Origin of the sequence: Brevibacillus centrosporus, assembly GCF_003710815.1 — a bacterium.
GTDB lineage: Bacteria > Bacillota > Bacilli > Brevibacillales > Brevibacillaceae > Brevibacillus > Brevibacillus centrosporus.
This window is the reverse complement of sequence record NZ_RHHP01000020.1, coordinates 1-57,671: the sequence shown is the minus strand read 5'-3', so window position 1 is coordinate 57,671 and position 57,671 is coordinate 1. Positions and strand designations below refer to the sequence as shown.

General features: G+C 49.6%; 57 protein-coding genes and 1 pseudogene (1 of these 58 running past the window's edge). 52 read left to right on the top strand and 6 right to left on the bottom strand.

Annotated features, from left to right (window positions below; translation table 11 throughout):
- The 5 genes from recN to EDM55_RS17345 all read left to right on the top strand — a co-directional run.
- On the top strand, positions 1-978 hold the 3' portion of the coding sequence (gene recN, locus EDM55_RS17365) for a DNA repair protein RecN (protein ID WP_122960901.1). It extends 747 nt beyond the left edge of the window; 978 of the gene's 1,725 nt are visible here — the last part of the coding sequence; the start codon falls outside the window, past its left edge; it ends in the stop codon at positions 976-978.
- A gap of 118 nt (positions 979-1,096) precedes the next feature.
- Positions 1,097-2,437 carry a SpoIVB peptidase gene (gene spoIVB, locus EDM55_RS17360; RefSeq protein WP_092268144.1) on the top strand — a complete coding sequence of 447 codons (1,341 nt, stop codon included), beginning with the start codon at positions 1,097-1,099 and terminating at the stop codon, positions 2,435-2,437.
- A 264-nt stretch (positions 2,438-2,701) separates the two neighbouring features.
- The gene (gene spo0A, locus EDM55_RS17355) at positions 2,702-3,487 is read left to right on the top strand and encodes a sporulation transcription factor Spo0A (protein ID WP_092268145.1); all 786 of its coding nucleotides are present in this window, start codon (positions 2,702-2,704) and stop codon (positions 3,485-3,487) included.
- A 379-nt stretch (positions 3,488-3,866) separates the two neighbouring features.
- Positions 3,867-4,433 (top strand): beta-class carbonic anhydrase, encoded by a 567-nt coding sequence (locus tag EDM55_RS17350; RefSeq protein WP_122960900.1) that lies wholly within the window; start codon positions 3,867-3,869, stop codon positions 4,431-4,433.
- 3 nt (positions 4,434-4,436) lie between these two features.
- A complete protein-coding gene (locus tag EDM55_RS17345) occupies positions 4,437-5,300 on the top strand; it encodes a metallophosphoesterase (RefSeq protein WP_122960899.1) in 864 nt (287 codons plus the stop codon).
- On the opposite strand, the gene EDM55_RS17340 is transcribed toward EDM55_RS17345, so the two are convergent.
- Positions 5,297-6,163, bottom strand: coding sequence for a LysR family transcriptional regulator (locus EDM55_RS17340; RefSeq protein ID WP_092268148.1), 867 nt, complete (start codon positions 6,161-6,163; stop codon positions 5,297-5,299). The genes EDM55_RS17345 and EDM55_RS17340 overlap by 4 nt on opposite strands.
- A gap of 105 nt (positions 6,164-6,268) precedes the next feature.
- Here EDM55_RS17340 and EDM55_RS17335 point away from each other — a divergent pair, with 105 nt between their 5' ends.
- The 8 genes from EDM55_RS17335 to EDM55_RS17300 all read left to right on the top strand — a co-directional run bounded on the left by EDM55_RS17335 (position 6,269) and on the right by EDM55_RS17300 (position 11,946).
- Positions 6,269-7,060, top strand: coding sequence for a class I SAM-dependent methyltransferase (locus EDM55_RS17335; RefSeq protein ID WP_170184317.1), 792 nt, complete (start codon positions 6,269-6,271; stop codon positions 7,058-7,060).
- A gap of 2 nt (positions 7,061-7,062) precedes the next feature.
- A complete protein-coding gene (locus EDM55_RS17330) occupies positions 7,063-7,437 on the top strand; it encodes a VOC family protein (protein WP_122960897.1) in 375 nt (124 codons plus the stop codon).
- Between the two features lies 1 nt (position 7,438).
- On the top strand, positions 7,439-8,215 hold the full coding sequence (locus EDM55_RS17325; protein ID WP_122960896.1) for a class I SAM-dependent methyltransferase: 777 nt from the start codon (positions 7,439-7,441) through the stop codon (positions 8,213-8,215).
- 146 nt (positions 8,216-8,361) lie between these two features.
- Positions 8,362-8,538 carry a DUF2759 family protein gene (locus tag EDM55_RS17320; RefSeq protein ID WP_092268152.1) on the top strand — a complete coding sequence of 59 codons (177 nt, stop codon included), beginning with the start codon at positions 8,362-8,364 and terminating at the stop codon, positions 8,536-8,538.
- A gap of 127 nt (positions 8,539-8,665) precedes the next feature.
- Complete coding sequence (gene steA, locus EDM55_RS17315) at positions 8,666-9,832, top strand: putative cytokinetic ring protein SteA (protein WP_092268153.1); 1,167 nt, start codon at positions 8,666-8,668, stop codon at positions 9,830-9,832.
- 11 nt (positions 9,833-9,843) lie between these two features.
- Positions 9,844-10,401 (top strand): copper transporter, encoded by a 558-nt coding sequence (locus tag EDM55_RS17310; protein ID WP_092268154.1) that lies wholly within the window; start codon positions 9,844-9,846, stop codon positions 10,399-10,401.
- The gene (locus EDM55_RS17305; protein WP_092268155.1) at positions 10,388-11,080 is read left to right on the top strand and encodes a glycosyltransferase family 2 protein; all 693 of its coding nucleotides are present in this window, start codon (positions 10,388-10,390) and stop codon (positions 11,078-11,080) included. The genes EDM55_RS17310 and EDM55_RS17305 overlap by 14 nt, the downstream gene beginning before the upstream one ends.
- On the top strand, positions 11,062-11,946 hold the full coding sequence (locus EDM55_RS17300; protein ID WP_122960895.1) for a UDP-N-acetylmuramyl pentapeptide phosphotransferase: 885 nt from the start codon (positions 11,062-11,064) through the stop codon (positions 11,944-11,946). Before EDM55_RS17305 ends, EDM55_RS17300 begins: the two co-directional genes overlap by 19 nt.
- 33 nt (positions 11,947-11,979) lie before the next feature.
- Here EDM55_RS17300 and EDM55_RS17295 read toward each other — a convergent pair whose 3' ends face one another.
- Positions 11,980-12,240: a DUF2627 domain-containing protein gene (locus tag EDM55_RS17295; protein WP_092268157.1), complete on the bottom strand. Its 261-nt coding sequence runs from the start codon at positions 12,238-12,240 to the stop codon at positions 11,980-11,982.
- A gap of 171 nt (positions 12,241-12,411) precedes the next feature.
- Here EDM55_RS17295 and EDM55_RS17290 point away from each other — a divergent pair, with 171 nt between their 5' ends.
- From EDM55_RS17290 to EDM55_RS31055, 10 genes are all read left to right on the top strand, one after another.
- Positions 12,412-14,487, top strand: coding sequence for a sigma 54-interacting transcriptional regulator (locus EDM55_RS17290; protein ID WP_122960894.1), 2,076 nt, complete (start codon positions 12,412-12,414; stop codon positions 14,485-14,487).
- A gap of 233 nt (positions 14,488-14,720) precedes the next feature.
- Positions 14,721-15,812 carry a Glu/Leu/Phe/Val dehydrogenase dimerization domain-containing protein gene (locus tag EDM55_RS17285; protein ID WP_122960893.1) on the top strand — a complete coding sequence of 364 codons (1,092 nt, stop codon included), beginning with the start codon at positions 14,721-14,723 and terminating at the stop codon, positions 15,810-15,812.
- A gap of 178 nt (positions 15,813-15,990) precedes the next feature.
- Entirely contained in the window at positions 15,991-17,412 is a 1,422-nt protein-coding gene (gene lpdA / locus EDM55_RS17280; protein WP_092268160.1) for a dihydrolipoyl dehydrogenase, read from the top strand.
- A gap of 18 nt (positions 17,413-17,430) precedes the next feature.
- Positions 17,431-18,423, top strand: coding sequence for a thiamine pyrophosphate-dependent dehydrogenase E1 component subunit alpha (locus tag EDM55_RS17275; protein WP_092268161.1), 993 nt, complete (start codon positions 17,431-17,433; stop codon positions 18,421-18,423).
- 12 nt (positions 18,424-18,435) lie between these two features.
- Positions 18,436-19,419: an alpha-ketoacid dehydrogenase subunit beta gene (locus EDM55_RS17270; protein WP_092268162.1), complete on the top strand. Its 984-nt coding sequence runs from the start codon at positions 18,436-18,438 to the stop codon at positions 19,417-19,419.
- A 20-nt stretch (positions 19,420-19,439) separates the two neighbouring features.
- On the top strand, positions 19,440-20,759 hold the full coding sequence (locus tag EDM55_RS17265; protein WP_122960892.1) for a dihydrolipoamide acetyltransferase family protein: 1,320 nt from the start codon (positions 19,440-19,442) through the stop codon (positions 20,757-20,759).
- 246 nt (positions 20,760-21,005) lie between these two features.
- Positions 21,006-23,177, top strand: coding sequence for a copper amine oxidase N-terminal domain-containing protein (locus tag EDM55_RS17260; protein ID WP_122960891.1), 2,172 nt, complete (start codon positions 21,006-21,008; stop codon positions 23,175-23,177).
- Positions 23,178-23,559: 382 nt separating this feature from the next.
- Positions 23,560-23,982 (top strand): methylmalonyl-CoA epimerase, encoded by a 423-nt coding sequence (mce, locus tag EDM55_RS17255; RefSeq protein ID WP_092268165.1) that lies wholly within the window; start codon positions 23,560-23,562, stop codon positions 23,980-23,982.
- 119 nt (positions 23,983-24,101) lie between these two features.
- Complete coding sequence (locus EDM55_RS17250) at positions 24,102-25,217, top strand: M20/M25/M40 family metallo-hydrolase (RefSeq protein ID WP_092268166.1); 1,116 nt, start codon at positions 24,102-24,104, stop codon at positions 25,215-25,217.
- Positions 25,218-25,335: 118 nt separating this feature from the next.
- Positions 25,336-26,529 (top strand): DUF3866 family protein, encoded by a 1,194-nt coding sequence (locus EDM55_RS31055; RefSeq protein ID WP_122960890.1) that lies wholly within the window; start codon positions 25,336-25,338, stop codon positions 26,527-26,529.
- Between the two features lie 7 nt (positions 26,530-26,536).
- Here EDM55_RS31055 and EDM55_RS31050 read toward each other — a convergent pair.
- Positions 26,537-26,584, bottom strand: a pseudogene (locus EDM55_RS31050) (hypothetical protein); the annotation flags it as partial.
- Between the two features lie 105 nt (positions 26,585-26,689).
- Here EDM55_RS31050 and EDM55_RS17235 point away from each other — a divergent pair.
- The 21 genes from EDM55_RS17235 to sigF all read left to right on the top strand — a co-directional run bounded on the left by EDM55_RS17235 (position 26,690) and on the right by sigF (position 47,781).
- Entirely contained in the window at positions 26,690-27,247 is a 558-nt protein-coding gene (locus tag EDM55_RS17235) for an NUDIX domain-containing protein (protein ID WP_092268169.1), read from the top strand.
- A 28-nt stretch (positions 27,248-27,275) separates the two neighbouring features.
- Positions 27,276-28,424: an endonuclease Q family protein gene (locus EDM55_RS17230; RefSeq protein WP_170184316.1), complete on the top strand. Its 1,149-nt coding sequence runs from the start codon at positions 27,276-27,278 to the stop codon at positions 28,422-28,424.
- Positions 28,425-28,491: 67 nt separating this feature from the next.
- Complete coding sequence (gene spoIIM / locus EDM55_RS17225; protein WP_092268170.1) at positions 28,492-29,118, top strand: stage II sporulation protein M; 627 nt, start codon at positions 28,492-28,494, stop codon at positions 29,116-29,118.
- 94 nt (positions 29,119-29,212) lie between these two features.
- Positions 29,213-29,677, top strand: a complete 465-nt coding sequence (fur, locus tag EDM55_RS17220; RefSeq protein ID WP_055743511.1) for a ferric iron uptake transcriptional regulator — start codon at positions 29,213-29,215, stop codon at positions 29,675-29,677.
- Between the two features lie 152 nt (positions 29,678-29,829).
- Positions 29,830-30,960, top strand: coding sequence for an alanine dehydrogenase (gene ald / locus EDM55_RS17215; protein ID WP_122960889.1), 1,131 nt, complete (start codon positions 29,830-29,832; stop codon positions 30,958-30,960).
- Between the two features lie 60 nt (positions 30,961-31,020).
- Positions 31,021-31,260, top strand: coding sequence for a DUF4227 family protein (locus tag EDM55_RS17210; protein ID WP_092268172.1), 240 nt, complete (start codon positions 31,021-31,023; stop codon positions 31,258-31,260).
- Between the two features lie 107 nt (positions 31,261-31,367).
- A complete protein-coding gene (gene xerD / locus EDM55_RS17205) occupies positions 31,368-32,255 on the top strand; it encodes a site-specific tyrosine recombinase XerD (protein ID WP_092268218.1) in 888 nt (295 codons plus the stop codon).
- Positions 32,256-32,402: 147 nt separating this feature from the next.
- Complete coding sequence (gene deoB / locus EDM55_RS17200) at positions 32,403-33,575, top strand: phosphopentomutase (protein WP_122960888.1); 1,173 nt, start codon at positions 32,403-32,405, stop codon at positions 33,573-33,575.
- A gap of 57 nt (positions 33,576-33,632) precedes the next feature.
- Positions 33,633-34,442: a purine-nucleoside phosphorylase gene (locus EDM55_RS17195; RefSeq protein ID WP_092268174.1), complete on the top strand. Its 810-nt coding sequence runs from the start codon at positions 33,633-33,635 to the stop codon at positions 34,440-34,442.
- A gap of 25 nt (positions 34,443-34,467) precedes the next feature.
- Complete coding sequence (locus EDM55_RS17190; RefSeq protein ID WP_122960887.1) at positions 34,468-35,772, top strand: pyrimidine-nucleoside phosphorylase; 1,305 nt, start codon at positions 34,468-34,470, stop codon at positions 35,770-35,772.
- 325 nt (positions 35,773-36,097) lie between these two features.
- A complete protein-coding gene (locus EDM55_RS17185; protein WP_092268176.1) occupies positions 36,098-36,568 on the top strand; it encodes an Lrp/AsnC family transcriptional regulator in 471 nt (156 codons plus the stop codon).
- Positions 36,569-36,680: 112 nt separating this feature from the next.
- Positions 36,681-38,339 (top strand): peptide ABC transporter substrate-binding protein, encoded by a 1,659-nt coding sequence (locus tag EDM55_RS17180; RefSeq protein ID WP_122960886.1) that lies wholly within the window; start codon positions 36,681-36,683, stop codon positions 38,337-38,339.
- 277 nt (positions 38,340-38,616) lie between these two features.
- Positions 38,617-39,549 carry an ABC transporter permease gene (locus tag EDM55_RS17175; RefSeq protein WP_092268177.1) on the top strand — a complete coding sequence of 311 codons (933 nt, stop codon included), beginning with the start codon at positions 38,617-38,619 and terminating at the stop codon, positions 39,547-39,549.
- A 7-nt stretch (positions 39,550-39,556) separates the two neighbouring features.
- On the top strand, positions 39,557-40,474 hold the full coding sequence (locus EDM55_RS17170) for an ABC transporter permease (RefSeq protein WP_092268178.1): 918 nt from the start codon (positions 39,557-39,559) through the stop codon (positions 40,472-40,474).
- A 14-nt stretch (positions 40,475-40,488) separates the two neighbouring features.
- Positions 40,489-41,484, top strand: a complete 996-nt coding sequence (locus EDM55_RS17165; RefSeq protein ID WP_122960885.1) for an ABC transporter ATP-binding protein — start codon at positions 40,489-40,491, stop codon at positions 41,482-41,484.
- 14 nt (positions 41,485-41,498) lie between these two features.
- Positions 41,499-42,458 carry an ABC transporter ATP-binding protein gene (locus EDM55_RS17160; protein ID WP_122923120.1) on the top strand — a complete coding sequence of 320 codons (960 nt, stop codon included), beginning with the start codon at positions 41,499-41,501 and terminating at the stop codon, positions 42,456-42,458.
- Between the two features lie 173 nt (positions 42,459-42,631).
- Positions 42,632-44,722 (top strand): methyl-accepting chemotaxis protein, encoded by a 2,091-nt coding sequence (locus EDM55_RS17155; protein WP_092268181.1) that lies wholly within the window; start codon positions 42,632-42,634, stop codon positions 44,720-44,722.
- Between the two features lie 154 nt (positions 44,723-44,876).
- Positions 44,877-46,064 (top strand): D-alanyl-D-alanine carboxypeptidase family protein, encoded by a 1,188-nt coding sequence (locus EDM55_RS17150; protein ID WP_092268182.1) that lies wholly within the window; start codon positions 44,877-44,879, stop codon positions 46,062-46,064.
- Between the two features lie 148 nt (positions 46,065-46,212).
- Positions 46,213-46,563: an anti-sigma F factor antagonist gene (gene spoIIAA / locus EDM55_RS17145; RefSeq protein ID WP_122960884.1), complete on the top strand. Its 351-nt coding sequence runs from the start codon at positions 46,213-46,215 to the stop codon at positions 46,561-46,563.
- The gene (gene spoIIAB, locus EDM55_RS17140; protein ID WP_092268184.1) at positions 46,564-47,013 is read left to right on the top strand and encodes an anti-sigma F factor; all 450 of its coding nucleotides are present in this window, start codon (positions 46,564-46,566) and stop codon (positions 47,011-47,013) included.
- 12 nt (positions 47,014-47,025) lie between these two features.
- Positions 47,026-47,781, top strand: a complete 756-nt coding sequence (sigF, locus tag EDM55_RS17135; protein WP_122960883.1) for an RNA polymerase sporulation sigma factor SigF — start codon at positions 47,026-47,028, stop codon at positions 47,779-47,781.
- Positions 47,782-47,872: 91 nt separating this feature from the next.
- Here sigF and EDM55_RS17130 read toward each other — a convergent pair whose 3' ends face one another.
- From EDM55_RS17130 to EDM55_RS17120, 3 genes are all read right to left on the bottom strand, one after another.
- A complete protein-coding gene (locus EDM55_RS17130) occupies positions 47,873-48,493 on the bottom strand; it encodes a polysaccharide deacetylase family protein (protein WP_092268186.1) in 621 nt (206 codons plus the stop codon).
- Complete coding sequence (locus tag EDM55_RS17125) at positions 48,493-49,878, bottom strand: CgeB family protein (protein ID WP_170184309.1); 1,386 nt, start codon at positions 49,876-49,878, stop codon at positions 48,493-48,495. The genes EDM55_RS17130 and EDM55_RS17125 overlap by 1 nt, the downstream gene beginning before the upstream one ends.
- A 93-nt stretch (positions 49,879-49,971) precedes the next feature.
- A complete protein-coding gene (locus EDM55_RS17120; protein WP_122960882.1) occupies positions 49,972-50,883 on the bottom strand; it encodes a phosphotransferase family protein in 912 nt (303 codons plus the stop codon).
- Between the two features lie 170 nt (positions 50,884-51,053).
- On the opposite strand from EDM55_RS17120, the gene EDM55_RS17115 reads away from it, so the two are divergent.
- The 8 genes from EDM55_RS17115 to lysA all read left to right on the top strand — a co-directional run bounded on the left by EDM55_RS17115 (position 51,054) and on the right by lysA (position 57,619).
- The gene (locus tag EDM55_RS17115) at positions 51,054-51,668 is read left to right on the top strand and encodes a stage V sporulation protein AA (protein WP_092268189.1); all 615 of its coding nucleotides are present in this window, start codon (positions 51,054-51,056) and stop codon (positions 51,666-51,668) included.
- The gene (locus EDM55_RS17110) at positions 51,665-52,084 is read left to right on the top strand and encodes a stage V sporulation protein AB (protein WP_092268190.1); all 420 of its coding nucleotides are present in this window, start codon (positions 51,665-51,667) and stop codon (positions 52,082-52,084) included. Before EDM55_RS17115 ends, EDM55_RS17110 begins: the two co-directional genes overlap by 4 nt.
- Before the next feature lie 103 nt (positions 52,085-52,187).
- Positions 52,188-52,673, top strand: coding sequence for a stage V sporulation protein AC (spoVAC, locus tag EDM55_RS17105; RefSeq protein ID WP_092268191.1), 486 nt, complete (start codon positions 52,188-52,190; stop codon positions 52,671-52,673).
- 13 nt (positions 52,674-52,686) lie between these two features.
- A complete protein-coding gene (gene spoVAD, locus EDM55_RS17100; protein ID WP_092268192.1) occupies positions 52,687-53,712 on the top strand; it encodes a stage V sporulation protein AD in 1,026 nt (341 codons plus the stop codon).
- Complete coding sequence (gene spoVAE, locus EDM55_RS17095; RefSeq protein ID WP_092268193.1) at positions 53,712-54,062, top strand: stage V sporulation protein AE; 351 nt, start codon at positions 53,712-53,714, stop codon at positions 54,060-54,062. Before spoVAD ends, spoVAE begins: the two co-directional genes overlap by 1 nt.
- A gap of 32 nt (positions 54,063-54,094) precedes the next feature.
- Positions 54,095-54,712 carry a stage V sporulation protein SpoVABEA gene (spoVAEA, locus tag EDM55_RS17090; protein ID WP_092268194.1) on the top strand — a complete coding sequence of 206 codons (618 nt, stop codon included), beginning with the start codon at positions 54,095-54,097 and terminating at the stop codon, positions 54,710-54,712.
- Positions 54,663-56,132, top strand: coding sequence for a spore germination protein (locus tag EDM55_RS17085; protein WP_092268195.1), 1,470 nt, complete (start codon positions 54,663-54,665; stop codon positions 56,130-56,132). Before spoVAEA ends, EDM55_RS17085 begins: the two co-directional genes overlap by 50 nt.
- 164 nt (positions 56,133-56,296) lie before the next feature.
- Positions 56,297-57,619 (top strand): diaminopimelate decarboxylase, encoded by a 1,323-nt coding sequence (gene lysA / locus EDM55_RS17080; protein WP_092268196.1) that lies wholly within the window; start codon positions 56,297-56,299, stop codon positions 57,617-57,619.
- The last annotated feature ends 52 nt before the right edge of the window (positions 57,620-57,671 follow it).

Below are 57,671 nucleotides of genomic sequence, written 5' to 3'. Positions count from 1 at the left end.
CACGCCATGGGCGAGCTAGAGCGCGTGGTTGGCTACGATGAACAGCTTGGACCCATTTTGGAATCAGTTCAGAGCGCGTACTACCAGATTGAAGACGTGGTGCATCAGCTGCGACATTTGTCGTATCAGATGGACTTCGAACCAGCTCAACTGGCAGAGGTCGAAAGTCGGCTGGATCAAATCCAATCGCTAAAACGAAAGTATGGAAAAAGTGTAGATGATATTTTGGAGTATGCCGCGACGATTCAGGACGAGCTGGATGACATGCACCACTATGAAGATCGTCTTCAGCAGGTTCAGGAGCGGCTGACAGAGCTTGCAGCGGACTTGGCTGTAGAAGCTATGGAGCTGTCAGTCATCCGCCAGGAGTGTGCGCAAAAGCTGGCTGTCGAAATCGAGCAGCAGCTAAAAGAGCTGCACATGGAACGAGCTCGTTTCGCGATTGATGTCCGACAAACGCCGGATGAAGATGGTGTCGAGATTGAGGGCATCAAGCGGCAGGTAGACGCTAACGGGATGGATCAGATCGAGTTTCTCATCTCTCCCAACCCCGGCGAGCCCCTGCGTCCGCTGGCCAAAATCGCATCCGGTGGCGAGCTTTCCCGTGTGATGCTGGCGATCAAGGCCATTCTCGCAGGGACAGATCAGGTCGAGACCTTAATCTTTGATGAAGTGGATACGGGAGTCAGCGGGAGAGCGGCCCAAGCGATTGCAGAGAAGCTGGCCCGTGTTGCCGGTCAGCGACAGGTCCTCTGCATTACGCATCTGCCTCAGGTTGCTTCCATGGCAGACGCTCATTTTCTCATCCGAAAGGAAATGAGTGACCACGAAACGATGACGTTGGTAACGAGACTGTCAGATGACGAGCGTGTGATTGAGCTTGCTCGCATGCTGAGCGGTGCGGAAGTTACGACGAAAACAGAAGAGCATGCTCGTGAAATGATCGAGCTTGGACGCGAAAGAAAGACTGCTACCTGACAGAAGGGTAGCAGTCTTTTTTTCCTGACATAATCCGCTTCCTCGGAGGCAACATTAAAGGTACACAAGGTGGAGGTGTCACATAGGTGTAGGTAGGGAACGGTAGGAGTGATTGCTGGTGATCCGACAGAACAAAAGAAAATGGATGGGAAGTTTCCTTCTCCTCATCACGGCCCTCGTCGTGAGTTCCACCCCGTTCCGCGATCTGTCGTCCTTTCCTCACGAATTGCGAGTGATGGAAGGATCCCTCGAACAGTTGCGCGTCTCCGTGCCAGTAATGGGCACTCTTGTCAACAGCAACCCCGACATTTTGCACGTCAATGGGACGCAGGCGCGTGAAGTGTCCGTTGATTTGAGCAAGCCGATGTCCGTCGAGCCTCGTCGGGCAGGTGAAGCCCAATTGCAGGTGAAGTGGCGAAATATCCCCCTGACAGCCGTCAAAGTGAACGTCCTGCCTGATTTCCGTTTGTATCCGGGTGGACAGTCGATTGGCGTCAAGCTTCAAACAGCGGGTGTTCTCGTCGTGGGCCATCATTTGGTGGATGATGGCAAATCCAAATTCTCACCTGGAGAGCAGTCTGGCATACACGTAGGAGACATGATTGTCAAAATGAATGATCTGTACATCAACGACATGAGCGATGTCAAAAAGATGATCAACGAGGCCGGAAAGAAGAATCATCCGGTGCAGCTCTTAGTCGTGCGTGGAAAAGAAAAGCTCAACCTCACTCTGCAGCCAGCCAAAGACAAAAAGGATAACGAGTACCGAATGGGTCTGTACATTCGCGATTCGGCAGCAGGAGTAGGAACGCTTACTTTTTATGATCCCCAATCAAAGGCATATGGTGCGTTGGGACATGTTATTTCCGACGTGGATACTGGGCAGGCCATTGTCGTTGGGGACGGGCAGATCGTTCAAGCCAGTGTGACATCCATAGAAAAAGGACAGAGCGGCAATCCCGGTGAAAAGTTTGCTCGTTTTTACAACGAGAGTGAAGTGCTAGGTAACATCACCAAAAATACTCCTTTCGGCATTTTTGGAAAAATGAAGGACGAACCGAAAAGAAGCTTTTACGATGAGCCACTCCCTGTTGCTCTGGCAGAGCAGGTAGAAGAAGGCCCTGCCAAAATTTTGACCGTCGTAAACGGGCAAAAGGTAGAAGAGTTCGATATTGAGATCGCAAATGTGATCAAGCAGCATTTTCCTGCTACAAAAGGCATGATAATTAAAGTGACGGACAAACGTCTCCTGGAAAAAACGGGTGGCATTGTTCAGGGAATGAGCGGCAGCCCCATTATTCAAAAAGGAAAGATTGTGGGAGCAGTGACACATGTTTTTGTCAACGATCCAACCTCGGGCTATGGTTGTTACATCGAATGGATGCTGCGCGACGCCGGGGTCAATGTGCGCAACGCACCTGAGTCGGAGCAGCAATCCCCGATCGGCAAAGCAGCATGAGGACAGGGAGACGGGCCGTCACGCGAAAAAGCGAGACGGCTTTTTTCTCCTTCCGTCGAGAAGGTTCGGTCTATGGCAAATGAGCGTATTCTTTGTCGAAATATCAGTTAAATCGTTCAATCTTTCGTCATTGGCAGGAATGAATATCGGTTTGTCGAATTCCTTTAGTAGTGAAAAGATGGCTTGGACTTATTCTTATAAATCACCAACTTCTAAGATGCCACCTTCTTTCCAAAAGACCGTCCATTGTTAGGAGGAACGACTTTGAGCAAGATCGAAGTGTTGTTGGCAGATGATAACCGCGAATTCGTCAATCTGTTGGAAGAGTACATTAGTAGTCAGTATGATATGGATGTCGTTGGCGTAGCGTACAACGGTAATGAGGTAGTCAGACTGCTCCAAGAACGTGTGCCCGATGTTTTAATTTTGGATATTATCATGCCTCATTTAGATGGTCTGGCTGTATTGGAACAAATTCAGGCCATGCGGTTGTCTCCACAGCCGAAAATCATCATGTTGACTGCATTCGGACAGGAAGAAATCACGAAAAAAGCGGTTGAGCTCGGAGCTGCCTACTACATCCTCAAGCCATTTGACATGGAGGTTTTGGCCCAGCGAATTCGCCAAATGATTTCGTCAAAGCCATCATCCTTTGTCACCTCGGTAAAGCCGCAGTCTACCTTGCAGGTGAGAGGACGGAATCTGGACGCCAGCATCACCAGCATTATTCATGAGATCGGGGTTCCGGCTCATATCAAGGGCTATTTGTATTTGCGTGAAGCCATCACCATGGTGTACAACGATGTCGAGCTGCTAGGGTCCATCACGAAAGTCCTGTACCCGGATATCGCGAAAAAGTTCAACACTACAGCAAGCCGCGTAGAGCGTGCAATCCGCCACGCGATCGAGGTCGCCTGGTCCCGCGGTAATCTGGATTCCATCTCCAGCTTGTTTGGCTATACCATTTCCAACACCAAGGCGAAGCCAACCAATAGCGAGTTCATCGCGATGGTGGCAGACAAGCTGCGGATTGAGGCCAAGATTAGTTAAGGCTCTGTTAAAAGAGATCTCGTATTGACCCAAAGACATCCCTGTTCACAGGTTCAACCTACCATGAACGGGGTGTTTTTGTTGAACTTTCATGGATGGGGCAACAGACTAGCGGCGCAGGCATATAGGACGGGACCATGTTACATGGGCAAACGCCGGAAAAGAAGGGACATAAAAGTGTCAGAGATTGCAGAAACTAGTGCTTTAACCAGTAAGGTCCTAGCCCTTCATTTTACCCTTTTGGAGGTATTCCCGAATCCTTTTTCCTGGCATGCATGAGTTTAGACCAGTCCCCAAATGTGCAGCAAACAGTTGAACCATCTGGATAACCATGTAAAATAGAATAGAAACTATACTGAATGAGGCGGGTGTACAAGTAATGCGTAACCTAGATGAGATCCTCGAATTCAACCGTCAATTTGTAGAAAACAAAGAATATGAAAAATATCAAACCACCAAATTTCCGGACAAGCGATTGGTTGTCTTGTCTTGCATGGACACACGTCTGGAAGAGCTGCTTCCGAAAGCCATGAACATGCGAAATGGAGACATCAAGCACGTAAAAAGTGCGGGGGCGATTGTCTCTCACCCTTTTGGAAGTATCATGCGCAGTATTTTGGTTGCGATTTATGAGCTGAATGCTGCGGAAGTCATGGTTGTCGGCCACTACGACTGCGGGATGAGCGTGATTGACAGTAGCCGTACCATGGAAAAAATGATGGATAAAGGCGTATCTGCCCAGACCTTCTCGACATTGCAGCACGCGGGAATCAATCTCAATCAATGGCTGCGTGGATTTGAAAATGTGAACGAGAGCGTGAAGAACAGCGTGGAAACGATCAAGAACCATCCACTGTTGCCAGAGAGCGTTGCGGTACACGGTCTCCTGATCGATCCGGTGACAGGAAGACTTGATGTCGTCGTGAACGGGTACGACAAGATTTAGGTGATGAGTGATCCCAAGATTTCTACGATCACGCGCAAAACCTTTCTGCAAAAGCTGATGCATTGGGCAGGCCGACTGGTCGGTCTAGGTGTGGCGGCAGGGGTGTACAGCTACGGCTGGGAGCGGCATTGGATTGAAACAACAGAGGTAACGATCACGCTGCCGAAGCTGCCAGATGCGTTTCGCGGGACGAAGCTCGTGCATTTCAGTGACCTGCACTTGGGGCACTTCAGTGAGCCAAAAGACGTCCAGCATGTCGTGGACCTCATCATGAGCAAAAAACCTGACATGATCTGCTTTACAGGTGATCTGGTGGACGAGAGCACACGGTATCTTTCCGCTGTGCTGCCGATTCTCGGACAGCTGGAGGCCCCGCTGGGTAAGTATGCGGTGCTAGGCAATCATGACTACCGTGCCAGACAGCAGCAGGTCATTCGCGATACGCTAAGCAGTGCAGGCTTTGAGGTCTTGGACAACCGGCACGTACGCGTGGATAGGCAAGGCAGCTCTCTGCATATGGCAGGCGTGGACGATGTCCTGTTTGGGGTACCTGATTTGGCGAGAGCGCTTGGGGATATTCCTACAGACGAGGCCGTGATCCTGCTGGCGCATGAGCCGGATTTTGCGGATGAGACGGCAGCTTATCCGGTCGGATTGCAGCTATCGGGGCACAGCCACGGGGGACAAGTTAGGCTCCCGTTGATTGGAGCCATATTGACCCCCAAGCTGTCCCAAAAATACGTACAAGGGCTGTACAAGGTAAAAGACACTTCGCTGCAGGTCTATACCTCAAGAGGGCTCGGAACGACGATATTGCCCATTCGCTTATTTTGCAGACCGGAAGTGACCGTCATCACACTACGTTAATAATTGTCTTTCATCCACTGGACGAATTGCTGAAAAGCTTCGTCCTCTTTTTTTGGGTGTAAATAGGCGATGAGGGTAGGGCGTACGAGCTCACCCTCCGCGATATCATGCGCGACCAGCGATCCTGAGCAGAGCTCTTCTTGGATCGTTCTTTCTGGCAGCATCGTGATGCCAAGAGACTGCTCCACCATTTTTTTGACGGCACTGAAGCTGTCCAGCTCCATAATCGCATTCGGGAAAACACCGTGCTGAGCAAGAAACCGGTCGATTCTTTGACGGTAAGGGGCTGTATGATTGCCAAAGAGGATCATTTCTTCGGTTCCCCATTCAGGAAAGCCGGGAAACCCGTTTGCCCAAGGGTGGGTAGGCGAAGTGACGAGCAAAATTCGGTCACTTGGCAAGAACTCCTGGTAAATATGTGGGTGATACATCTCGCTCCCAAGAAACGCGATATCGGCTGTTCCGGTCAGCAAGGCACTGAGCGATTCCTCGTATAAAGTGGAGCGCACGTAACAGGTAAATTGGGGATTTGCCGCTCGATACTGCCCGATGAGACGGGGGAGCTCGAAGGCCACAAAAGCTTTGCCTGCGACGATCGTCATAGATTGGCGCTGTTCTTTTTGCTCGGTAAAGGCTCTCATTTGCTCCACAATACTGGCGGCGATGGGCAGCAAACGACGCCCTTCTGCTGTCAGGGATACGCCGGAAGCAGTCCGCACGAATAGCGCAGTAGAAATTTGGCGTTCCAACTGCTTGAGCCGATGGGTGACCGTCGATTGGGCGAGGAACAGGGCTTGTGCTGCACGATTGATCGACCCATGCCGGGCGATGGTCAAAAATATCTCTAAACTCTCCTTGTCCATCTCGTCTTTCACTCCTTAGCGAATTTGTCGATATCTAGTTATCAATATTCTATAACAAAGTAGGAGTTTTTTGGAATAAGATAGTGGCAGGAGGTGTTCTTCATGATCAATAAGGATGATGTGAAAAAGGCCGTTCAAGCTCAATTTGGAAGAAACGCCGAAAAATATGTTGAAAGCGAAAGCCATGCAAAAGGTGACGATCTAGACCTCTTGGTAGACTGGCTGCAGCCGAAAACGGACTGGATCGTTCTCGATATTGCAACGGGTGGCGGTCATGTGGCGAGAAAGCTGTCTGTCCATACGGAGCTTGTTGTGGCAACTGATTTGACGAGAATGATGCTGGAGGCTGCGAGACGGGCCAATATCGAAGCAGGTGCTGGCCCCATTCAATACGTGCAGGCCGATGCGGAAGCTCTTCCGTTTTTGGATGAGTCCTTTGATGCAGTCACTTGCCGGATCGCTGCGCATCACTTCCCGGACCCGGAAGCGTTTGTCCGCGAGGTAAGCCGAGTATTGCGTCCAGGGGGAAGCTTCCTTTTGATCGACAACGTCGTTTCGGATGATCCTGACCTCGCAGCGTTTTTCAATCATATCGAAAAATTGCGTGACCCGAGTCATGTACGGTGCTTGGCTGTGAAAGAGTGGATCGATTTGTTCACCCAGTATGGATTGGTCGGAAAAATGCAAAGGCATCGGGTCAAGAGAAAAGATTTCAAGCAGTGGGTAACCAGGACTGCGGAATCCAAAGAACAGGAAGAAGCTATAGAGAATGCGCTGCTTCAGGCGAGCGATAAACAAAAAGCCTATTTGGAAATGCTGGTGGAGGACGGCCGCGTACGAACGCATCAGATCGAAGAGTGGATGGTGCTCTGCCGCAAAGAGAGAGGAGATTTGTAGAGATGGGAAACGAGTTTGCATGGATGGGTTTTGATCACGTTCAATTAGCGGCACCGGTTGGCTGTGAAGAGGAAGCTCGCCGTTTCTTTGGGGACCTGCTGGGAATGACAGAGGTGCCCAAACCCGAGAAGCTGAAAGTTCGCGGCGGGGTATGGTTTCAGTGTGGTCCTCAGATGATTCACATTGGAGTAGAAGCAGCCTTTCAGCCGGCAAAAAAAGCCCATCCTGCATTATTGGTCGGGAATATCGAGCGTTTGATGGCGCATTTGCAAGAAGGCGGCAATCCGATACGAGTCGATGACGAAATTCCAGGGGTGATCCGATTCTTTACGGAAGATCCGTTCGGAAACCGATTGGAGTTTATGGAGGGGAAATGAGATGGGGATGGATTTTCATGCGGAAGAAAATCAAAGCTCATACATAGGTCGGACCGCCGATGAATCCTGGAGACAGGCGATGAAAGCGATTGTTCCACCGGAAGGCAAACGTGTAATCGATATCGGCTGCGGAGGGGGGATCTATAGCAAAGCGTGGGTGGAGATGGGATCTGCTTTAGTGATTGGTGCCGACTTCTCCGAGGTGATGTTGAAAGCAGCGTGGGAGAATTGCCATCAGGACCCCCACATAAAATTGATTCGCAGGGCAGCTCACGCGACAGGGCTGGATAGCGGAAGTATGGATATCGTCTTTGCCCGGGCGTTGATTCACCATCTACCTGAGCTCGATCCCTTTATGGAGGAAGCGTATCGCTTGCTCGCGCCGGGAGGCCTGTGTATCATCCAGGACAGGACCATGACGGATGTTCTCATGCCAGCATCTCCTACCCATTTTCGTGGCTATTTCCTAGAAAAGTTTCCGCAGCTGCTGGCAAAAGAGGCCAAACGGCGACCGGAAGATCAGGCAGTGCGTGAAGCGCTGCAAAAAAACGGTTTTGAGCAGGTTGCGGCCACTTCTCTTTGGGAAGTCAGAAGAAGGTATGAGCGATGGGAGGAGCTGGAACAGGATCTGCTTGCGCGGACGGGGCGCTCGATCCTGCATGAGCTCTCAGATGAAGAGCTGCAAATACTGGTCACCTATATCGGAGAAAAAGTAGCGCATGAGACCAGCATAGAGGAGCAAGATCACTGGACGATATGGATAGGCATAAAGAAATAAGGCATAATAGACAAGAAATCATTCTCTAATTGTGAAATCGTTTGTCACAAATTTGGATATGCTTGTCTCATTATTGATGAAGCTTTATAATGAAATTGCCATTGTATTCCGGTTCGCGTCATCTTGGTAAAGGAGTTGTCGTACTTATGAAAGTGGTTTTGTTTGATTTCCTCATGTTTATCTTCACGATTTTCATCGCTTGGGGCTGTGTTAGCTCTCTCAAAGCGAAAAACAAGTTTGCGATCGGCTTCGGGGTTGTTTCTTTGCTCGTCTTCCTTTTTGCCGACGGTCTGATTATTTATTACGCAACTAAAGGCGCGTAATAACTTCAAACATGATTGAGGAGAGGCTGTGCACCTTTGCGCAGCCTCTTTTTCGCGTCTATAAATATCAAACGTTTACGCATGAGCAGAGGGAATTTTTAGCATACTAGGTTCGGAGGTGGAGCAGGTGATCAAGCGAAAAAAGCCTGGTTCCTTTTCGAGCGAGGCAGTCGTCCTGGCAGATCGCAAGACAAAGCAGCTGTGCAAACGACTGGGCTCCGAACATATTGCACTCATTGATCATGCAGACGTAGATGAGATGGCGGCCGGTTCTTTATTGGACACCGGAGTGCAGACAGTTATCAATTTGTCTCCTTATATGACAGGGCAATACCCGGCAGAGGGTGCTCGCCGGCTACTGGCAGCAGGTGTACGGCTCTATGAAATCCCCGCCAATTACGATAACCCCTCAATGATTGATCAACTGAATGGCTGCCAGGCTTCCCTGACGAACAGCCAGCTGCGCTTCTCTACGACACAAGGCGTGGAGACGATCATTCCGCTCCAAATGGTCACCACCGAGCATATCCAAGCGAAGTGGACGGAGGCAAACGTCACACTGGATGAAACGCTTTCCTTATTTATTGACAATACACTCCAATATGCCAGTCGGGAAAAGGACCTGTTCCTCAAACCTTTGTGCCAGCTGGATTTACGTACCCGAATGGAGAATCGGCATGTAGTGGTGGTAGTTCGCGGCAAGCACTACCGTGAAGATCTGCAAACACTTCACGCGTACATCCGAGAATACCGACCGATTCTAATCGGAGTGGACGGCGGCGCAGACGCATTAATCCAGGCCGGATACATCCCTGATCTGATTGTAGGAGATATGGACAGCATCTCTGACAAAGCGCTGATGTGCGGCGCCGAGATCGTGGTTCATGCCTTCTCAGACGGAAGGGCACCGGGTAGGTGGAGGGTCAGCGACCTTGGACTGGACTATCACTTGCTGCCTGCACCTGGCACGAGTGAAGACGTCGCCATGCTATTGGCTTATGAAAATAACGCAGAGCTGATCGTAACGATCGGTACGCATACCAACATGATCGATTTTCTCGAGAAAGGGCGCAAGGGGATGGCAAGCACCTTGCTCGTACGCACGAAAATTGGAACGAAGCTGATCGATGCCAAGGGTGTCAATCAGCTCTATCAGCCACGCTGGTCGTGGAAGCTGTGGGGATGGTGTATCGCTGCGATGCTGACGCCCATTACCGCCGCGCTCATGATCAATCCAGTTGCCAGGCACGTTGCGCAAATGCTGTGGACGCAATGGCGGACTTGGGCTTTTTAGGAGGCAATTCATTGATACACTTTCGATATCATTTGCTATCTCTCACGGCCGTCTTTTTTGCGCTGGGGGTAGGAATCCTTTTAGGAGGAACGGCTGGTCATGCCTGGTTCGCGGTGGGGGAACAAGAAGTGCTGGCGAAAATGGAGGCCAAATACGATCGGGCGCTCAAAAGCAACAATGAACTGAAACAGCAAATGAACCAACTGCTCAGTGAGGTAGAGCGAAGCAATGAGGAAGTCATTCATTTGATGGCGATGCGCTATTCGTCTGATCTTTCCGGGAGCAAGGTATTCGTTTGGCACGAGCCTGAGCTGAAGCTGGAGCCGATCAAACGGCTGCTGCGAACTGTTGGTGTGGATGTTCTGCCATATGCGGAAGGTCGCGCTCTCTCTGATGGCCTGCTCCTGGTGTTTGCCCATGAGGAACCCTCGTGGCTGGAAAGCTTGCCAGGACCCCGACATTGGCTGCAGCTCGAGCAAGTACCTGATTCTCCTGCCAAGCAGTGGGCATTGCTGGAGAAAGTCCAAAAATTGCTGACGGAGATGAGGGTGGAACGTGAAAAAAGTTAGTGTCGTCATTCCCGCATACAACGAAGCGGACGCGATCGGAGCCACGCTTCGAGCCATTCGCGAGCGCTTTTTTTGCGATGAGCTGATCGTCGTTGATGATGGCAGCAAGGACGGGACCGGAGAGCTGGCAAAAAAATGGGCTGATCTGGTCATCCAGCTTCCCGGAAATCGTGGAAAGGGCGCCGCCTTGCAGACGGGCTGGCAGCATGCAAAAGGAGAGGTTGTCCTATTTCTGGATGGGGACCTGCGCGAAAGTGCCGCTGAAGCCGCGCACTTGCTTTTACCGGTCCAAGAAGATGCTTGTGACATGGCTGTAGCTGTTCTCCCGCCACCAAAAACAAAGGGGGGAATGGGCCTGGCGAAAGGATTGGCTCATCACGGCATTCGCATGCTTACTGGTTTCGAGACGCTAGCCCCTTTATCAGGACAAAGAGCCGTGCGCAAAGAAGTTTTGGATCAGCTAGGAAAACTGGACAAAGGATTTGGCGTAGAGGTTGGTTTGACAGTGGATGCTCTGCGGGCGGGCTATCGGGTGATGGAAGTACCCGTACGGTTTTCCCATCGGGAGACCGGCAATGACATGGCTGGCTTTTGTCATCGTGGAAAAGAGTTTATCGCGATCAGCCGGACCCTTTGTCGAAAATGGTGGGAGGGACATGCATGGGCACGGAATGGCTGATAGCAGCGGCAATCGGGTTGCTGCTCCCTGTTGGAATCCACCGACGGCTTCTCGTGACCGTACGTAAAAGATTTCGTAAGCGGGGCATGCACCGGGTGAACTACCAGGGAGTGGAAGTGGTGACTGCTGGGGGTGTCATGCTCGTCATCTCCACGGCTGCTGTCCTGCTCGGAATGCTGGTGGTAATCGGGATCGGCTCGAAGGAGTCGGGGGTCTGGAAAGAAGGGGCGTTAATGGGAGCGGGAATGCTGGCCATTGCTTTCTGGGGCTGGCAGGATGACTGCTCCGTGGACAAGCAGGCAAAAGGATTTCGGGGCCACTTCGGTACGCTCTGGCGCGAGAGACGTATGACGAGCGGTTTGTGGAAAGTATGGGGCGCAGGGAGTACCGCCATTGTTTTGGCCTTGGCCCTTGGACCCGCAAACTTGTGGTCGGGCCTGCTAACCGCCTGCTTGCTAGCCAGCGCTGCAAATGTCCTCAATCTGTTTGACTTGCGGCCGGCCAGGGCGATCAAAGTCTTTTGGCTGCTGGAGGCGGTGGCGATCTCGCTTTGTTACTGGACGAGTGACCTGCTAAGCTTTTTCAAGCATGGCATCTGGCAGCTGCCCATGCTGGCTGCGACTTGCATGCTTTTCCGTCACGATGCAGGGGCACGCGTCATGCTCGGCGACACCGGTTCCAATACGCTTGGCTTTGTTGTCGGATTTGCGTTTGCCGCCGGGACTCCACTGATCGTTCAGCTTATGATTTTCCTGCTGTTTGTCGGCGTACATATAGTGGCGGAGTTCTTTTCGATATCGAAGCTCATCGAGAGCAGCAGCTGGCTCACACGGATTGATCGATGGGGGAGATCAGCAGAGCCTTAAAAAACAGAAGAACCAGGCTGTCCATAGCCTGGTCTACTCGTCTTCGTCTGGCTCCGGTATCATGAAGCGCGGCTGCACACGATTTTTCTTGCGCTCGTGGTGCAGGATAAAGCCTGCGATAAACAAAACGGGGATGACAAAGCATAAAATACCTGCAATCAGCTTTCCCCACAAGAAGCTTACCTCGGGGGAGATGGAGTAAAAGAACGCATCCCGAATCAGCTTGATTCCGTACATCGCTATGGCAGCAGGAATCACCATGATCAGAAGTGCGATCATCTTCTGTACGACCAAGGGTGTTTCACACCTTTCCTTCTCTTCCCACTCATCATATCGAATGAGGTCTTGCTTGTCCATAAGCGGCGTGCAGTGAACGAGCGCACGCTAGACAACTACGCCTGTCCTTCACCGAACCATTGGAGTACAATGGTAACGAGTACGATTGCGAAAAGTGAGGGGGCACACATGCACAAGCTGCTCATCGTTGGTGCCGGACGGGGCGGAAGCGCACTTTTGCGCATGCTGAATCAAATGGATCGCATTGAAATCGTAGCTGTTGTCGACCATCGACCAGACGCCCCGGGTCTCGCGCTGGCGCGTTCTTTTGGCATTCCGACCGATATTGACTACCGTCCGTATTTGGATGCTGATTTGGACGTGATCTTGGAAGCGACAGGCGATCTAGGCGAATACAAGCACTTGCGTCATCTCAAGCAGGAAAAGACCGTACTGATCCCCGGCACGTTTACCCGAATCGTGATGAAGCTCATCCGGGAGAGAGACAAGCTGATTAACGCCATGATGCAGAATGAGCGTGAGCGGGAAACGATGCTCGACTCCACACACGATGCGATTATTGGTGTAAATCGACAGGGTGTCATTACCTTGTTCAACAAGGCAGCCGAAAGACTGATGGGGATTGAAGCCAGCAAAGTGCTGGGCACCGGGGTGACAGAGCGTATACCGAACACCCGGTTACATATCGTATTAGAGACGGGCTCACCCGAATTGAATCAGGAACAGATTTTGCCCAATCAGACGCGAATCATTACCAATCGCGTGCCAGTCCGGAATGAACGGGGAGAAGTAGTCGGAGCCGTAGCGATCTTTCGCGACATTACGGAGATCATGGCTCTTGCGGAGGAAGTAACAGATTTGAAAGAGCTGCAAAGCATGCTTCAGGCAATCATCGACTCATCGGATGAGGCCATCTCCGTCGTGGATAAAAACGGGAACGGTCTACTGATCAACCCAGCTTACACCAGACTTACGGGTTTGACACAGGATGACATCATCGGAAAGCCGGCCACTGTCGATATTTCCGAAGGGGAAAGCATGCATATGCAGGTCCTGAAAACGAAAAAGGCAGTACGCGGTGTACCGATGAAAATTGGTCCAAAGCGCAAGGATGTCGTGGTGAATGTGGCTCCCGTGATGGTAGATGGAGAGCTGAAAGGCAGTGTCGGTGTCGTTCACGACGTGTCTGAGTTCAAGCGTCTGACGGAAGAACTGGAAAAAGCACGCCGCATTATTCGTACGTTGGAAGCAAAATATAGCTTTGCAGACATTATCGGCTACAGCGAGACCATGCGATTGGCCATCGAGCAAGCACAGAAAGCTGCTCTTACACCTGCCACGGTCTTGCTTCGAGGAGAATCGGGTACGGGGAAAGAGCTTTTTGCCCATGCCATTCATAACGGAAGTGAACGCAAGTATAAACAGTTCATTCGTGTCAATTGCGCTGCTATTTCCGAGAGTCTCCTGGAAAGCGAGCTGTTTGGCTATGAAGAAGGTGCCTTTACAGGTGCGCGCAGAGGCGGAAAGCGTGGACTTTTTGAAGAAGCGAGCGGCGGGACTATTTTTCTGGATGAAATCGGCGAGCTGTCCATGAACATGCAAGTCATGCTTTTGCGCGTCTTACAGGAACGGGAGGTCGTACGTGTCGGGGGGACGAAGCCGGTCCCGATCGATGTCCGGGTCATTACCGCTACCCACGTCAATCTCGAGTCCGCGATTTCGGTCGGAAAGTTTCGCGAGGACCTGTACTACCGACTCCACGTCGTTCCGATTCAGATACCGCCACTGCGGCAGCGACTGGAGGACATCAAGCCGTTAGCCATGCACCTTTTACGCAAGTACAACCTGGAGTACGGTCGCAATGTAGAAGAAATCGACGAGCGAGCCTTGCAGCTGCTGCTTACCTATCATTGGCCAGGAAACGTGCGCGAGCTAGAAAATGTGCTGGGACGAGCGATGATCCATATGCGAATCAACGAGCGCATGATCCTGCCAGAGCATTTGCCCCCTTTGGAGCGAAGGGCTGTCTCTCGCAGCGAGGAACCAAGACCAAGCTTGCAGGCGACTGGAAAAACGCTGAAGGAAGCGATGGAAGAAGCAGAGCGCGAGCATATTTTGCGAGAGCTGAAAGCGGCCGGCGGAAACAGGACGCTGACAGCAAAACGTTTGGACATTTCCATTCGCAGTCTTTACTACAAGTTGGAGAAGCTAGAGAATATGGGAATGATCGATCAAAGTAAGTGAGACGTCCGTGCAAGAAAATGCATGCAAAAAACTGCATGATCGTGCAAGAAACTGCACACTAGGCAAGCCGGAAGCCTACGCCTACACAGGCAAATAAAGCGCTTTCAAAACGCAGAATGAGTTGGCACGACTTTTGCATTAACATCTCGACGGGAAGTAATCCAAACGGATCCCATGTATTTCAGCCAAGAGCTACTATGATGACAACGATCGATACTAGGGAGGTTTCTTCATTGAACATCTTTGACTACATGCAAAAGTACGACTACGAGCAATTGGTATTCTGTCAGGACGAAAATTCCGGTTTGAAAGCCATTATTTGCATTCATGATACGACACTGGGTCCGGCACTCGGCGGAACACGGATGTGGCCGTACAAAACGGAAGAAGAGGCAATCATTGACGTGTTGCGCCTGGGACGCGGTATGACATACAAAAACGCTGCAGCCGGTCTGAACATCGGTGGAGGTAAGGCTGTTATCATCGGCGATCCGCGCCAGCACAAAAGTGAAGAACTTTTCCGTTCGTTTGGCCGCTACATTCAAGGCTTGAACGGACGTTACATTACAGCCGAGGATGTAGGAACCACGGTTGCCGACATGGACATGATCCATTTGGAAACCGATTACGTCACAGGGGTATCTCCGGCGTTTGGTTCCAGCGGTAATCCATCTCCGGTGACAGCTTACGGTGTGTATCGAGGTATGAAGGCAGCGGCTAAGCTGGCTTATGGAACAGACGATTTGTCCGGACGCGTAGTAGCGGTTCAAGGGGTAGGAAACGTAGCGTACAACCTTTGCCGTCACCTGCACGAAGAAGGCGCGCACCTGATCGTAACGGATATCAACGAAGAAAACGTAAATCGTGCCGTAAACGATTTTGGAGCCAAAGCTGTGGGCGTGAACGAAATCTTTGGTGTTGAATGCGACATCTTCTCTCCTTGCGCACTGGGAGCGATCATCAATGACGATACGATTCCTCTCTTGAAAGCGAAAGTAATAGCAGGCGCGGCTAACAACCAGCTGAAGGAAGAACGCCACGGTGACCAGATCCACGAAATGGGCCTCTTCTATGCACCAGACTACGTGATTAACGCAGGTGGCGTAATCAACGTGGCGGATGAGCTGCAAGGCTACAACCGCGAGCGCGCCCTGAAAAAAGTAGAGACCATCTACGACAACATCTTGAAAGTATTCGAAATCGCTGAGCGCGATGGCATGGCTTCTTACCAGGCTGCTGACCGTATGGCCGAAGAACGAATCGCCAGCGTAGCAAAATCGCGTAATACTTTTCTGCAAAACGGCAAGACTGTTTATCATCGCTAAGTAACACGATGATCCCCTTTCCCCTGACCGTTGCCCATCATGCGGTCAGGGGGTACATATGCTTTGTTCTTTGAATATTCATAAACGCCGAAAACGTGGGTGACCCCACTGGTAATGTAAGGAGCCAGAGGCGGTTTTTTCGATAGCGGTTTTTCCCTACGAAAGGAGAGTTCAGATTATGTCTCAGGAGTTTGATCTGGTTGTTTTGGGCGGTGGAACGGGAGGGTACGTGGCAGCGATTCGCGCCTCCCAGCTCGGGATGAAAGTAGCGATCGTCGAAAAGGAAAAGCTCGGCGGAACCTGCCTGCACCGTGGGTGTATCCCCTCCAAAGCGCTTTTGCGCAGTGCAGAAGTATACGCCACCCTCAAAGAAAGCGATAAATTCGGGGTAATTGCCGGTGAAGTCGGCTACGATTTTTCCAAGATTCAGGATCGTAAGCAAGGAATCATCGAGCAGCTGCACAAAGGCATTCAATATTTGATGAAAAAAGGCAGCATCACTATTTTTGAAGGCTTTGGACGGGTAATGGGACCGTCGATCTTTTCCCCTCAAGCGGGTGCTGTTCGGATCGAAAAGGAGAATGGGGATCAGGAGATGATCGTTCCTCGCTTCTTGCTGCTTGCGACAGGCTCACGTCCTCGTACGTTGCCAGGACTGGTTATCGACGGGTCCTATGTAGTAACAAGTGATGAAGCCCTGCAGTGGGAGCAGCTGCCAGAATCCGTTGTTATCGTAGGCGGCGGAGTGATCGGGATCGAGTGGGCATCTATGCTGAACGATTTCGGAGTAGCGGTCACCGTGGTTGAGTATGCCGATCGCATTCTGCCTCTGGAAGATGAGGAAGTCAGCAAGGAAATGGCACGTCTGCTGAAAAAGCGCAAAGTAAACATCGTGACCTCTGCCAAGGTTTTGCCTGAATCTCTGGAAAAGGGAGAAGGGCGCGTCATGATCCAAGCGGAAACAGCTGGAGGCGTGCAATCCTTTGAAGCACAAAAAATCCTCGTTTCCGTGGGTCGCCAGGCAAATGTAGAAAATTTGGGACTGGAAGCGACAGAGATCAAGGTCGAGCGTGGCGCTGTCGTTGTCAACGAGCATTTTCAAACGGCGGAATCGCATATTTATGCCATTGGCGACGTGATCGGCGGGCTCCAACTGGCTCACGTAGCATCCCATGAAGGCATTTTGGCAGTTGAGCATATGGCTGGTCAAAATCCTCATCCCATGGACTATACAAAAGTACCGAAATGTACGTACAGCCGCCCGGAAGTAGCAAACGTCGGCTTGACGGAAAAAGAAGCGAAGGAAAAAGGCTTTGAGGTAAAAGTGGGCAAATTCAGCTTCAAGCCGCTGGGGAAAGCAATCATTTATGGAGAAAACGATGGCTTTGTCAAGGTTGTCGTGGATGCCAAAACAAATGATCTGCTTGGTGTGCACATGATCGGTCCGCATGTGACGGACATGATTTCGGAAGCGGGTCTCGCTCGCGTACTGGATGCGACCCCGTGGGAAATCGGCACGACCATCCATCCGCATCCGACGCTGTCTGAAGCCTTTATGGAAGCTGCTTTGGCAGTAGAAGGAAAAGCAATTCACAATTAGCGAGGAGGGCAAAAGGCGATGACTACGAAGCGACATGAACAAGTAGGTTTGACGGACGCACAAGTCCTTGACATGTACTATTACATGCTGTTGGCTCGTAAAATTGACGAGCGCCAATGGCTGTTGAATCGAGCGGGAAAAGTACCGTTTGTCATTTCCTGCCAAGGTCAGGAGGCTGCACAGGTCGGTGCGGCTTTTGCCATGGAAACCGGCAAGGATTACTTGTGTCCGTATTATCGTGACCTGGGATTGGTCCTGGTATTCGGGCAAACAGCTCGCGATTGCATGCTGTCTGCATTCGCGAAAGTAGAGGATCCGAACAGCGGCGGTCGCCAAATGCCTGGACATTTTGGCGGGAAAAAATACAACATCCTGTCTGGCTCCAGCCCTGTTACGACACAGGTACCTCATGCAGTAGGCATGGCGCTGGCAGGTAGAATGCAGCAAAAAGACTTCGTCGTGTACGCATCGTTCGGGGAAGGCTCCAGCAACCAGGGGGATTTCCACGAAGGGGCGAACTTCGCAGGCGTTCACAAGCTGCCGGTGATCTTTTTCTGTGAAAATAACAAATACGCGATCTCTGTTCCGCTGAAAAAGCAGCTGGCATGTGAAAGTGTAGCAGACCGCGCAATCGGTTACGGCTTCCCTGGAATCAGTGTAGATGGAAATGACCCGATCGAAGTCTACCGCGTAACGAAAGAAGCGGTAGAACGTGCGCGTCGCGGCGAAGGGCCAACGCTGATCGAAGCGGTCATGTATCGTCTGGTTCCGCACTCCAGCGATGACGACGACCGTGTATACCGTACGCGTGAAGAAGTAGAGGAAGCGAAGAAAAAGGATCCGTTGATTGTCTTTGCTGCGTATCTGAGAGAGATTGGCTTGCTGGATGAAAATACGGAAGCAGATATGCTCGCTCGCGTACAGCTGGAAGTGGATGAGGCGACGGAATATGCGGAAAACGCGCCGTATCCTACACCAGAATCGACTCTGACACACGTATACGGGGAATAAGGGGGAATCCAGATGGCGGTCATCTCATTTATTGATGCGATTACGATGGCGATGCGTGAAGAAATGCGTCGCGATCCCAATGTATTTGTCCTCGGGGAAGACGTCGGCGTCCGCGGCGGTGTTTTTCGTGCTACCGTTGGATTGATTGAAGAGTTTGGCGAAGAGCGCGTGATTGACACACCTCTGGCGGAGTCTGCCATCGTCGGTGTGGGGATTGGTGCGGCAGCTTATGGCATGCGCCCAATTGCTGAAATTCAGTTTGCTGATTTTATCATGCCGGCTGTCAACCAGATCGTCAGTGAAGCGGCGAAAATGCGTTACCGCTCCAATAACGACTGGAATTGCCCGATCACGATTCGAGCTCCATTTGGTGGAGGCGTACACGGTGCCCTCTACCATTCGCAATCGGTAGAAGCGATGTTTACGAATATTCCAGGTCTGAAGGTAGTAGCGCCTTCTACTCCTTATGATGCAAAAGGCTTGCTCAAGGCAGCGATCCGCGATGAAGATCCGGTATTGTTCTTTGAGCACAAGCGCTGCTATCGCTTGATCAAGGGCGAAGTGCCTGATCACGATTACGTTCTGCCGATCGGCAAGGCAGATGTCAAGCGAGAGGGAAGCGACATTACCGTTATTTCCTACGGTCTGGCCTTGCATTTCTGCCTGCAGGCAGCTGAAAAGCTCGCGCAGGAAGGCATCAGTGCTCATGTGCTCGATTTGCGGACGCTCTACCCGCTGGATAAAGAGGCGATTGCAGAGGCGGCGTCGAAAACGGGGAAAGTTTTGATCGTACATGAGGACAACAAAGAAGGCGGCGTTGGCGGCGAAGTAGCAGCTATCATTGCCGAGCAGTGCCTGTTTGATCTCGATGCTCCGATTAAACGTCTGTGTGGTCCTGATGTACCGGCTATGCCGTACAGCCCGCCGATGGAAAAATTCTTTATGCTCAACCCGGATAAAGTATTGGAAGCGATGCGGGAGCTGGCCAACTATTAAGACGAGGAGGACCTAGGATCATGGCAACGAAAGTACTTATGCCCCAGCTCGGAGAGAGCGTGACCGAGGGCACCATCAGCAAATGGCTCGTCAAAGTGGGCGACACGGTGAAGAAGTACGATTCTCTGGCAGAAGTCACTACAGATAAAGTAAATGCGGAAGTCCCATCCACGGTGTCTGGTCGCGTAACAGAAATTGTGGTACCAGAAGGGGAAACCGTCGCGATCGGCACACTTATTCTTTATATAGAAGAAAGCGGGGAAGCGGGAGAGACTCAAGCAGCTCCTGCAGCCTCCGCAGCTCCAGCCGCTCCAGTTGCAGCAGTGGCAGTCACGCAGCAAGCTGCTCCAAGACTGACAACGGCTCCAGAAGGCGGCAAGCAGCGCTACTCTCCTGCAGTCATGGTATTGTCGCAAGAGCATGGAATCGATCTCTCCCGCGTAGTGGGCACGGGTGCAGGTGGACGGGTGACGAGAAAAGACGTGCAGGCTATTATCGATGCAGGCGGTCAAAAGCCGGCAGAAGTCGCACAAGAGCCGGTGGTTGCACAAACGCCATCAACACCTGCGCCAACAGCAGCCCCTGCAGCAGCTAGTGCACCTGTCGCACATACTTCGGCACCGGCTGAAATTCCGGTAGCGAGTGGGGATCAGGTCATTCCAGTTTCCTCGATCCGTCGTACGATTGCGAACCGCATGGTGCAAAGCAAGCACGAGGCACCACATGCCTGGACGATGGTTGAAGTGGACGTTACCAACCTCGTAAACTTCCGCAATCAAGCAAAAGGGGAGTTCACTCGCAAAGAAGGTATCAACCTCACGTTCCTGCCGTTCTTTATCAAGGCAGTCGTTGAAGCGCTGAAAGAATATCCGATGATCAACTCTACCTGGGCAGGGGATAAGATCATCGTGAAGAAAAACATCAACATTTCCATCGCCGTATCAACAGATGACGCGCTGTACGTTCCGGTCATCAAGGATGCGGACCAGAAGTCCATTTTGGGAATCGCGAAAGCAGTCGATGACCTGGCAGCAAGGACTCGCGCAGGCAAGCTGACTATGGACGATATGACAGGTGGCACCTTCACGGTAAACAACACCGGCTCATTCGGCTCCATCCAGTCTCAGCCGATCATCAACTCGCCGCAAGCCGCTATTCTCAGTGTGGAGTCTATCGTGAAACGTCCGGTTGTCATCAACGACATGATTGCCATCCGCTCGATGGTCAATCTGTGCATGTCACTGGATCACCGGGTGCTGGACGGCCTGATTTGCGGCCGCTTCCTGCAAAGCGTCAAGCAAAAGCTCGAAAGCATCGGACCGGATACAAAACTGTACTAAGGAACAGGCCAGACGCTTTCACAGGTCTGGTTTTTCTCTGCCCGGCTTTTCAGGCAGAAAAATAAAGTTTGCCTGCAGCCGCAAACGGATGTAACTTTTTGCCGAACCATTGCGTCTTAGCAAATGTAAGCAAGGAGTCTATCATTTTCCGGAGAATAGATTTCCTCGGATAAGCATTTATGGTAAACTGATAGCGATCTGCTAGAGAAACATTTCCTGATTTTGGGCAAATATGGGAGGAAAAACATGGAGAAGAGTAAAAAAGCACTGCCGATCGTACTCGCATCTGCACTGGCAGCTACCCCTTTGGTTGCAGTGCCGCAGCAGGCACATGCATTATCAGGTGTGTCGATTACAGCTGATGATGAAGAAGCTGGTGAAACGACTGACTACGATATCGAATTTACCACTGGAGATTTTATTGATTCTGGTGATAAAATTTACGTCAAATTTGACAAAGATTTTGACTTGGATGACGTTGATGAAGATTCCATCGACGCCGATTTTGATATTGAAGATGTAGAAGTTACCAGCGGCAATGTCGTTGAGATCACTGTCGATGAAGATATCGAGGATGATGAAGATCTCTCCTTTACCATTTCGGATGTCGTCAATCCAGACGATGAGGATACCTATGAGATCGGCGTGAAAACGACGAATGAAACCACCTATAAGTACGATGAAATTGACATCGAAGACGGCGGCAGCAGCAGCAGCTCCGACGATGAGTTCAATGTAGACCTCAGCAGTACAGTAGCTGGCGAAAAAGTCTCGCTGGAGCTTGGGGATTTTGACCTCGACGGCAAGGATGAGCTGGAGACCGGCGAAACCATCACGGTCATTTTCCCAGATGAAGACATGCTTCCAAGCAGTATTTCCAAAAGCGATGTAAAGGTGAATGGATATGCGGCAAAAGCGGTAGACGTTGATGGCGATGAAGTCTCGATCGACGTACCGAGTGGTGCTGATGGCGATGACTACATCAACCTGGAATTCTTGAAAGCGGCAGGCATCTCGAACCCGGATACAGCTGACGATTACACTTTCAAAGTCAAATATGATGGAACTACATACGAGTCCGAATCTGTTGACATCACCAAATCGGGTTCTAGCAGCGCAGTTTCCGGCAACTACACGGTAAATCTGTCTGATCCAGCAGCAGGGGCTCGCTCCAGCTATATTTTCGAAGCTGACTTTGGTAAAGACCTGAAGGCAGATTCTGACCTGATCATCGAATTCCCTTCCACTGATATGGTGCCGATGATTTTGAGCACCTCCGATTTCAGTGTGAATGGGAAAGAACCGAAAAAAGTAGGGGCAATCGGCAACAAAGTATACATCACGACTCCAACCAGCTTCAGCGCGGACAGTAATGTCAAGGTCGTTGTTTCGTATACAGCTTGGATTACCAATCCGAAAACAGCTGGCTCCTATACACTGAAAGCGACAGCCGCTGGAAAAACAATTACTTCCAAAGCGTTCACGATTGGCGGTTCTACCGTAAATCCGACAACGCCAACAAACCCTACTACACCAACGACACCGACAGCCCCGACGACTCCTGTCAATAACAGCACAGCGACCATCACGCTGACGACGACTGCGCTGAATCAGGCAACAGGTGTGAATGTGGCGATCAAGGGACTCGGCGTCGGTCTGGCAAAACAACGCGACTTTATCGAGCTTGTCTTCCCTGCAGGCTATAAAGTACCAGCTTACATCGCTCCAGCGAACATCACGGTAAACGGCGCTGCAGCGAACTATGTAGCCGTACGCGGTCAAAACGTTCTGGTGTATCCGTCCCAGGATATCCCGGCTGCAACAGCTGCGACTGTATCGATCACAGCAGCAGCGAACATTGTGAACCCAGCTGTGAAAAACGCGTACAGCATCAGCGTGTTTACTTCCGAAGAAAAAGGTCTGCAATTTGCTCGAGCTGTTGGCGTAGGAATGCCAGCACCGGTACAACCAGCACAGCCTACTGCTCCAAAACCAACGACACCAGCTCCAACAACACCGACTCCAGCGCAGCCATCTGTAACGGTTCCTTCCAATGCAGCGCTGTTTAAAGTAAATGCAAAAACATTTACGCTGCATGGTAAATCGTATCCTCTTTCTCAAGCGCCATATTTGGCTGGAGGAAATACGACTATGGTTCCAGCACAGTTCTTTAAAGAAGCTCTGGCTTTGACTACGCAGTGGAACAACCAAACCGTTGCGATTATCAGCGGTACGAAGGTGTTGAAATTCTCCGTTGGTTCCAACAAAGCGCGCGTAGGCAATACAGAAGTGACGCTGCCAACTCCGGTTGTACTGAAGGATGGCATGCCGATGATCCCTGTTCGTTTCGTAACGGATAATCTCGGCTACAAAGTAGGCTGGGATGCGAAAACATCCAGCGTATACGTTTACCGTTAAAAACAGGCAGCTTGTCTAAATCAAACCCCCCTTGCCAAGTCGGAAGGGGGGTTTGATTATGTGTTCCTATTTGCTGGTTATTGAAAATAGAAAAACGTCGGAACAATCAGGGAGAGAACAAGAATGCCAATCAAAATTTTGGCGATCAAGGATTGCTTCATCTCGGTGATCCTCCTTTCTATCAGGGAAAAATACGGTATTTGGGGAAAATGACGGCTCTAGGCCCGAAAAGGTGTGCTAAAATGATGAGGAAAACAGTACAAGCTCCTTTCATTTTACCGAATCAAACAAGGTGTAGCAACAACCGTTGTCCACTTGAAGGACTTCGTGATGAGCACCGGACTGATTGGGAAACCTGATTCCATAGAAAAGGATGAGTGCAGTGAAAGCACCGAACAAGATTGCCCATATCGGAATTGCTGTGAAAAGTCTGGATCATGTTCTTCCCTTTTATACGGAGCAGTTGGGTTTGAAGCTGCTCGGGAAAGAAGAGGTGGCGAGCGAGCAGGTACGAGTCGCCTTCTTGGAAATTGGGGAAAGTCGTATTGAGCTTTTGGAACCGCTTTCAGAGGAGAGCCCCATTGCGAAATTCATTGAAAAACGGGGAGAAGGGATCCATCATATCGCCCTGGATGTTGACGACGTCGAGATGCGTCTTGTGACTTTAAAAGAAAATGGTGTACCTTTGATCCACGAGAAACCTAAAGAAGGGGCTCACCAGGCGCAAATTGGATTTTTGCACCCGAAAGCGGCACAGGGCGTCTTGTATGAGCTTTGCCAATACCCGAAGGATGCTGCGCATTAAAGAGACAGCCTCGTACTTGAAAGATTGCGACGTTTTCATGGTAGAAAAAATTTTTTTGCGGTATACTGGAACTTGAGAATATGTACCAAAATCGGACAGTGATGTAGGAGGTTACAACAGTGATCAACCAAGAGCGTTTGCTAAACGAGTTTTTGGAGCTCGTACAAATCGACAGTGAAACAAAAAATGAAGCACAAGTGAACAAGGTGCTGAAAGAAAAACTAATCGGCATGGGCTTTACTGTTCAAGAGGATGATGCAGCTGCGAAAACCGGCCACGGTGGAAACAACCTGATTGCTACTCTGGAAGGTACTGGAAACGGTCCGACAATCTTGTTCAGCAGCCATATGGATACGGTTGTTCCTGGAAACGGTATCAAGCCGCAAGTTCGCGATGGTTATGTTTACTCGGATGGCACCACAATCCTCGGTGCTGACGATAAAGCCGGAATTGCGGCGATCTTCGAAGGCATCCGCACCTTGAAAGAGCAAAACCTGTCTCATCCTACGATTCAGGTCGTCCTGACTGTCGGCGAAGAATCCGGGCTGGTGGGCTCCCGTGCCATGGATTCCAGCCTGCTGAAGGCGGAAATGGGCTTCATCCTCGACTCAGAAGGTCCTGTAGGTAAAATTACGGTTGCGGGTGCTGGACAGTACCGCATCGTGACTAAAATTCATGGGAAAGCAGCGCATGCAGGCGTGAACCCAGAGGATGGAATCAGTGCAATCTCTGTCGCAAGCAAAGCGATCTCCCGTATGCCGCTTGGACGTATTGATGCGGATACAACAGCAAATATCGGCCGTTTTGAAGGCGGAAAAGCATACAATATCGTTACGGATTATGTAGAAGTTTGGTCGGAAGCTCGCAGCTTGGTAATGGACAAGCTGGAAGCGCAAGTGAAGAAAATGACGACTGCTTTTGAAGAAGCGGCTGCCGAAATGGGCGCAACTGTTGAGAACGATGTTATCTTCATGTACCACGGCTACAAATTCAATGAAGATACGCCAGTCGTTCAAAAAGCGATTAACGCCGTAAAACGTGTGGACCGCAACCCTGAGCTGGTAGCAAGTGGCGGGGGCAGCGACGGCAACGTATTCAATGGCTACAATATCCCTAGCGTGAACTTTGCGATTGGCTATGAAGAAATTCATACGAAAAACGAGCGGATGCCAATTGCTGAGCTGAACAAGGCTGCTGAGCTCGTACTCGCTGTCATCGAAGCGGTACAAGAATAGAATGGATAAAAGACAAGTCGGGATTCCCATTGGGTGTCCCGGCTTTTTTTCGATAAATGATTGGGTCAAGCCCAACTCATCATACAATAGGGGAGAGAGCGGGAAGGGAGGGGATGTCGTGCTTCGTCTGGCTTTGGGGACAGTTGTGCGCGTGATCGAGGAGCGGCCAGGTTTTCAGTTGATCGGGCTTTGGATGGCAGAAACGGGGCTGCATGAGGAAGCCATGTCCTTTGCCCAGGAAGAGTACGTGCCAGGAGACAAAGTCATTGTCAATACGACGGCCATCCATTTAAAGCTGGGGACTGGGGGCTATCATGTGGTTGTGGGCAAAGCAGACCGTATGAACGAACGTGATCTATCACCCTCGCAATGGGGTCATATTATGAAAATGCGCTATTCGCCTTGGCAGCTGGCAGTCGATTCCGTAGAAGAGCAAGCAAGCCCTCATCATGACCTGTTTCTCCGGGAAGATCTGTCTTTAGAAGGAACACCGGTGCTGATTACAGAGCTGCATAGCCTGCTCCCTGCTTCGGTGGTAGCGTGGAAACAAAAAAATCCGGAATCGAAAATTGCCTATGTCATGCCAGATGGCGCTTCTTTACCTATGGCGCTCAGCCGGCACGTCCATCATTTAAAGAGACAGGGATTTCTGGCTGCGACGATTACGACCGGACACGCTTGGGGGGGCGATCACGAGGCGGTCACCATCCACAGCGGGCTTTTGGCTGCACGGCATGTGGAAAAAGCAGATCTCATCATTTGTACACTTGGTCCTGGCGTGGCGGGAACGGGTACATCCTATGCCTTTTCGGGTATTCAATTGGCGGAAGTGATTCATGCGGTTTCCATCCTTGGTGGATTTCCGTTGATGATCCCGCGCATCAGCTTTGCAGATTCTCGTCAGCGTCATTATGGCATCAGCCATCATACACAAACTATTTTGCAGCGTTATGCCCTGCGTCCAGTCGTGCTGACCATGCCGATAATAGGCGATCATCGCGATTGCCTACTCGAACAGCAAGCAGCTACGCTGAAGAAGCTGGATAAGCACCTCCTAGTATGGGGAAAGGTACCGGGTGAGCATAGGCTTTCGTCGCTGGAGCAATCGTACGGCTTGTCCTTTACGACGATGGGCAGAACCTGGGTGGAAGACCCTGTACCTTTTCAGACTGCCGTTCTAGCCATTGATTTATTGTGCAGCTGGCGTGAGGGGTTGGCGAAAGCATTTAGCGACGACCCGCATTGCTTCGGCGCTCCAGATACGCTTGCAGCGTTAGATCTTTTTTCGACCAGGACCGAAGCGCAGCCTTGATTTCCCAAGCTTTTCCTACCAGGCGCAACTGCTTTTCACTCACATAGGTTTTCATCACTGATCTCCTCCGCTACAATGAATGTGGACAAGCTTTATGCTCCCAACTTATGGTGGATCTCGAGCATTTAGAACGAAGAAAAAGACAAAGGGAGGATTTCTCTTGAACAAGTATGAGCATCTTTACGAAAAAACGATTTCCAGTCAGCCCATTTACGATGGACGAATCATCAAAGTAAAGGTCGATGAGGTTCAGCTTCCAAACGGCAAGACAGCCAAACGGGAAATTGTGAATCATCAGGGGGCTGTGGCAGTGCTGCCATTGACAGATGACGGGAAAATGGTAGCTGTTCGGCAGTTTCGCAAGCCTTTGGAACAAACAATCGTGGAAATTCCGGCAGGTAAGCTGGAGCCAGGCGAAGAACCGCTCACCTGCGCAATCCGGGAATTGGAAGAAGAAACAGGCTATAAGGCAGAAAAAATGGAGCTGCTTAGTTCGTTTTATACCTCGCCAGGTTTTGCAGATGAGCTCTTGCATGTGTACATCGCGACCGGTTTGACAAAAGGGGAGAGCAGACCGGATGAAGACGAGTTTGTCGATGCTCTTGAGCTGTCGCTGGAAGAAGCGCACGAGCTGCACCGTACGGGAGAAATCCGTGACGCGAAGACGGTGGTAGCAATATTTGCATGGGAAAACAGGGTGCTGCGTTCCCGTGGTTAATAACGACCTGACTGAATACTTCTGTGACATGCACATTCATATCGGGGGCACGAGGAGTGGGAAGCCGGTCAAGATTACGGCATCGCGCCAGATGACGCTGACCAGCATATTGGAGGAGGCATCTGAGCGAAAAGGTATGGATGTCATAGGAATCATCGATGCCCATTCTCCTGAGGTGCAAGAGGAATTGATCGATCTGATCAAAAGTGGGGTGGCGCTGGAGCATCGCGATGGAGGGATTCTTTACAAGGAAACGATGCTTATCCTCGGCTGCGAGGTTGAGATCAAGGAAGAAGCGCGCGGCGAAGCCCATTTCCTCGTGTACATGCCCTATTTGCGAGAAATGCAGTCGTTCACTACGTGGCTGTCGGACAGATGCAAAAATGTCACCCTGAGCTCCCAGCGGATACGAACCAGCTTGAACGAGCTGCAGTCCTATGTGGAGCAGGCAGGCGGCCTCGTTATACCTGCTCATATTTTCACACCGCATAAAGGACTCTATGGCAACTGCACCGATTCCATGGCAGAAGTGCTGGATTCCGCGAAAATATGGGCAGTTGAGCTGGGTCTTAGTGCCAACACGCAAATGGCTGATCAGCTGTCGGAGCTGGCAAACAAGACGTTTCTCACTAATTCAGATGCCCATTCACTCGGGAAAATTGGGCGAGAGTACCAGTCGATCCGTATGAAGGAGCGCTCCTATAGGGAATGGGAAAAAGCCATTCGACGGGAAAACGGCAGAGGAGTAAGCGTCAATTACGGTTTGCAGCCGCAGCTAGGAAAGTATCATCAGACAGCCTGCCACAGCTGCCAATCTCTGTTGCCGGCAGATGCTTTGGGTAGATGCCCGGAGTGCGGTCACAAACAGATTGTTCGTGGAGTAGCAGCACGGATTGAAGAGCTGGCTGATGTTCCGCTGGGCACTCATCCGGCCCATCGTCCACCTTACGTAGAACAGGTTCCGCTTGAATTCATCCCGGGAGTCGGGCCGAAGCTTTTACAAAAGCTATACGACGCCTTTGGAACGCAAATGAATGTCCTCCATCGCGTAAGTCGGAATGAGCTAGCGGTGGTGGCAGGCGAAAAAATTGCGGATTGGATTGACAAGGCAAGAGGCGGAAGGCTGTCGGTTCAAGCGGGTGGGGCAGGAACCTACGGACGGATTGTTGAAGACTGAGCAGGCATAGCGTCAAGTTTGTCCGCATAAGCTTTACAGTAATCAGTGAAGCGGGAGGCGACGCAATGTGCGTTCACGAGTCGGACAAACTATCCAGGCGTATGCGAGAGATCATCAGTCGCTCTATTGGTTCACGATTGTCTTGTTTACCATGGGCATTATTTTTGGAGCCGTGCTAGTCAATTCCTTGCCGCTATCGCAAAAGCAGGAGCTGAACGGGTTCCTTCAATATTTCTTCAACAGCTTATCCACCCAAGGAATTCCGGAGACGACGACTCATTTTCAAGAAGCGTTTGGACACTATGCGAAAACCATCGGGATCATGTGGGTGCTGGGACTTTCGATTATTGGACTTCCGATGATTCTCCTCATGCTCTTCTTAAAAGGAGTTGTCGTCGGTTTCACAGTCGGCTTTCTGGTCAACCAGCTGCAATGGCACGGGGTCACGTTTGCTTTGCTGGGTGTGTTGCCGCAAAATTTGCTGGTTGTTCCTGCCCTTTTTATCGTAGGTGTGAGCGGAATTTCTTTTTCACTCCGTTTGATCAAAACGAGGTTGGTCAGCAAGCGAGATGTCATCATGCCTCATTTTGTCGGCTATACCGCGCTTGTGATTTGCATGCTGGCCGTGTTGACGATGGCAGCTCTGTTTGAGACGTTCGTATCACCGAGGCTCATGCAGATTGTCCTTAATTAAGAATAATTATCATGTAAGAACTTCTGCATTTGACTTATTCAAGTACCCTCTACTATAATAGGAACAGGTTTCATGCGAGCGGGGAGGGGCATTAATGTTGGAAGAAAAGTTAGAGAAAATTAAGCAGCAATTGCATTCACAAAACTACAAGTTGACACCACAGCGTGAAGCCACTGTTCGCGTCTTGTTGGAAAATGAAGAAGACCATCTGAGCGCGGAGGATGTCTACCTGTTGGTGAAGGATAAAGCGCCGGAAATCGGACTTGCAACCGTCTATCGGACCTTGGAGCTATTGAGTGAGCTGAAGATCCTGCACAAAATGAACTTCGGCGACGGCGTAGCTCGGTACGACCTGCGTGATGACAACGCAGCCTACCACCACCACCACTTGATATGCCTGAACTGCGGCTCTGTCGATGAAATATTTGAAGACTTGCTTGTCACAGCAGAGGAAAAAGTCAAGAATGTTTATAACTTTTACATTACCGATCACCGCTTGACCTTTTACGGTATCTGCAGTCGCTGCATTGATAAAGTAAATGTGGAAGACTTCAAATAAAGAAAACTTCTCTGGGAACGGAGAAGTTTTTTTCTTTTCTTTTGCGTACAGGATAATTTTTCTAATCTCGCCGATTTCTCTTGCATGTAATGGTCATCGTTCTCGCGTGGCATCATACAAAGGTAATAAGAGAGACTGGAGGCGATATGCCGATGATTATTGGGGTACCAAAAGAAATAAAAAACAATGAGAATCGTGTAGGCCTGACTCCGGCTGGGGTGAGCTCGTATAAACAGGCAGGGCATCGTGTCCTCGTGGAAATGCATGCCGGCATGGGCTCGGGCTTTGGGGATGAGGACTATCTGGCAGCGGGCGCCGAAATATTTGAGAAAGCAGCAGATGTGTGGAGTTATGCAGACATGATCTGCAAGGTAAAAGAGCCATTGCCAGACGAATATCCTTACTTTCGGGAAAATCAGATTCTGTTTACGTACTTGCATCTGGCGCCGGAAAAAGCGCTGACCAAACAGCTCATGGACAAAAAAGTAGTGGCCATCGCTTACGAGACGATTCAAACGGACGATCGTGCGCTTCCTCTACTCATGCCAATGAGCGAAGTTGCAGGCAGGATGTCAGTCCAGATCGGCGCGCAATTTTTGGAGAAGCCGCATGGGGGGAAAGGAATCTTACTCGGTGGAGTACCCGGAGTACCTCCAGGGAAAGTGGTTATTGTGGGGGGCGGGATCGTCGGTACCAACGCAGCGAAAATGGCGATCGGGTTGGGTGCAGACGTAACCATTCTGGATATCAATGCCAATCGGCTCAGGGAGCTGGACGACACGTTCCAAGGCAGGCTCCATACACTGATGTCCAACCACTACAATCTGGCGGAAGCTGTCAAGCATGCCGACCTCTTGATTGGCGCGGTTTTAATACCAGGAGCGCGTGCGCCGAGACTGGTGACGGAAGAGATGGTCAAGTCGATGTCGCCAGGTTCGGTGATTGTAGATGTAGCCATTGATCAAGGGGGCTCGATCGAGACGGTCGACCGCATCTCGACACATAGCGATCCGACCTATGTCAAGCACGGTGTGGTTCACTATTCGGTAGCCAATATGCCAGGAGCAGTACCTCGCACCTCGACGATTGCGCTGTCCAATGTGACACTGCCATACGGTCTGTTGCTTGCCAACAAAGGCTATCGGGCTGCTATCTCCCAGCATCGTGCATTAGCTCGCGGAGTGAATGTCATTAACGGCCACATCGTGTATGAGGCTGTCGCCAAATCCTTGCAGCTGCCATACACACCGATGGATGATGTCTTGTCTGACATGCCGCTATAGCAGCGCATGCAGGTGTGGACAAGTGCATATAATGGTGAAAAAGCATAGGAGGGAGAGAGCATGCGGATTCCGTATCGACGCGTGATGGAGGCGCTGCGTTTTTTGCTGCTCTTCGTTACGTGTGCCTTATTGTCTTACGGAATTATCACGATTTTGACCGACAAGCTGATGCCGGCCAATCCGTATGAGGAACCACATGGCAATGCGGTAAAAGTGGTAAAGCTATTGAACTCTCCAGAGACACAGGACTTGGAAGGATATTTTTCACGATTGCAGCTTTTTTATGAGACGGGCGAGTAACTTAGAAGAAGAAGTGTACCTGCGCATTTTTTTGTGAAAAAAGCAGGAGATTCTTCATTGGTGTGGAAAGCAATACAGGATACTTATCACCTGAAGGGGACAGCTTCATGGACAGTCTGATTGATCAATTTATCCATTTCCTGGCTGTAGAAAAAGGGCTATCGCGCAACACCCTGGAATCGTACCAGCGGGATATGGTAGCCTATACTACGTATTTGCAGGACCAAGGTATCACGCGCATAGAAGATTCCACGAGAACGCAAATCATTGGCTACCTGCTGGTGCTGCGGGAAAAGGGCAGAGCGACAGCGACACTCTCGAGGAACATGGCTTCCATACGTGCCTTTTATCAGTTTCTCGTTCGGGACAAATACATAGACAAGGACCCTTCTATCCATTTGGAAACCCCGAAGATTGAGAAGCGGCTGCCGAAGGTGCTATCGATTGAAGAAGTGGAGCGGTTGCTGGAAAGTCCCCCTGTGCATCATCCGGCCGGGTTGCGCGACAAGGCCATGCTTGAGCTTTTGTATGCTACAGGGATTCGGGTCTCTGAGCTGGTTAACCTTGATGCAGCTGATGTAAATCTCGATATGGGATTTGTGAAGTGCATGGGGAAAGGCTCGAAGGAACGGATTATTCCATTAGGCTCTGTCGCTGTCCAGATGGTTCGGCATTACTTGTCCGCAGGCAGGCCCAAGCTGGTAAAAGGAACAGGGGATACAGCCTTGTTTTTGAATCACTTGGGAAAACAGATCACGAGACAAGGATTTTGGAAGATCATCAAGCGCTATGCGCAAAAAGCCAATATCCGAGCCGAGATTACGCCGCATACCTTGCGCCACTCGTTCGCCACTCATTTGCTGGAGAACGGTGCTGACCTGCGCTCTGTACAGGAAATGCTCGGTCATGCAGACATTTCCACAACGCAGATCTACACGCATGTGACACGTACCCGAATCAAAGATATTTATGCCAAAACTCATCCGCGCGCGTAACTTGCACGTATGAGGAAGGAAAAAGAGAGATACCTTAGGGAAAAACACTCCGTCGCGTTTAAAGACGGAGAATGCTTTTTGCATCAGGTCAGACGTCTGACGACTTGATCGCAAAATCTAATTTTCGTGGAACTGGAGGCGTTTGCATTGCGTTTTTCGCGAGTTTTTTTGATTGTGATGGACAGTGTAGGGATCGGTGAACTTCCTGACGCTCCGAAATTTAATGACGAAGGTGCTCATACACTTGGCCATATTGCGCAGCGAGTAGAAGGCTTCAGCCTGCCAAATCTGGCACAGCTTGGCTTGGGAAACATTGCGCCCCTGGAAAATGTCCCACCTGCCGCAGTACCTCACGCCCACTATGGAAAAATGCAGGAGATTTCCATGGGGAAGGATACCACGACGGGTCACTGGGAGATCATGGGTCTCCACGTGTCAACACCGTTTAATACGTACCCGGATGGTTTTCCAGAGAGCTTGATCCGTGAATTTGAGGAGCGGATTGGGCGCAAGGTACTGGGGAACAAGGTAGCGTCGGGAACAGACATTTTGGATGAGCTGGGCGAGGAACACATGAAGACGGGAAATGTCATCGTTTACACGTCTGCAGATAGCGTATTCCAGGTGGCTGCTCACGAAGAAGTTATTCCATTGGAGGAGCTGTACCGCATTTGTGAAATCGCTCGTGAACTGACTTTGCGCGACGAGTTTGCGGTGACACGTGTCATTGCGAGACCGTTCGTAGGACAGCCTGGAAGCTTCTCCAGAACTTCCAATCGTCACGACTATTCGGTCAAGCCATTCGCACCCACTGTTATGAACCGTTTGCAGGATGCGGGATTGACTTCGATTGCAATCGGAAAAATTAGTGATATTTACGCAGAAGAGGGAATCACAAAATCCATTCGTACCAAGGACAACATGGATGGCGTGGATCAACTGCTGAAAACGATGAAGGAATCCTTTACCGGAATAAGCTTTGTCAACCTCGTCGATTTTGACGCGAAATTCGGGCATCGCCGTGACCCGCAAGGCTACGGAGAAGCGCTCATGGAGTTCGACGCACGTATTCCAGAGCTGCTGTCCGCCCTGCAGGAAGGAGATCTGCTCCTGATTACAGCTGATCATGGGAACGATCCTGTTCACCATGGCACGGATCACACGCGTGAGTATGTCCCTCTGCTTGCCTACCATAAAGGTTTGACAGTAGGTTCGGATCTGGGAATTCGGGAAACCTTTGCGGATTTAGGAGCAACGATCGCGGACAACTTCGGAGTGGAAGCACCTGTCATAGGAAAAAGCTTCCTAAGTCATTTATAAAGATAAAGCATTTATAAACATTTATATAGAAGAAACAGAAAAAAAGGAGTGTTTTACATGGCGAATTTTCATGAAGCAGTAGCCTATATTCAACCAAAACTGGAAGAAAAACCTACGATCGGCTTGGTGCTTGGATCTGGCCTCGGCGTTCTTGCAGATGAGATTGAGAATCCTGTTATCATTCCGTACAACGAAATTCCAGGATTTACGGTATCGACTGTCGTTGGACACAAAGGACAGCTTGTTATCGGAAAGCTGCAAGGCAAGCAAGTTGTAGCGATGCAAGGCCGTTTTCACTTCTACGAAGGACACGGTCTTGATGCGGTAGTCTTCCCGATCCGCGTCATGAAGCTGCTCGGTGTCGAAACCATTATCGTCACAAATGCAGCAGGGGGTATTAACGAGAATTACGATCCGGGCAACCTGATGCTCATTTCCGACCATATCAACATGACATTCCGCAATCCATTGATTGGACCAAACGATGATGAGATGGGCGCGCGCTTCCCAGACATGTCCGAGGCTTACTCAAAAGAGCTTCGTCAGATTGCAAAACAGGTAGCAAGCGAGCAAGGCATCGAGCTGCGGGAAGGGATATATGTAGGACTGCTGGGTCCAAGCTATGAGACACCGGCAGAAATCCGCATGCTGCGCATCCTCGGTGGAGACGCAGTAGGAATGTCGACAGTACCGGAAGTGATTGTAGCGCGTCATATGGGCGTGAAAGTACTGGGAATTTCTTGCATCAGCAATATGGCAGCGGGCATTTTGGAGCAGCCTCTGTCCCATGATGAAGTCATGGAGACAACTGAAAAAGTAAAAACGCAATTTTTGGCATTGGTGAACGGGATCGTCGCCAAACTGTAAGCGGTAACCTAAGGAGGGACCTGGAATGCGCATGGTCGATATTATCGCCAAGAAAAGAGATGGCGGCGAGCTGACAACAGAGGAAATTCAGTTTTTGGTGACGGGATACACCGATGGGACCATTCCCGATTACCAAATGTCTGCCTGGGCAATGGCTGTCTTTTTCCGTGGGATGACACCTCGCGAAACAGGCGATTTGACGATGGCAATGGCAGGGTCTGGCGAGCAGCTGGACCTGTCTTCGCTGTCCGGAATCAAGGTGGATAAGCACAGCACAGGAGGAGTAGGCGATAAAACGACACTCGTCGTGGCTCCACTCGTTGCGGCAGCAGGCATTCCTGTAGCAAAAATGTCCGGGCGTGGTCTGGGCTATTCGGGCGGTACGATTGACAAGCTGGAGTCGTTTGCCGGATTTGCGGTGGAACGTTCGCGAGAGCAATTCCTGCAGCAGGTCCGCGATATTGGCGTATCCGTCATCGGACAATCAGGGAACCTCACACCAGCGGACAAAAAGCTGTACGCCCTGCGTGATGTGACAGCGACCGTAGAAGCGGTACCGCTGATTGCAAGCTCCATCATGTCCAAAAAAATCGCCGCCGGTGCTGATGCAATTCTGTTGGATGTAAAAGTGGGCAAGGGTGCGTTTATGAAAAGTATCGAGGAAGCAGAAGTGCTGGCAAAAGCGATGGTAGATATCGGAACACAGGTAGGAAGAAAGACAGTGGCAGTCATCAGCGACATGAACCAGCCGCTTGGTTTTGCTGTGGGCAATGCGTTGGAAGTAAAGGAAGGGATCGACACGCTGGCAGGAAAAGGTCCGCGTGACTTGACGGAGCTTGCGCTGGCAATTGGTTCACGCATGCTTGTTTTAGGTGGTCTCGTCGAGGATGAGCAATCAGGCAGAGCCAAGCTGGAAGAGATCATGGCATCCGGAAAAGCGGTAGAGAAGCTGGCGCAAATGGTAGAAGCGCAGGGTGGAGACAAGAGTGATGTTTACGAGACATCTCGTCTTCCGAAAGCCGCGATCATCCATGAGCTGGTGGCTTCCGATGATGGATACGTTGCGCAGATTGATGCGGAGGCAGTGGGACATGCATCCGTTGTTTTGGGTGCGGGCAGATTGACGAAAGAAATGGCCATCGATCTGGCCGTTGGCATGGTGCTGCACAAAAAACGGGGGGATCAGGTAAAAGCTGGCGACATCCTCATGACCATTCATGCCAACAAAGAGGAGCTTTTGGCCAGCGCCCTCCAGGAGCTGGAAGGGGCAATCGTGATTTCGACAAAGCCTCCTGTCGATCAACCGTTAATTTATAAAATTATTGGATAAGACCGTTATGTGATTGACAAAGAAGATGGGGGTGCACTAGGCAGTCTGCATCCCCATCTTTTTATGTGTAAATATACAGTTTTCAGAGTTATTATGGTTGATATTATTCACGTTTTCCTATTCAATATGTATTACCGATAGTTTTTTTGATCAGTTAAAAAATATTTGATTGTTCATATGCTCTTTATAATGTTTTATATTTCTACTTGTCAAATTTCGTTGACACCGCTATCAATTCAGATTACTATTAATGTATCAAAGATATTGTTAAAGATTTTTTCGAATTTCGTAAAAAAAGGATGGAGGTTCCCGAAAAATCGTATTTATGAAAAAGCTGGACCAGGTTGACAAGCAGATCCTGCAAATTTTACAGGAAGACGGACGAACACCGTATACAGAAATCGCGCATCAACTTGGTGTAAGTGAAGGTACGATTCGTTCTCGAATCACACGACTGTTACAGGATGGGGTCTTCCAATTCGTGATTCATCCTGACCCTGAAAAGCTAGGGTTACATGTACAGGCCATTATTGGACTTACCACAAGGCTCGGCATGCAGAAAAATGTCGCCGAAGAATTGAGCAGAATATCTGCCGTGCGTTTTGTGGGTGCGTTTAGCGGTAAGCACGACTTGATCATCCAAGCGTGTTTCCATAGCAATGACGAACTGATCACCTTTGTCAACGAACGACTCTCTCAAATTGAAGGGATTGCTGCAGCGGATGTTTCTCTGGAACTGAAGCAGTACAAAGATTCCTTCTCTTTCGTTCAGGATGACGAGGTGACCTTGCAGTGAAAGGGGTTGATGCCTTCCAGCCGAAGTCGCTTTGCTTCGCTTGATGTTCCTTTTTTCGTCCTTTATTTTCTGAAAAAAAGACAAAACAGAAAACGTACTGGGGGTAATTGCGTTGAAAAAGAATATTTTTGCATTGGTGAGTTCAGTAGCAGTACTCGGAACGGCTTTGGCTGGTTGCGGTGGCGGCCAAGAAGCAGCTAAACCTGCAGAACAGCCAGCTGGCAACACACAAACCCAAGCACCTGCTGCTGCACCTGCTGCAGAGAAAAAACCACAAGTCCTGAGAATGAATCTGCACTCCGAGCCGCCAACAGCGGACCCTGGAATTGCGGAAGACACCACTTCCGGTGCAGTAATTCTGGCTACCTTTGACGGTTTGACACGGATTGGCGGAGATGAAAAGCCGCATGAAGCAGCAGCGGAAAGCTATACGGTTTCTGACGACCAGCTGACCTATACCTTCAAAATCCGTGATCACAAATGGAGCAATGGAGATCCAGTAACAGCGAAGGACTTTGAATATGCTTGGAAGCGTGCTCTCGATCCAAAAACAGCTTCCAACTACGCATATCAACTGTATTACGTGAAAAACGGGGAAAAAGCGAACAAAGGCGAAGCAAAGCTGGACGATGTGGGAGTGAAGGCACTCGACGACAAAACGCTGGAAGTGAAATTGGAGAATCCTACTCCATTCTTCCTGGAACTGCTCGCATTCCGTACTTACTTCCCAGTCAATCAAAAAGTGGTTGAAGGAAATGAGAAATGGGCAGGCGAAGCTGCAACACACGTAGGTAACGGACCATTCAAAATGGAGTCCTGGGAACATAAGAGCAAAATGGTGCTCGTGAAAAACGACAACTATTGGGACAAGGACAATGTGAAGCTCGACAAAATCGAGTTCTCGATGGTAGAGGATGAAAATACTGAATTGTCCATGTTTGAAAATGGTGAGCTCGACTGGGCCGGTGCACCAATGAGCGCATTGCCTACCGATGCAATCCCTGCTTTGAAAGAGCAGAACAAAATTACTACCAAGCCAATCGCAGGTACTTACTGGTACAAGTTCAACACAGAGAAGCCACCGTTTAACAACGTGAAAATTCGTAAAGCGTTTGCGTTCTCAATTGACCGTCAAGGCTTGATTGACAACATCCTGCAAACGGGCCAAATTCCAGCTACGGGTGCAGTACCTCCTTCCATGGTGTTGAATCCAAATGGCTACTTCAAGGACAACGACCAAGCAGAAGCGAAAAAGATGCTGGAAGAAGGTATGAAAGAGCTAGGGATTTCCAAACTGCCTGCCATCACACTGTCGTATAATACATCTGAAGCTCACAAAAAGATTGCAGAAGCAATCCAAGACCAATGGAAGAAAAACCTTGGCGTCGATGTAAAACTCGAAAACAAAGAGTGGAAAGTATACCTCGAAGATTTACACAATGGTAACTTCCAAGTCGGACGCATGGGCTGGCTGGGTGACTTCAATGACCCAATCAACTTCCTGGAGCTGTACAAAGACAAGATGGGTGGAAACAACGATACTCGTTGGGAAAATCCGAAGTACAAAGAGCTCTTGAACCAATCCGCATTGGAATCTGATCTGGACAAACGTAAACAGATCCTGGCTGATGCTGAACAAGTACTGATGGATGATATGCCAATCATGCCAATCTACTTCTATACACAATCTTGGGTACAAAATCCAAGCGTAAAAGGCGTTCAAATGACAGGTTTGGGCGACGTAGACTGGAAAGGCGCTTACATCGAGTAGTACCGTTTTCTATACCACGTATAAAGATTCTGCTTGAAGGAATCGGGCTTGGTAGCGAGAGGGTGTATGGTAGACCATATACCCTCTCGTATTCCGACCCTTTCCATATAAATTAGATGGCGAAAAGCCAGTAGAGAAAAAATATGATTGCAAGAGATCATAATTTTTGGGTTATTTACACAGCCGATTTTTGCACTGTGTGTCGGCTTGCTTTACGCAGTGTAAAGATGGGAAGTGGAAGCATTCATTCATAATTTTTGTCAAGGGGGTAAGTTAGTTGATCCGTTATCTTGGTAAGCGCATCATCTTCATGCTCATCTCACTCTTCTTGATCGTAACGGCGACCTTCTTCATCATGAAGGCAGTCCCTGGTGGACCGTTCACGTCAGAGAAAAATGTTCCGGATGAGATCAAAGCGGCTCTGGAGGCCAAATACAAACTCAACTTGCCGATGCATGAGCAGTACTTCAACTACTTGAAAGGTGTTGTGACCTGGGATTTGGGTCCTTCCTTCACGGAAAAATCTTCGACAGTCAATGAAATGATCAGTCGCGGTTTCCCTGTCTCTGCACACTTGGGTGCGCAAGCGCTTTTACTGGCTATTTTCGGAGGTATTATACTGGGTGTCATTGCAGCGCTAAAGCATAACAAGTGGCAGGACTACTCCGCGATGGTCATAGCGGTTTTGGGACTATCGGTACCGGGGTTCATCCTGGCATCCTTCTATCAGTACTTCTTCTCCATTAAATGGGGCTTGCTGCCAATTGCGAAGTGGGAAGGTTTTGAATATACCATTCTTCCATCCCTGGCACTTGCTGCTTCTCCAATGGCGTTTATCGCTCGTCTGACTCGTTCCAACATGATTGAGGTATTGGGTCAAGATTACATCAAGACAGCGAGAGCAAAAGGGTTGCACACCATGACCATCACGATCAAACACGCAATCCGTAATGCATTGTTGCCAGTCATTACTTACCTGGGTCCATTGATTGCCAACATTTTGACAGGGGCATTCGTTATTGAGCGTATCTTTGGTGTTCCTGGTCTTGGTCGTGAGTTTGTTCTTTCTATTACAAACCGTGACTATACCGTAATTATGGGTACAACTGTATTCTACTCCATCATCCTGGTCGTAATGATCCTGATCGTTGACGTAGCGTACACATTGGTTGACCCGCGGATTAAGCTGGCAGATGCAGGAAGGGAGTAATGATAAGATGCAACAATTGACGAAAGAGCATTTTGAGCCAATTTCTGTTGACCTTCGCCAATCGGAAGCTATCAAACGTCCCAGCCTGTCATTCTGGGCTGACGTGTGGCGCCGTTTGAAAATGAATAAAGTGGCAATGGCATCCCTGATCTTTATCGTAGTGCTGATCGTTGCCGCGATTGTCATTCCTTTTGTAACCAATAATGACTATTTTACGACTGATCTGGCAGGAAAGAACAAAAAACCATCTGTTGAACACTGGTTTGGTACAGACGATCTTGGACGCGACATGTTCGTTCGTATTTGGTACGGCGCACGTATCTCGCTTGAAGTAGGTCTTGCAGCAGCGTTTATCGACTTGGTCATCGGCGTAATCTGGGGCGGTCTCGCAGGTTTCTACGGTGGCAAAGTGGATGAGATCATGATGCGTATTGCCGATATTTTGTTTGCAATTCCATATCTTCTCGTTGTTATTTTGCTCATGGTTGTGTTAGAACCAGGAGTAGGGACAATCATTATCGCCTTAACGATAACCGGATGGATCGGGATGGCCCGAATTGTACGTGGTCAGATGCTCCAGCTGAAATCTCAGGAGTTTGTACTTGCAGCGCGTTCTTTGGGTGCTGACGCAAACCGTTTGATCTTCAAGCACTTGATTCCAAACGCATTAGGTCCAATCATCGTAACATTGAGTTTGACTGTACCTTCTGCTATCTTCGCAGAATCCTTCCTTTCCTTTATTGGATTGGGGGTAGCAGCACCTGTTGCATCCTGGGGCACGATGTCGTCCGAAGGTCTGCCGGCCATGAAGTACTATCCATGGCGTTTGATGTTCCCGGCATTGTTTATCTCCGTGACCATCTTGGCATTTAACTTGTTCGGTGACGGTCTGCGCGACGCAGTAGACCCACGCCTGCGGAAATAGGAGGGATCATCGTTATGGAACGCATTCTTGATGTAAAAGACCTGCATGTCTCCTTCCATACGTATGCAGGGGAAGTAAAGGCAGTACGCGGTGTAAATTTCCACGTGAACCGCGGGGAAGCAGTTGCGATCGTAGGGGAGTCCGGCTGTGGGAAGTCCGTAACCGCTCAAACTCTGATGAAACTGATTCCAATGCCTCCTGGTGATATTAAAAAGGGAGAAATCCTCTTTAATGGCGAGGACATCGTCAAAAAGTCGAATAAAGAAATGGAAGGCATTCGCGGTAAAGAAATCGGAATGATCTTCCAGGATCCAATGACCTCTCTGAACCCAACCATGACGATTGGGAGCCAAATTACAGAGGGCTTGGTCAAACACCAAAATATGAGTCGCACAGCTGCTCGTGATCGTGCTATCGAGCTTCTGACGATGGTAGGAATCCCACAACCGGAAAAACGCATTGAGCAATATCCGCATGAATTTTCCGGCGGGATGCGTCAACGTGCGATGATCGCCATCGCGCTGGCATGCTCTCCAAAGCTTCTGATCGCCGACGAGCCAACAACAGCACTCGACGTTACCATTCAAGCGCAAATTCTCGATCTGATGAAAGACCTGCAAAAGAAAACAGGTACTTCCATCATCCTGATTACGCATGACCTGGGCGTTGTAGCGGAAATGTGCGATCGCGTCATCGTGATGTACGCAGGGAAAGTGATTGAAACGGGAACCGTAGATGATATTTTCTACAACCCACAACACCCATACACAAAAGGTTTGCTGCGCTCTGTTCCGCGTCTTGACCTGAACCGCGACGAGCCATTGACTCCGATCTTCGGAACGCCGCCGGACCTGTTGCGTCCACCAGTTGGCTGTGGCTTTACAGCACGTTGTGAGTCTGCGATGCGTGTGTGCCAAGAAATCGATCCTGACTTGAACGAAGTCAGCACGTCCCAACGAGCAGCTTGCTGGCTCCAGCATCCGCTTGCTCAGAACCGCGCAGGATCGTAGGAGGAGGGTAAACAGTGGATAACCGTGATACGCTGATTGAAGTCCGCAATTTGAAGAAGTTTTTTACCATTGGTGATAATACACTGAAAGCTGTTAATGATATCTCTTTTGAAATTAAACGCGGTGAAACGCTTGGTGTCGTAGGGGAATCTGGCTGTGGGAAGTCCACAGCTGGCCGTACCCTGCTCCGTCTGTACGATGCGACTGAAGGCGATGTACTGTTTGAAGGCAAGAGCATCATGAACCTGAACAATCAAGAGATGAAGGCGATGCGCCGCAACATGCAAATGATCTTCCAAGACCCATACGCTTCGTTGAACCCGCGTATGACAGTAGGGGATATCATCGGTGAGGCGCTGGATATTCATAATCTGGCTTCCGGTCAAAAACGGAAAGAGCGCATCCAAGAGCTGCTGTCCTTGGTGAGCTTGAACCCAGAGCATATGAACCGCTTCCCGCATGAATTCTCCGGTGGTCAGCGTCAACGGATCGGGATCGCTCGTGCGCTGGCAGTAGAACCGAAGTTCATTGTTTGTGACGAGCCGATCTCTGCGCTGGACGTTTCCGTACAAGCGCAGGTAGTCAACCTGCTCGAGCAGTTGCAGGAAAAAATGGGTCTGACGTACATGTTCATTGCCCATGACCTGTCCATGGTGAAATATATCTCCGACCGCGTAGCTGTTATGTACTTGGGCAAGATGGTGGAGCTGGCTGAAAGTGATGCCTTGTATGAAAAGCCACTTCACCCATACACGCAAGCATTGCTGTCTGCGATTCCGATTCCGGATCCGGAAATCGAGCGTAACCGGGAGCGCATTGTACTCCAAGGGGACGTACCGAGCCCGATGAATCCGCCAAGCGGCTGCCATTTCCGCACCAGATGCCCGAAAGCAATGCCAGAGTGCGCTGCTTCCGTGCCACAATGGAAAGAAATCGAGCCAGGCCACTTTGCTGCTTGCCATTTGTATAACTAAGACTTTTAGCGGGTTCTCAAGCCATCCGGCAGGGAACTCGCTTCCTTTTCAGAAAGTGGTTTTACCTCTGATAAAAACGGGTATGATACCCAGGAGCATACTTATCAGAGGTATTTTTTTCTGCATTTGATCTGGTAAAATGTAGAGTATTTAGCAAAAGGGGGTAAGTATTAATGAAAAAATTCTCACTTCCTCGTAGGAAGACGAAGGGATCGGGTTCTGGAAACGGAAACTTCTCAAAGCTGTTTCAGAAAATCCAATCCCTAACAAAAAAATCAACAGGACAGCTCCAGGGCTCCCTCGCGACAAAGATGATTGTATTCGGTCTTATACTCGTACTTATCATTATCGGTTCCTTGCAATACATAGCGCTTTCCTTTTCAAAGTCAACTTTAATTAACATTACTTCCAATCAAGCTAAAATGTTAGCCGAGCAGCATGCTACCAGCATGAATGACTGGCTGCAAGGAATTGTTGATTCTACAGAGACCGCCGCTTCCAAGCGAGTGATGACGACAGAGCTAGAACCGCTTATTATGGAACAGTTCAGTTTGCTGCGGCAAAGCCACAAAGAGATCTCCAAGATCTACCTGATCGACAGTGCGACCGGGAAATCCATTTACTCCCTTACCGGGAAAAACGAGATCAATTTCAAAGAAAAGAAATACTTTAATGATGCAATCAGTTCAAAGGCCACTGTTGTTTCGGATGAGGAAATTGTCGAAGGAATTAATAAAAGTTTTCTTTATATTTCGACACCGGTTGGCGAGCAGAACAAAGATGCGTCGCGGGTATTTGTTGTGGGATTCACAATCGATCAAATCGTGGAGAAAGCACAAGAGATTCCGTTCATGCAAAATGGCTATGCCTTTGTGGTTCGACCAGATGGTTTGGTTGTCGCGCATAAAGATGCGGAGCAAAACAACAAGCTTACACTGGCTGGAAAAAGCGAGTACAGCGATATGCTGGAAATGCTGAAAAATGACACAAGCAACAGCCTGCAGTACAAAGACCATGGAGTGGCTAGCTTTGCCGCATTTGCACCGATTCCCATTTTGCACTGGCATGTCGTTCTTTCGACGGGGGTCGATGAGGTGTATGGTGAGGTTAACAGCATGGGTTGGTACTTTGCACTCATCAGCATTCCTGTCATCGGGATATCTGTATGGCTGATCTGGTGGTTTGCCAAGCGCATCCGTTCGTCTCTGTACGCAATTGCCAAGGATATGGACCGGATCGGCGCAGGACAGTTCGACGTCCATGTTGACGTAAAAGGCAACGACGAGCTGGCCATGGTAGGGCGAAAAATGAACGAAATGGCTGCAGAGCTGCGTAACCTGATTGCCTTGGTGCAAGGACAAGCCAATCAGCTGAACATCGCAACGGACGAGCTGACCTTGTTTGCAGAGGAAAACAAGGGAGCTATTCAGGTTATTACGAATAACATCTCGTCCATTGCCGACCGCGTTTCTACACAAACGAATGAAGTACAAGCGACTGCCCATACTGTTTCTGAGATATCGCAGGGCGTGGAACAGGTGGCTGTTTCGGCAGAGTCCACTTCCGTTGCGACGACACGTACCTTTGAGCGCGCACAGGGCGGCTTGCAGCTGGTAGAGGATGTTATCAGTACCGTACGTCAGGCCACCACAGAGGTCGAGCGTACGGCAGTACAAATGCACAGCCTTCGTGAGAGAGCTCGTCAGATTACGAGCATCGTAGAAATGATCAGTGGCATCGCATCGCAGACGAACCTGTTGGCGCTAAACGCTGCGATTGAAGCAGCCCGTGCAGGAGATGCCGGTCGAGGCTTCTCGGTTGTTGCGAGTGAAGTTCGCAAGCTGGCTGAGGAGAGCAGCTCTTTCTCCGAACGGATCGCTTCCATCGCCCACTCCATCAACGATGAAGCCATGGATATGACGCAGCATATGGACGAAATCGTGACGATGGTCAGCGGTGGCTTGAAATCAGTTGAGTCAGTTGGCACCGCTTTCCAAAATATCGTAGCGGATATTCAATCGGCCGCAGAGCAAAGTGAATCGATGACGGCCACATCCGAGGAAATGGCAGCAGGCAACCAGGTTGTGACCAACTCGATGCAGCGACTTGCGGTGATGTCGGATGAAATCAGCGACTCCATTACCGGCGTAGTCGAAACGGTAGACGAACAGCTGAATTCGATTGCTCGCATCAATGAGAATGTAGAACAGCTGAAAAAAATGGCGGACGAGCTTACCGAGAATGTGCGCCGCTTCGTTATCTAATACAAGAATCCCTTCTGCTTTTGGCAGGGGGATTTTTTGTTTGCTGCCAGCCAAATTTCGCTGGAAGTAGAGCTTGGCAAATCCACGTTTTCAAGTGAATATTTTCCTATGCCATTGGTGAGAATAAAACCATGAATGGAGGGAAGAGACTGCTATGAAACGGAATGGATATCTCGCTCTATGCTTCATCATGTGTTTCACCTTCTTTTCTCCGATGGCTGTAAGGGCTGCTGAGAAGTCTGGACCGCAGACTGGAGAGATGAATTTTGCACCGCACGCCCGATCAGCTGTCATGATCGAAGCGGATACGGGCACGGTTCTGTACGACAAGAATGCGAATGAAAAAATGCCGCCTGCCAGCATCACCAAAGTGATGACGATGCTCCTCATTATGGAGGCAGTGGAACGAGGAGAATTAAAACTTACGGATAAAGTGAGAGCAAGCGAACGGGCTGCTTCCATGGGCGGATCGCAAATTTTTCTCCAGCCGGGTGAAGAAATGACGGTGGAGGATATGATTAAAGGCATTGCGATTGCCTCCGGAAACGATGCCTCTGTCGCGATGGCGGAACATCTGGGAGGGACAGAGGAAGGCTTTGTCAACCGTATGAATGAACGTGCGAAGCAGCTAGGCATGAAAAACACCCATTTTGTGAACTCGAATGGGCTGCCTGCTGAAAACCATTATTCCTCTGCACAAGACATTGCCATCATGTCAAGAGAGCTATTGAAGCACGAAGGAATTACACGGTTTACAGGTACCTATCAGGACTACCTGCGCAAGGATAGTGCAAATCCGTTCTGGCTAGTAAATACAAACCGATTGGTGCGTTTTTACGAAGGCGTAGACGGCTTGAAAACAGGCTACACAGGGGAAGCCAAGTATTGCTTGACCGCAACGGCTAAGCGCAATAATATGCGAGTCATCGCTGTCGTCATGGGGGAACCGGATGTAAAAACGCGCAATAACGAAGTGGCTACGATGTTTAATTACGCGTTTACCCATTTCCAGGTCATGCCGATGTACAAAAAAGGGGAAGCTGTCCAGCCCATCACGGTGGACAAAGGCCAGCAGCCACAAATTAATGCAATTACTCCTCATTCCGTCAGTATGCTGATGAAAAAAGGAGAATCGGCTGACCAATACACGAAGGAAATCGTTCTGGATCAACGCGTCAATGCACCGGTCAAGCAGGATCAGGTCATTGGTCATATCTTTATCCGAGCGAAGGATGGGAAAGAAGTGAACCGGATCGATCTGTATCCCGAGCAAGCAGTGGCAAAAGCAGGTATGTGGGAGATTCTTAAGCGGACCACCAAGAATGTATTTATCAGCTACTAGGCAGACACCATGAACGCGAAAAGAATCGAGTTGCCTCGAATGGAATACTGTGGCTGCTCGATTTTTTTGTTCTTTTGTCGACTGGCAGGAATTGGTTAAGACGAAGAAGAAAGAGACTTTCATTACGGGATGAAGGAGTGAGTCAGCTATGAGTTTGCGCATCGCGATGGAGACCAAGCAGGATGTGCTGGTAATCCGTTTGCAGGGAGAGCTGGACCATCATACGGCAGAAGAGCTGCGCGGTAAGGTGGATGAAATTTTGCGCACGCCCCATATTCGCCATATTGTATTGAGCTTGGCTGAATTAACGTTCATGGACAGTTCAGGCATCGGAGTCATTTTAGGCAGATACAAGCAAATATCCGCACGCTCGGGGGACATGTACGTGACCTCCATCAATCCTACGATTTACCGGATTTTTGAGATGTCTGGCTTATTTAAAGTGATTAAGTTTCGTGAAAACGAAGCAGATGCTCTGCTCGTCCTGGGGGTGGCGTAAATGATGGCACAACGAAATTTTATGTCCGTGTCGTTCGCAGCGTTAAGTCAAAATGAAGCGTTTGCCCGTGTAGCGGTCGCCTCGTTCATTTCTCAGCTGGACATTACGATGGACGAGCTAGAGGAGATCAAGACGGTGATTTCTGAGGCAGTGACCAATGCGATTATCCACGGGTACGACGAAAATCCAGAGGGTGTGGTACATATCTCTGTGCAAATTGACGAGGGAACCATCGACATCGTCGTGGAAGACAAGGGAAAAGGGATCGAAGACGTGGAGCAAGCCATGCAGCCATTGTATACAACCAAACCGGAGCTGGAGCGTTCTGGAATGGGTTTCACCATTATGGAGAATTTCATGGATTCTTTGGAAGTGGCGACTTCCGTCGGTAAAGGGACGACAGTTCGCCTAACCAAACGCCTGTCGTTTGCCAAAGCCTTGCAAAATTAGGGGTAGTGCCAAATGGGTGCTGATATCAAAAATGCGAGTCAACCATTTCTGACCAATGACCAAGTGAAAGAGTTAATCGCCAAGAGCCAAGACGGTGATGCTGACGCACGTGAGCTTCTTGTAAACAGTAACATCCGGCTGGTCTGGTCCGTCGTCCAACGTTTTATAAACCGTGGCTATGAAGCAGATGACCTGTTTCAGATCGGTTGTATCGGTTTGCTCAAAGCCGTCGACAAGTTTGATCTTTCCTATGACGTGCGTTTCTCGACGTATGCTGTTCCCATGATCATTGGGGAGATCCAACGGTTTTTACGCGATGACGGAACTGTCAAGGTGAGTCGATCGTTGAAGGAAACAGCGAACAAGGTAAGACGAGCAAAAGATGAGCTGTACAAAGAGTTTGGCCGTGCCCCCACGATCGCCGAGGTAGCGGACGCTGTGGGAATTACGCCGGAGGAAGTGGTCTTTGCTCAGGAAGCGAGCAGAGCCCCGACTTCCATTCACGAAACTGTCTTTGAAAACGACGGAGATCCGATCACCTTGATCGATCAGATTGCGGATGAAGGCGTAAACAAGTGGTTTGAGAAAATCGCCCTAAAGGATGCGATCAGCCGCTTGAGTGAGCGCGAGCAGCTCATTGTCTATCTGCGCTATTACAAAGATCAGACGCAGTCAGAAGTGGCAGAGAGGCTTGGAATTTCGCAAGTTCAGGTATCGCGTTTGGAGAAGCGCATCCTACTTACAATCAAGGACCAAATTGAACACTAGGCAGCGAAGTAGCACGTAAAAATGATGAACATAAGAAACGGCCAGATCCCAGTACGCTTACGGGAACGGCCGTTTCTTATTTTAGAAGATATTAACCATAGGCTTGAAGGTGGAGTAATTGGGGAATGGTGGAAAAAGTAAAACCTCTTTCCCTTAGTACTTCGATAATATAAGGGAGTGCTTCTAACGTTCCTTGCACCGTCTCGGCGGGGCCGGAGCAATGCTGAAGTACGATGGATCCATCCCGTACATGACCAAGTATATTTTTCGCAACCTGGGGACCAGTAAGTCCTTTCCAGTCCCAACTATCGATATCCCAGAGGAGGACTTCATGATCAAGCGAAGCAATTTTCCTGACGACTTCATCATTCAAATCGCCGTATGGTGGCCGAAATAACCGAGTTTTCACACCAGCCACACGAATGATTTCTTCAGTCGTACGCAAAACTTGAGCCTGCACTTCGGACACGGGCAATTGTGTCAAATACGGATGATCCCAGGTGTGATTACCGATGATATGCCCTTCATCCTTAATACGCCTCAGAATCTGAGGATTTCTCTGCACTGCTTTGCCAACACACATGAATGTTGCGTGAACTCGATAATTATCCAAAACATCGAGAATGCGCGGTGTCCATATATGATCAGGACCATCATCAAAGGTAAGAGCCACTTCTTTTGGCCTTCGTAAGATTGGGTCACCACGTTCCATTACGTTCTCCCCGTTCCATCATCCTCAATTTTGAGAAGCTGGTTTTCATAGATGGTATCAGAAGTAAGATGATTCCAGCTTTTTATGTGTTCGACTGAAATTCCGTACTTCTTGGAAAGATTCCAAAGAGTGTCTCCTCGTTTTACGAGATGAGTTTGAACCTTTCGACCATTTCCGCGTTCATGGTCTTCCGCTGCTTTCTCACTGACGAATAGGCAATCATCGACATAAATCATATCTGATGCAAGTTTATTCCAGCTTTTAATTTGCTCGACAGTGACTCCATATTTTTGGGCGATCTTCCAAAGCGTATCTCCCTTTATTACGTGGTGCTTTGCCATTTTCTCTTTTTTATCATAGATATTCGCATTTCTCTCTTTACCGGAGAGCTCAATCCGCTCTTCCCTTTGCAAGATTCCATCCTCCAGCAAGACGGTAATCATATACTCAGCTCGATGACGATAGGTGGCATTACTTACAGCAATTCTACCTTGCTCACGAATAGGTTTACACTCTTCTGGGTGATCCAAGTAGTGATGTATGAATCGTAATGTTTCTTCAGGTGAAGAAGAAGCCACGAGGTCAATACCCGGAGTGAACAAACGCCGAATTTCAGGCGTGTTTTGAGTGAGGAGAAATCCACCTGACCCTAGTATTTCGTAGGTTCTTTGAGTAACCTGGCTCTGATAATTCTGCAAGCCGATGATGATATCAGAAGAGCTGTAGACTTTATTCGCTTCTATATAAGGCAAATACCCATACTGCCACTCGCGAGGGATATCAACTCCCAGATACGGCTTCATTTTATCCCAATCACGACCATAAAAATTGATTCGTATCTGCTCCTGAAGCAGTGGACGAATCAGTGTATGGAGAGAAGTTAGTCGATAATGATCGGGATATTTTTCGAATACATGGGGATAGGCATTTGCAACTACAGAAATAGTACTTCGATAGCGAGGCTGACTCTCGACGGGATAATGGACACTTCTATGATGCCCGAAATCCATGTGGGCTGCCTTAATTCCTAAGCTGTTGTAATGCTTCACCCAGTCCTTAGAAATCGTAAATACAAAATGAGGCATGACCATCCGAATCAATGGCAAAGTAAAGCTCACAGCAAAGGTGGGGTCTTCCGTAGCCCAGTAAACAAGTGGAATGTCGGTGGCATGAACGTATTTTTGGATCCAATTTTGTCGTTGAAAAGTGTGCTCCGGTCCCCAACCCATCATGAGGATCAAATGAGGCCGGAATTCAGCAATCATCTTCGGAATGTTTTCTTCGGTTAATGGACCTGAGATCTTGACTTGGTGTCCAGCATCACGAAATCCGTTTGGTAATCCGTGGATCCACATCGGGTGGCTTTCCAAAAACAAAACACGCATGTTTTCACCTCAGATGATGGAGTGCATTTTTCTCAATACCATATGCACTGACTTGCAGACTAGAGACGACTGTACTAGATGGGCTATCGTAATTTAGGCCCTATCTTTCTTAGCTATAAACCTGAGCTTTTCTAAGGCGCTCTGGATCATTCTTGGATCGTTTGCTTCGATTCCATAAAGGAGCTTCCAAAAACTCATGACTTTTAAGTAAAACTCGTTAATACGTTTGAAGAATGCTTGATCAATGGGTGCACCGTAGTACCTTATGACCTCTGTCGCAAATTCCTTTCCATATGCTGAGTGCAGTCCGACAAAATCATAGGCCGGGTCTCCCGCCCACATGGAGCCAAAATCGATTACTCCAGAGATAGCTTTTTGCCTGGAATTGTACAAAATATGATCGGGTTTAAAATCATTGTGCAATAAACACGGTGAAAAGAGAAAATAATTGGAGTCAGTTAAAAAGTCGGTAAATACGTGATCCGTCCAGGCAACGAGGTGGGGGTCCATATAGGGAAAGGCTGTCCTCGTAATTTTTTCGTGAATTCTTTGCCATGTTTTAATCGTACCGGAACTATCTAACGTCGTTGGAAATGCTTTTTCTAATGGAAAGGAATGAAGGGCGGTCAAAAACTCTCCAAGTTGGCAGGCAAGCCGCTCCTGCTGAAATTTAAGTATAGATCGCAATGTTACAGGCATGAGAGGATCACCTTGGATAAGAGGGTAAGCGACGTAAGGAATTTCGTCTGTAGGACTTGATTCGTATACAAAATGAGGAATCGGTATAGGCAATGTTGGGCGCAAAGCAGGTAAAATGCGTTGCTCTATTTGCAAGGTTCTTTTTGCGCTGTCTGTGCGAGGAAAACGGAAAACCATACGCCCTCCTACGATGATTACAAGGTTAGACCAACCGGATTCATTTACGCTGATAGATTCTGTTGAAAGAACAGAATATCGCGTTTTAATCAAGGTAACTAACTTCTCGACTAGCAGCAATTCACTCATCCTCTCGACTGTCAGCCTCGATGATACATTATATGAGCCTGTGAACAAAAGGGAAGGAGTATGTGTCTTACGATTGGCCTAATTGATACTACCTTTCGATAAGGAATAGCATTTGAGGAGGGGCACATACTACCGTATACAGGAGAGGGAGCAAGAAGGAGGGGGTTATTTTGAAAGAGCCGATGTTTTTACGGCTGCGCAAGCGCTTGGCTGTCAAACCCGAGGCGCTGATCACGATGGGTGATGTCTGTCAGATTTACTGGAATGGAGAAAGGGAAGAGGCAATCAAGCGCATGCCGATCTACCGGGTGAAGCCAGAGGATGGCAACCTGATCATTATTGACATTATGCAAGTCATCCAGCGGCTCCGTTCTGCCTATCCGGAGGTGGAACTGGATATCCAGGGAGCACCTCAGCTTATTGTGGAGGTACTTAACCCAAGAAAGAATGCCAACCCGGTGCTCGTGGTCCTGGTATGGATTCTTCTGTTTGTCGGATCCGGTTTGGCGATCATGAATTTTCATACTGACGTGAGCATGCTTCAGGTCCATCAGCGAATCTATACGCTTATTACAGGCTTGGAGAGCAAACAGCCACTCTGGCTGCAGATTCCGTATTCGATCGGTATCGGCATGGGGATGATCCTGTTTTTTAATCACATTTTCAAGAAGAAAATTAACGAAGAGCCCAGCCCGCTTGAAGTCGAGCTGTTCATGTATCAACAAAGTCTCGATCAATACTACCTCCAGCACGAGAACAAGGAAAATCAGCGGACCAAGACATGAGTATCTGGATCACGGTGCTGCAGGTGCTCATCGGGCTGGGTGGCGGTCTTGCTGTCGGAAGCGGTTTGGTAGCGTTTATTACTGTGCTGGATATCATACCGCGCTTGACGCAGCTCACAAATGCTCACCGCTATATTCGCGCATTCGAGTGGTCCTTAGTCATGGGAGCTCTCTTTTTCACGCTCATTGATTTTTTTCATTGGGGTGCGAGACTTCCCTTGTTCGTATCGTCGATTTACGGGATATTTGCTGGTATCTTTGTCGGTACTTTGGCAGCTGGCTTAACCGAAGTACTGAACGTATTTCCGATCCTCGCCAAGCGTTTACATATGGATGGCAAGCTGCTCTATTTGCTGATGGCAGTCGTATTTGGCAAAGTGACAGGCTCGCTTTTGCAATGGTTTCTTCACTTGTGAACTGGTAAATACCTCTATTCATAGGCATCTTTTGAAAAAGGAAGGATATAGGTACAGTTGACATACTGGGCAATGAATCATAGTGAACAAAGGAGTGAAAAATGTGGCGACCAAAACAAAGTCCAAACCTATCGGGTCCATGCAAATGACCAAACAGCTATATCAGCAGCAGGCTTCCAAATACCAGCCGAAGCGAAACGTGCTGTTAAATTCCATCCGTGCTTTTTGGGTAGGGGGAGCCATATGTCTGTTTGGGCAAATCCTGCAAAATATGTACATTCACTTTTTCGGCTTTACGGAAAAAACGGCAAGCAATCCGACCGTGGCGACGCTCATTTTTATCTCGGTTTTGCTGACCGGGCTTGGGGTTTATGACAACATCGGTCAATACGCAGGCGCAGGCTCTGCCGTTCCTGTAACCGGCTTTGCCAACTCGATCGCAGCGGCAGCCATTGAGCACCGTAGCGAAGGCTTTGTGCTCGGTGTCGGCGGCAACATGTTCAAGCTCGCCGGGTCCGTCATTGTTTTCGGAGTGGTGGCCGCATTCATCGCCGGTATTATTAAAACCTTGTTCAAAATGATCTTCTGAGGGAGGGAACGCGGTGGATAGCAAAAAGCAAGTGTCCCGTATCAATCGGCAAACATGGCATTTCGCACAGGATGTTCGCTTGCAGGCATCAGCAGTGGCGGTAGGTCCCAAAGAAGGGGAGGGACCGCTGGCTGCCTTGTTTGACAAAATACACGACGATATGTACGCCGGTCAGCAGACGTGGGAGGACGCGGAAAAGCAGTTGATGGAGGATGCCGTGACGATGGTCCTGCAGAAAGCCAAGATCACGGAAAAGGACGTAGATGTCATTCTCGCAGGGGATTTGCTCAATCAAAATATCACGACCAACTTCACGGCGGAAAAGCTGGCGATACCTTTGCTCGGAATGTATGGTGCCTGCTCGACTTCGATGCTGACTTTATCGAATGCGGCCGCACTGGTCAACGCAGGCTACGCAAGCAAGGCTATCGCAGCCTGCAGCAGCCACAATGCGACAGCAGAGAGGCAATACCGCTATCCAACGGAATACGGCGGTCAAAAGCCGCCCACGGCACAGTGGACGGTGACGGGCTCGGGAGCAGGTCTCGTTGGCATAGGCGGCAATGGACCGCGCATCACCTATGCCACGTTGGGAAAGGTCATCGATATGGGGATTAAAGATCCATTTGACATGGGTTCGGCTATGGCTCCGGCTGCTGTGTCTACCTTGCAGACACATTTTCAGGACACGGGTCGATCTCCTCAGACCTACGATCTCATCGTAACGGGAGATCTTGCTTCCGTGGGGTATCCGATCGTGAAGGAGCTGATGCTCAAAGACGGATACAAGATGGAGCCTGTCTACAACGACTGCGGTTTGATGGTGTACTCTCCTGACCAGGACGTCTTCGCTGGCGCGAGTGGTTGCGCGAGCAGTGCTGTGGTTACGTACAGCTATATTATGGATCAGCTGCAAAAAGGGTTGCTGAAGAAAGTTTTGATTTGCGCAACCGGTGCGTTATTGAGTCCGGTCAGCTATCAGCAGGGACATTCCATTCCGTGTATCGCTCATGCGGTAGCACTCGAAGGAGGCATATGATGGAATACGTGATTGCGTTTGTCATTGGAGGTCTCGTTTGCGTAGTCGGTCAGCTGCTTATGGACGTTGCCAAGCTGACTCCTGCACACGTGATGAGTACGTTGGTCGTGACGGGGGTCGTCCTTGATTTCATTGGGGTCTACGACAAGTTTATTGACTTCGCCGGGGCGGGTGCAACGGTCCCGATCACGAGCTTTGGGCATTCTCTCTACCACGGGGCGATTGGCGAGGCTGAACGGCACGGTCTGATTGGGGTCGTGACGGGAATCTTTGAAGTGACCAGTGCAGGGATCTCGGCAGCGATTGCTTTCGGCTTTTTAGCTTCACTCGTGTTCAAGCCAAAAGGATAACCGAGTTTCGCACGTAGAGGCGGTGAAAGAGGATGGATCAAGAGCCACGAAAGGTAATTCTGGTGACAGACGGGGACCACGTCGCGCAAAAGGTAGTTGAAACGGTAGCCAGAGAGCTGGGAGGCCGATGCATTTCTCTTTCTTCCGGCAATCCGACGCCGCTTCGTGGTAAGCAAATGGTCGAGCTGATTAAAATGAGTCCACACGACCCCGTCATCGTCATGTTTGATGACAATGGAGACTTTGGGCAGGGGCGAGGAGAGCAGGCCATCGAGTATGTGGCCAAGCATCCGGATATTGAGGTGATCGGTGCGATCGCTGTGGCTTCCAATACGCGCTCTGTACAGGGGGCGACAGTCGCCTATTCCGTCGACAATCACGGACAGATCGTGGAAGAAGCTGTAGATAAGGATGGCTATGCGGATCAGGAATTAAAGCATCGAATCTATGGGGATACCGTAGATATTTTGAACTCTCTTCAGATCCAAAATGTAATTGGCATCGGAGACATCGGAAAGATGGAAGGCAAGGACAGCCTGAGTAAAGGATGCCCGATCACCAGAATAGCCGTGCAATGGATTTTGGAAAGGAGCAAAGTTCATGACCCAAGTAACGGAGAAGCGTCGTCCCATCTCAGAGAGGATCGATGAGAACAAAGCCTATTTGAATGATCGGCTTGGCATTGGCACCAGCTTTGATATCGGTGCACACGAATTTTTTATCGGAGGCACCCAAGTCGTCCTGTATTACATAAATGGGTTCGCAGACAGCCATTTGATCACACAAATCATGCGAGATTTAAATGATTTGAGGGGGAGAGACGTCCAAAACAATATTTTTGACCACCTGTTTTACAAATACATTCCTTTTTTCCAGCTCCAAAAAGTATCAAAAACGGACGAGTTCATGGACAAGCTGTTAGTTGGACAAATTGGGTTGATCATGGACCATTCTTCCGAAGCAATTATCATGGATGCGAAAGTGCTCCCGGTTCGCTCCCCACAGGAACCGGATACAGAGAGAATCGTAAGGGGGGCGCATGACGGTTTTACGGAAGCTTTGGTGATGAATACCGTACTCACTCGGCGGAGAATACGCGATGAGAGACTTCGCTTTGAAATTATGCAAATTGGCGAGCGAACCAAGACGGATGTAGCTGTGGCGTATTTGCAGGATGTTGCGAATCCAAAGCTCGTAGACACCCTAAAGGAACGATTGCAAAACATTCAAATCGACGGGATCCCGATGGCCGAGAAGACGGTCGAGGAATTTATTATCGGAAAGACGTTCAATCCATTCCCCATGGTCCGGTATACGGAGAGGCCGGATGTGGCAGCCGTTCATTTATTGGAGGGACACGTCCTCATTTACGTCGATAATTCACCCAGTGTGATGATCACTCCCGCGACCTACTTTCATCATGTTCAGCATGCGGAAGAATATCGGCAAACGCCAGTTGTGGGAGCTTACCTGCGATGGGTTCGCTTTTTTGGTATCTTTGCATCTCTTTTCATTCTACCGGTCTGGCTGCTGTTGGTTATGCATCCGTCCATGATTCCAGATCAGCTCCATTTTATAGGGATTAAAGACAAAGGGAGCATACCGTTATTGGCGCAATTTATGATGGCTGAGATCGGGCTTGATTTGATGAGGATGGCGGCCATTCACACTCCAGCTCCCTTGTCAGTGGCTATGGGACTCTTGGCGGCTATTCTAGTGGGGGATGTAGCGATCAAGGTTGGATTGTTTGCCCCAGAAGTCATCCTCTATCTAGCGGTAGCCGCCATCGGGATGTTTGCAACCCCCAGCTATGAGTTGAGTCTGGCCAACCGCTTGGTGCGGATCTTTTTGATCCTGATGGTAGGCTTCTTCTCAACTCCAGGGCTCATGATCGGGTTCATGGTTGTATTGATTGGACTGGCAGGTACGCGCTCTTTGAACACGCCGTATTTGTGGCCATTCATCCCGTTCAACTACAAAGGATTCAAAGACATCCTGATCCGAATCGCGGTTCCGAGTAAGAACAACCGGCCAAGCATTGTCCGATCGCAAAATAGTTCCAGGCAATAATATTCTGAAAACGGCAGTGAACACCCATTGTCAAATGAACGTCCATGTAGTACATTTGGATGGGAAGCCTTACGGGGCCTGGTATGTTCGGCAACTGACACTATTGTCGGTTGCCTTTCTCTATAGGAGAGATTCGTCGCAGAAGAATTGGGGAGGAAAGACACATGTTTTTACACGGGACAAGTCGAGTAAACGAGCAGGGGAACCTGGAAATTGGCGGCTGTGACACAACACAATTGGCAGCACAATACGGAACACCACTCTATGTATACGATGAAGCACAGATTCGCAGCAAGTGCCGTGATTATGTTGAGGCGTTCCGTAAATCTGGCTTTGCTTTTCAGGTAGCTTATGCCAGCAAGGCTTTCTGTACAATGGCGATGTGCAAATTGGTGGAAGAGGAGGGCTTGTCTCTCGATGTGGTATCCGGGGGAGAGCTGTATACAGCTTTGCAAGCGGGTTTCCCGGTAGAGCGTATCCATTTCCATGGAAACAATAAATCTCTCGATGAAATCGTAATGGCACTCGATGCCAAAATCGGTTGCTTCGTCGTCGATAATTTTTATGAACTGCACCTGCTTGACCACTTGGCAGCAGAACGCGGAGAAAAGGTATCTGTTCTGCTGCGCGTGACTCCTGGTGTGGAAGCTCATACCCATGAGTACATCTCTACGGGACAGGTTGATTCAAAATTTGGATTTGATGTGAAACACGGTCAAGCACTGGAAGCAATGAAATTTGCTCATGAAAGCAACCATCTGCATTTGCTCGGTGTTCACAGTCATATTGGCTCCCAAATTTTTGAGACGGACGGCTTTATCGTTGCGGTACAAAAGCTCACAGAACTGCTGGGTGCAGCAAAAGATTCCTTTGGATTTTTGCCTGAGGTATTGAATGTTGGGGGTGGCTTTGGTATTCGCTATGTAGACGGCGATACACCACAGCCTGCTGAAACGTACATCAAGGCAATCACAGACACGGTGAAAGCAGAGCTGAACGCTCGTCATATTCCGCTTCCTGAACTGTGGATCGAGCCAGGCCGCAGCATCGTCGGCGACGCAGGCACGACTCTGTACCGAATCGGTTCCCAAAAAGAAATTCCAAATGTCCGTAAATACATCGCGGTAGACGGTGGCATGACTGATAACCTCCGACCTGCTTTGTACCAGGCCGAGTATGAAGCAGCGATCGCGAACAAAATGAATGAAGCTGCGACAGAAGTGGTGTCCATCGCAGGAAAATGCTGCGAATCCGGTGATATGCTGATTTGGGATGTCAAGCTTCCTGCGGCGGTTGCCGGAGACATTCTGGCTGTCCCGAGCACAGGTGCCTATGGCTACGCCATGTCAAACAACTACAACCGCATCGCCCGTCCAGCAGTGGTATTCGTAAAAGAAGGCGAATCCGAGCTGGTGGTTAAGCGTGAGAGCTATGCAGACGTCGTTGGTCATGACCTGCTGCCGAAACGAGCTCAATTGCAGCGGTAATGAGGAAGAGAAATGAGCCTCCCTGGCTATGTGAACTGCACCCCGTCAAGTA

Coding starts and splice junctions, on each gene's coding strand:
- ald (WP_122960889.1), top strand. CDS start 29,830: ATGATTATTGGGGTACCAAAAGAAATAAAAAACAATGAGAATCGTGTA.
- EDM55_RS17270 (WP_092268162.1), top strand. CDS start 18,436: ATGGCGGTCATCTCATTTATTGATGCGATTACGATGGCGATGCGTGAA.
- EDM55_RS17190 (WP_122960887.1), top strand. CDS start 34,468: ATGCGCATGGTCGATATTATCGCCAAGAAAAGAGATGGCGGCGAGCTG.
- spoIIAA (WP_122960884.1), top strand. CDS start 46,213: ATGAGTTTGCGCATCGCGATGGAGACCAAGCAGGATGTGCTGGTAATC.
- spoIIAB (WP_092268184.1), top strand. CDS start 46,564: ATGATGGCACAACGAAATTTTATGTCCGTGTCGTTCGCAGCGTTAAGT.
- lpdA (WP_092268160.1), top strand. CDS start 15,991: ATGTCTCAGGAGTTTGATCTGGTTGTTTTGGGCGGTGGAACGGGAGGG.
- EDM55_RS17110 (WP_092268190.1), top strand. CDS start 51,665: ATGAGTATCTGGATCACGGTGCTGCAGGTGCTCATCGGGCTGGGTGGC.
- EDM55_RS17185 (WP_092268176.1), top strand. CDS start 36,098: ATGAAAAAGCTGGACCAGGTTGACAAGCAGATCCTGCAAATTTTACAG.
- spoVAE (WP_092268193.1), top strand. CDS start 53,712: ATGGAATACGTGATTGCGTTTGTCATTGGAGGTCTCGTTTGCGTAGTC.
- EDM55_RS17130 (WP_092268186.1), bottom strand. CDS start 48,493: ATGGAACGTGGTGACCCAATCTTACGAAGGCCAAAAGAAGTGGCTCTT.
- EDM55_RS17345 (WP_122960899.1), top strand. CDS start 4,437: ATGAGTGATCCCAAGATTTCTACGATCACGCGCAAAACCTTTCTGCAA.
- EDM55_RS17125 (WP_170184309.1), bottom strand. CDS start 49,878: ATGCGTGTTTTGTTTTTGGAAAGCCACCCGATGTGGATCCACGGATTA.
- EDM55_RS17275 (WP_092268161.1), top strand. CDS start 17,431: ATGACTACGAAGCGACATGAACAAGTAGGTTTGACGGACGCACAAGTC.
- EDM55_RS17085 (WP_092268195.1), top strand. CDS start 54,663: ATGACCCAAGTAACGGAGAAGCGTCGTCCCATCTCAGAGAGGATCGAT.
- xerD (WP_092268218.1), top strand. CDS start 31,368: ATGGACAGTCTGATTGATCAATTTATCCATTTCCTGGCTGTAGAAAAA.
- EDM55_RS17155 (WP_092268181.1), top strand. CDS start 42,632: ATGAAAAAATTCTCACTTCCTCGTAGGAAGACGAAGGGATCGGGTTCT.
- spoVAEA (WP_092268194.1), top strand. CDS start 54,095: ATGGATCAAGAGCCACGAAAGGTAATTCTGGTGACAGACGGGGACCAC.
- sigF (WP_122960883.1), top strand. CDS start 47,026: ATGGGTGCTGATATCAAAAATGCGAGTCAACCATTTCTGACCAATGAC.
- fur (WP_055743511.1), top strand. CDS start 29,213: ATGTTGGAAGAAAAGTTAGAGAAAATTAAGCAGCAATTGCATTCACAA.
- EDM55_RS17340 (WP_092268148.1), bottom strand. CDS start 6,163: ATGGACAAGGAGAGTTTAGAGATATTTTTGACCATCGCCCGGCATGGG.
- EDM55_RS17265 (WP_122960892.1), top strand. CDS start 19,440: ATGGCAACGAAAGTACTTATGCCCCAGCTCGGAGAGAGCGTGACCGAG.
- EDM55_RS17290 (WP_122960894.1), top strand. CDS start 12,412: ATGCACAAGCTGCTCATCGTTGGTGCCGGACGGGGCGGAAGCGCACTT.
- EDM55_RS17210 (WP_092268172.1), top strand. CDS start 31,021: ATGCGGATTCCGTATCGACGCGTGATGGAGGCGCTGCGTTTTTTGCTG.
- EDM55_RS17330 (WP_122960897.1), top strand. CDS start 7,063: ATGGGAAACGAGTTTGCATGGATGGGTTTTGATCACGTTCAATTAGCG.
- lysA (WP_092268196.1), top strand. CDS start 56,297: ATGTTTTTACACGGGACAAGTCGAGTAAACGAGCAGGGGAACCTGGAA.
- EDM55_RS17350 (WP_122960900.1), top strand. CDS start 3,867: ATGCGTAACCTAGATGAGATCCTCGAATTCAACCGTCAATTTGTAGAA.
- EDM55_RS17300 (WP_122960895.1), top strand. CDS start 11,062: ATGGGCACGGAATGGCTGATAGCAGCGGCAATCGGGTTGCTGCTCCCT.
- EDM55_RS17165 (WP_122960885.1), top strand. CDS start 40,489: ATGGAACGCATTCTTGATGTAAAAGACCTGCATGTCTCCTTCCATACG.
- EDM55_RS17170 (WP_092268178.1), top strand. CDS start 39,557: ATGCAACAATTGACGAAAGAGCATTTTGAGCCAATTTCTGTTGACCTT.
- EDM55_RS17150 (WP_092268182.1), top strand. CDS start 44,877: ATGAAACGGAATGGATATCTCGCTCTATGCTTCATCATGTGTTTCACC.
- EDM55_RS17230 (WP_170184316.1), top strand. CDS start 27,276: ATGCACATTCATATCGGGGGCACGAGGAGTGGGAAGCCGGTCAAGATT.
- EDM55_RS17120 (WP_122960882.1), bottom strand. CDS start 50,883: ATGAGTGAATTGCTGCTAGTCGAGAAGTTAGTTACCTTGATTAAAACG.
- EDM55_RS17195 (WP_092268174.1), top strand. CDS start 33,633: ATGGCGAATTTTCATGAAGCAGTAGCCTATATTCAACCAAAACTGGAA.
- EDM55_RS17260 (WP_122960891.1), top strand. CDS start 21,006: ATGGAGAAGAGTAAAAAAGCACTGCCGATCGTACTCGCATCTGCACTG.
- EDM55_RS17320 (WP_092268152.1), top strand. CDS start 8,362: ATGAAAGTGGTTTTGTTTGATTTCCTCATGTTTATCTTCACGATTTTC.
- EDM55_RS17325 (WP_122960896.1), top strand. CDS start 7,439: ATGGGGATGGATTTTCATGCGGAAGAAAATCAAAGCTCATACATAGGT.